44 protein-coding genes and 3 pseudogenes are annotated in these 49,900 nt (G+C 62.7%); 14 read left to right on the forward strand and 33 right to left on the reverse strand.

Going from position 1 to position 49,900, the window contains the following annotated elements:
* Positions 1–417 precede the first annotated feature (417 nt).
* Positions 418–1,047 carry a flavin reductase family protein gene (locus FV228_RS00255; protein ID WP_147852749.1) on the reverse strand — a complete coding sequence of 210 codons (630 nt, stop codon included), beginning with the start codon at positions 1,045–1,047 and terminating at the stop codon, positions 418–420.
* A gap of 27 nt (positions 1,048–1,074) precedes the next feature.
* The gene (locus FV228_RS00260; protein ID WP_147852750.1) at positions 1,075–1,638 is read right to left on the reverse strand and encodes a nitroreductase; all 564 of its coding nucleotides are present in this window, start codon (positions 1,636–1,638) and stop codon (positions 1,075–1,077) included.
* Between the two features lie 136 nt (positions 1,639–1,774).
* Between FV228_RS00260 and FV228_RS00265 the strand changes: the two genes are divergently transcribed.
* Complete coding sequence (locus FV228_RS00265) at positions 1,775–2,698, forward strand: hypothetical protein (RefSeq protein ID WP_147852751.1); 924 nt, start codon at positions 1,775–1,777, stop codon at positions 2,696–2,698.
* Between the two features lie 9 nt (positions 2,699–2,707).
* Here the strand turns inward: FV228_RS00265 and FV228_RS00270 are convergent, their stop codons facing one another.
* Positions 2,708–3,598, reverse strand: a complete 891-nt coding sequence (locus tag FV228_RS00270; protein ID WP_246693770.1) for a DMT family transporter — start codon at positions 3,596–3,598, stop codon at positions 2,708–2,710.
* Positions 3,599–3,864: 266 nt separating this feature from the next.
* On the opposite strand from FV228_RS00270, the gene FV228_RS00275 reads away from it, so the two are divergent.
* Positions 3,865–4,263, forward strand: coding sequence for a PRC-barrel domain-containing protein (locus FV228_RS00275; protein ID WP_147852752.1), 399 nt, complete (start codon positions 3,865–3,867; stop codon positions 4,261–4,263).
* 129 nt (positions 4,264–4,392) lie between these two features.
* Here FV228_RS00275 and FV228_RS00280 read toward each other — a convergent pair whose 3' ends face one another.
* From FV228_RS00280 to FV228_RS00310, 6 genes are all read right to left on the reverse strand, one after another.
* Positions 4,393–4,644 carry a hypothetical protein gene (locus tag FV228_RS00280; RefSeq protein WP_147852753.1) on the reverse strand — a complete coding sequence of 84 codons (252 nt, stop codon included), beginning with the start codon at positions 4,642–4,644 and terminating at the stop codon, positions 4,393–4,395.
* A gap of 255 nt (positions 4,645–4,899) precedes the next feature.
* A complete protein-coding gene (locus FV228_RS00285; RefSeq protein WP_147852754.1) occupies positions 4,900–5,082 on the reverse strand; it encodes a hypothetical protein in 183 nt (60 codons plus the stop codon).
* A gap of 323 nt (positions 5,083–5,405) precedes the next feature.
* On the reverse strand, positions 5,406–5,750 hold the full coding sequence (locus tag FV228_RS00295) for a hypothetical protein (protein WP_147852755.1): 345 nt from the start codon (positions 5,748–5,750) through the stop codon (positions 5,406–5,408).
* 28 nt (positions 5,751–5,778) lie between these two features.
* Positions 5,779–7,467 carry an MCP four helix bundle domain-containing protein gene (locus FV228_RS00300; RefSeq protein ID WP_147852756.1) on the reverse strand — a complete coding sequence of 563 codons (1,689 nt, stop codon included), beginning with the start codon at positions 7,465–7,467 and terminating at the stop codon, positions 5,779–5,781.
* A gap of 187 nt (positions 7,468–7,654) precedes the next feature.
* On the reverse strand, positions 7,655–8,623 hold the full coding sequence (locus FV228_RS00305) for a helix-turn-helix domain-containing protein (RefSeq protein WP_147852757.1): 969 nt from the start codon (positions 8,621–8,623) through the stop codon (positions 7,655–7,657).
* A gap of 563 nt (positions 8,624–9,186) precedes the next feature.
* The gene (locus FV228_RS00310; RefSeq protein ID WP_147852758.1) at positions 9,187–9,789 is read right to left on the reverse strand and encodes a hypothetical protein; all 603 of its coding nucleotides are present in this window, start codon (positions 9,787–9,789) and stop codon (positions 9,187–9,189) included.
* Positions 9,790–10,229: 440 nt separating this feature from the next.
* Between FV228_RS00310 and FV228_RS00315 the strand changes: the two genes are divergently transcribed.
* From FV228_RS00315 to FV228_RS00325, 3 genes are all read left to right on the forward strand, one after another.
* On the forward strand, positions 10,230–11,471 hold the full coding sequence (locus FV228_RS00315; protein WP_147852759.1) for a site-specific integrase: 1,242 nt from the start codon (positions 10,230–10,232) through the stop codon (positions 11,469–11,471).
* 26 nt (positions 11,472–11,497) lie between these two features.
* Positions 11,498–12,115, forward strand: a complete 618-nt coding sequence (locus tag FV228_RS00320; RefSeq protein ID WP_147852760.1) for a hypothetical protein — start codon at positions 11,498–11,500, stop codon at positions 12,113–12,115.
* An 864-nt stretch (positions 12,116–12,979) separates the two neighbouring features.
* A complete protein-coding gene (locus FV228_RS00325; protein ID WP_147852761.1) occupies positions 12,980–15,178 on the forward strand; it encodes a DUF5906 domain-containing protein in 2,199 nt (732 codons plus the stop codon).
* A 1,574-nt stretch (positions 15,179–16,752) separates the two neighbouring features.
* Here the strand turns inward: FV228_RS00325 and FV228_RS00330 are convergent.
* The 11 genes from FV228_RS00330 to FV228_RS00380 form a co-directional block, all read right to left on the reverse strand.
* On the reverse strand, positions 16,753–17,145 hold the full coding sequence (locus tag FV228_RS00330; protein ID WP_147852762.1) for a DUF305 domain-containing protein: 393 nt from the start codon (positions 17,143–17,145) through the stop codon (positions 16,753–16,755).
* Positions 17,146–17,474: 329 nt separating this feature from the next.
* A complete protein-coding gene (locus FV228_RS00335; protein WP_147852763.1) occupies positions 17,475–18,002 on the reverse strand; it encodes a cytochrome P460 family protein in 528 nt (175 codons plus the stop codon).
* 105 nt (positions 18,003–18,107) lie between these two features.
* The gene (locus FV228_RS00340) at positions 18,108–18,485 is read right to left on the reverse strand and encodes a DUF302 domain-containing protein (protein WP_246693772.1); all 378 of its coding nucleotides are present in this window, start codon (positions 18,483–18,485) and stop codon (positions 18,108–18,110) included.
* Between the two features lie 47 nt (positions 18,486–18,532).
* The gene (locus FV228_RS00345; RefSeq protein WP_147852765.1) at positions 18,533–18,871 is read right to left on the reverse strand and encodes an SH3-like domain-containing protein; all 339 of its coding nucleotides are present in this window, start codon (positions 18,869–18,871) and stop codon (positions 18,533–18,535) included.
* Positions 18,868–19,533, reverse strand: a complete 666-nt coding sequence (nthA, locus tag FV228_RS00350; protein WP_147852766.1) for a nitrile hydratase subunit alpha — start codon at positions 19,531–19,533, stop codon at positions 18,868–18,870. Before nthA ends, FV228_RS00345 begins: the two co-directional genes overlap by 4 nt.
* Positions 19,530–19,868 (reverse strand): SH3-like domain-containing protein, encoded by a 339-nt coding sequence (locus tag FV228_RS00355; RefSeq protein WP_147852767.1) that lies wholly within the window; start codon positions 19,866–19,868, stop codon positions 19,530–19,532. Before FV228_RS00355 ends, nthA begins: the two co-directional genes overlap by 4 nt.
* Positions 19,855–20,604, reverse strand: coding sequence for an MBL fold metallo-hydrolase (locus FV228_RS00360; RefSeq protein ID WP_187277570.1), 750 nt, complete (start codon positions 20,602–20,604; stop codon positions 19,855–19,857). Before FV228_RS00360 ends, FV228_RS00355 begins: the two co-directional genes overlap by 14 nt.
* Positions 20,605–20,807: 203 nt before the next feature.
* The gene (locus FV228_RS00365; protein ID WP_147852769.1) at positions 20,808–21,467 is read right to left on the reverse strand and encodes a pyridoxamine 5'-phosphate oxidase family protein; all 660 of its coding nucleotides are present in this window, start codon (positions 21,465–21,467) and stop codon (positions 20,808–20,810) included.
* A gap of 82 nt (positions 21,468–21,549) precedes the next feature.
* Entirely contained in the window at positions 21,550–22,518 is a 969-nt protein-coding gene (locus tag FV228_RS00370) for an MBL fold metallo-hydrolase (protein WP_147852770.1), read from the reverse strand.
* A gap of 30 nt (positions 22,519–22,548) precedes the next feature.
* A complete protein-coding gene (locus FV228_RS00375) occupies positions 22,549–23,373 on the reverse strand; it encodes an alpha/beta hydrolase (RefSeq protein ID WP_147852771.1) in 825 nt (274 codons plus the stop codon).
* Positions 23,374–23,402: 29 nt separating this feature from the next.
* Complete coding sequence (locus FV228_RS00380; RefSeq protein WP_147852772.1) at positions 23,403–24,290, reverse strand: alpha/beta hydrolase; 888 nt, start codon at positions 24,288–24,290, stop codon at positions 23,403–23,405.
* 100 nt (positions 24,291–24,390) lie between these two features.
* On the opposite strand from FV228_RS00380, the gene FV228_RS00385 reads away from it, so the two are divergent.
* Positions 24,391–25,413 (forward strand): LysR family transcriptional regulator, encoded by a 1,023-nt coding sequence (locus FV228_RS00385; protein ID WP_187277571.1) that lies wholly within the window; start codon positions 24,391–24,393, stop codon positions 25,411–25,413.
* Between the two features lie 36 nt (positions 25,414–25,449).
* Here FV228_RS00385 and FV228_RS00390 read toward each other — a convergent pair whose 3' ends face one another.
* A complete protein-coding gene (locus tag FV228_RS00390) occupies positions 25,450–26,952 on the reverse strand; it encodes an aldehyde dehydrogenase family protein (RefSeq protein ID WP_147852773.1) in 1,503 nt (500 codons plus the stop codon).
* A 214-nt stretch (positions 26,953–27,166) separates the two neighbouring features.
* Positions 27,167–27,826, reverse strand: coding sequence for a TetR/AcrR family transcriptional regulator (locus FV228_RS00395; protein ID WP_147852774.1), 660 nt, complete (start codon positions 27,824–27,826; stop codon positions 27,167–27,169).
* 135 nt (positions 27,827–27,961) lie between these two features.
* Between FV228_RS00395 and FV228_RS00400 the strand changes: the two genes are divergently transcribed.
* On the forward strand, positions 27,962–28,930 hold the full coding sequence (locus tag FV228_RS00400; RefSeq protein WP_147852775.1) for an SDR family NAD(P)-dependent oxidoreductase: 969 nt from the start codon (positions 27,962–27,964) through the stop codon (positions 28,928–28,930).
* A 391-nt stretch (positions 28,931–29,321) separates the two neighbouring features.
* On the opposite strand, the gene FV228_RS00405 is transcribed toward FV228_RS00400, so the two are convergent.
* Both FV228_RS00405 and FV228_RS00410 read right to left on the reverse strand, forming a co-directional pair.
* On the reverse strand, positions 29,322–30,542 hold the full coding sequence (locus FV228_RS00405) for an IS91 family transposase (RefSeq protein WP_147852776.1): 1,221 nt from the start codon (positions 30,540–30,542) through the stop codon (positions 29,322–29,324).
* Positions 30,543–30,546: 4 nt separating this feature from the next.
* Positions 30,547–31,455 carry a tyrosine-type recombinase/integrase gene (locus FV228_RS00410; protein ID WP_147852777.1) on the reverse strand — a complete coding sequence of 303 codons (909 nt, stop codon included), beginning with the start codon at positions 31,453–31,455 and terminating at the stop codon, positions 30,547–30,549.
* On the opposite strand from FV228_RS00410, the gene FV228_RS00415 reads away from it, so the two are divergent.
* Entirely contained in the window at positions 31,454–31,897 is a 444-nt protein-coding gene (locus FV228_RS00415) for a hypothetical protein (RefSeq protein ID WP_147852778.1), read from the forward strand. The two genes, FV228_RS00410 and FV228_RS00415, sit on opposite strands and share 2 nt — an antisense overlap.
* Before the next feature lie 392 nt (positions 31,898–32,289).
* The gene (locus FV228_RS00420; protein WP_246693773.1) at positions 32,290–33,261 is read left to right on the forward strand and encodes a dienelactone hydrolase family protein; all 972 of its coding nucleotides are present in this window, start codon (positions 32,290–32,292) and stop codon (positions 33,259–33,261) included.
* A gap of 14 nt (positions 33,262–33,275) precedes the next feature.
* On the opposite strand, the pseudogene FV228_RS00425 reads toward FV228_RS00420, so the two are convergent.
* Both FV228_RS00425 and FV228_RS00430 read right to left on the reverse strand, forming a co-directional pair.
* Positions 33,276–33,554 (reverse strand): annotated as a pseudogene (locus FV228_RS00425) (alpha/beta hydrolase); the annotation flags it as partial.
* 19 nt (positions 33,555–33,573) lie between these two features.
* Positions 33,574–35,124, reverse strand: coding sequence for an alpha/beta fold hydrolase (locus FV228_RS00430; RefSeq protein ID WP_147852781.1), 1,551 nt, complete (start codon positions 35,122–35,124; stop codon positions 33,574–33,576).
* 781 nt (positions 35,125–35,905) lie between these two features.
* Between FV228_RS00430 and FV228_RS00435 the strand changes: the two genes are divergently transcribed.
* Together FV228_RS00435 and FV228_RS00440 are read left to right on the forward strand one after the other, a co-directional pair.
* Complete coding sequence (locus tag FV228_RS00435; protein ID WP_147852782.1) at positions 35,906–36,124, forward strand: hypothetical protein; 219 nt, start codon at positions 35,906–35,908, stop codon at positions 36,122–36,124.
* A gap of 236 nt (positions 36,125–36,360) precedes the next feature.
* Positions 36,361–36,822, forward strand: a complete 462-nt coding sequence (locus tag FV228_RS00440) for a MucR family transcriptional regulator (protein ID WP_147852792.1) — start codon at positions 36,361–36,363, stop codon at positions 36,820–36,822.
* A gap of 91 nt (positions 36,823–36,913) precedes the next feature.
* Here FV228_RS00440 and FV228_RS00445 read toward each other — a convergent pair.
* A pseudogene (locus FV228_RS00445) lies at positions 36,914–37,888 on the reverse strand (FUSC family protein); the annotation flags it as partial.
* Between the two features lie 4 nt (positions 37,889–37,892).
* On the opposite strand from FV228_RS00445, the pseudogene FV228_RS33910 reads away from it, so the two are divergent.
* Positions 37,893–38,023, forward strand: a pseudogene (locus FV228_RS33910) (IS3 family transposase); the annotation flags it as partial.
* Positions 38,024–38,308: 285 nt separating this feature from the next.
* Here the strand turns inward: FV228_RS33910 and alsS are convergent.
* The 4 genes from alsS to FV228_RS00465 all read right to left on the reverse strand — a co-directional run bounded on the left by alsS (position 38,309) and on the right by FV228_RS00465 (position 44,717).
* Positions 38,309–39,982, reverse strand: coding sequence for an acetolactate synthase AlsS (gene alsS / locus FV228_RS00450; RefSeq protein WP_147852783.1), 1,674 nt, complete (start codon positions 39,980–39,982; stop codon positions 38,309–38,311).
* A gap of 29 nt (positions 39,983–40,011) precedes the next feature.
* On the reverse strand, positions 40,012–40,791 hold the full coding sequence (gene budA, locus FV228_RS00455) for an acetolactate decarboxylase (RefSeq protein ID WP_147852784.1): 780 nt from the start codon (positions 40,789–40,791) through the stop codon (positions 40,012–40,014).
* A 563-nt stretch (positions 40,792–41,354) separates the two neighbouring features.
* The gene (poxB, locus tag FV228_RS00460; protein ID WP_147852785.1) at positions 41,355–43,091 is read right to left on the reverse strand and encodes a ubiquinone-dependent pyruvate dehydrogenase; all 1,737 of its coding nucleotides are present in this window, start codon (positions 43,089–43,091) and stop codon (positions 41,355–41,357) included.
* Between the two features lie 1,002 nt (positions 43,092–44,093).
* The gene (locus tag FV228_RS00465) at positions 44,094–44,717 is read right to left on the reverse strand and encodes a response regulator (RefSeq protein WP_147852786.1); all 624 of its coding nucleotides are present in this window, start codon (positions 44,715–44,717) and stop codon (positions 44,094–44,096) included.
* A 303-nt stretch (positions 44,718–45,020) separates the two neighbouring features.
* Between FV228_RS00465 and FV228_RS00470 the strand changes: the two genes are divergently transcribed.
* Entirely contained in the window at positions 45,021–45,992 is a 972-nt protein-coding gene (locus FV228_RS00470; protein ID WP_147852787.1) for a LysR family transcriptional regulator, read from the forward strand.
* Between the two features lie 107 nt (positions 45,993–46,099).
* Here FV228_RS00470 and FV228_RS00475 read toward each other — a convergent pair whose 3' ends face one another.
* Both FV228_RS00475 and FV228_RS00480 read right to left on the reverse strand, forming a co-directional pair.
* Positions 46,100–47,224 (reverse strand): metallophosphoesterase, encoded by a 1,125-nt coding sequence (locus tag FV228_RS00475; RefSeq protein WP_147852788.1) that lies wholly within the window; start codon positions 47,222–47,224, stop codon positions 46,100–46,102.
* Between the two features lie 429 nt (positions 47,225–47,653).
* Positions 47,654–48,400: a dienelactone hydrolase family protein gene (locus FV228_RS00480; RefSeq protein WP_147852789.1), complete on the reverse strand. Its 747-nt coding sequence runs from the start codon at positions 48,398–48,400 to the stop codon at positions 47,654–47,656.
* A gap of 233 nt (positions 48,401–48,633) precedes the next feature.
* On the opposite strand from FV228_RS00480, the gene FV228_RS00485 reads away from it, so the two are divergent.
* A complete protein-coding gene (locus tag FV228_RS00485) occupies positions 48,634–49,812 on the forward strand; it encodes an MHYT domain-containing protein (protein ID WP_348644990.1) in 1,179 nt (392 codons plus the stop codon).
* Positions 49,813–49,900: the final 88 nt, after the last annotated feature.

A 49,900-nucleotide genomic window follows, 5' to 3' on the forward strand; every position in this document is an offset into this window, starting at 1 on the left:
CATCCAGCCCATCGGAAAGCAGCCCGCCCGCGGCGCCTGCGCGGGCGGGCTGCTTTCCGATGGGCTGGATGGTGTGGTGAACAGGAACATCCGGGCGCGCATGGGGTCTGAGGACACCGTGAACCTGCGCCGCTTATGGTAAACAACTCCTCAATCGACGGTGCGCCCTGTCAGGTGCGATTCTCTATCTTCAGCAGAGAGCCACGCCCGCTCTCCTCGACGCCTGGAACGATAGTGGAATGCGATCCGGGACCCAGCAGGGAAAGCGCCGCGTAGCGGCACGCTCCTGGAGGGACATAGTCGCTTCGCGTTGCCTCGTGCTGGGTCCCGGGCCGCATTCCGCTGGCGCTGCATGCGCCCGGGACAGGGGCTGTGCGAAACGTCCAATGCTCCGCTGCGCCCGCTTCAATCGAGCTTTCAGGATCCGGTGAACTCCGCCGCACCCTTGGGCCGGCGCATCTGGAACCGGGTTTCCGCGGTGGCGTGGAAGTAGTCGAAATATCCGCCGCGCATGATCGGATGCATCGCGGCGGTGTCGACCATGCCGTCCGATACGAACCGCTCATCGACGTAGATCGACACGACCTGGCCGATCACCAGGAAATTCTCGGCCTCGCCGCCGCCGAGCGGCACCAGCGGGACGGTCTGGAGCCAGCGGCATTCGAGGGCGGCAGGCGAGGCCGCCACCCGGGGCGGGCGCACCTTCTGCGAGGGGGCGGTCTCCAGGTTGGCGAAGGCGAATTCGCTTTCGCCTCGCGGCAGGGGCGCCGAGGAATCGTTCATCCCGTCGCGCAGGTCCCAGGTCGCCAGGCTGCACACGAACTCCGCACCCTCCTCGGCGAAGGTCATGGCGTCCTTCCGGCCCGAGGACGAGAACGCCACCATGTCGTCGGCGACCGCGTTGAAGAACGAGTAAGGCGCGAGGTTGAGCTTGCCTTCGCGGCTCATGGCACTGATCCAGCCGATCGGGCGTGGCGCCACGATCGCCTTGAGGGGGTTGTGCGGGAGCGCGCGGGCCTCGCGCGGGACGTCGAGATCGTAATGCACGGATGCGCCTTCTGAGTCGGGACGCACTCAGAGATAGGTCACGATCTCCGAAAGACTCGGCCGCGGACGGTCGGACGGCACCTCGCGGGCCCGGCCGATATGCACGAAGCCGGCGAGCTTCTCGGATGGCGCCAGGCCCAGAGCGTCCAGCACCCGGCGATCGTAGGCGTACCATTCCGTCAGCCACGACGTGGCGAATCCCGAGGCGTTGGCCGCGACCACGAGGTTCATGGTGGCGGCACCGACCGAGAGCAGCTGCTCCCATTCGGGGATCTTCACGTGCGGGCCCGTGCGGGAGACGACCGCGACGGTCAGCGGCGCGTGCATCAGGCGGCCGCGCTCCTGGGCGAGCCGCTCCGGGCTCGCATCGGGGTTGTCTGCCGCGAACGTGGCCGCGATGATGTCTCCGACCCGCTCCCGCGCCGCGTCGGCGATCACGATGAACCGCCAGGGCGCCAGCTTGCCGTGGTCGGGCACCCGGGACGCCACGGTCAGGATGGTCTCGAGCTGCGCGCGGTCCGGCCCCGGGCCGTCCAGCAGCAGCGGCGGGACCGAACGGCGCGTCGTCAGGAGGTCGAGGGTGGCAGTCATGCGTCCTGTCCCGCGGATGAATCGGGACCCGGATGTGGCACGCACGGGCACCCGGGGGAAGACCGTGCGGCCTTGCCGCCGCCATGGTCCGGAGGCACAGGCGGAACCGGACCGGGACTTGATGAGGATTCGACCGATGCGCACGAGGCTTGCCGCGATGGCGTTGGCAATTCTCTCGCCCGCCCTCATGCCCGCGGATGCGCGCGCGCAGCAGGGCGTGTTCCAGAACCGCCTCGGCGACCCCCTGCCCTCCCCGTCGATCACCAGCCCGACCTTGCCGCCCAACATGCCGCCGGCCGAACCGGAGGCGCAGCTGTCCCTGTCGGCGCTGTTGTCCGGAGCGGGGGTGCCGCTGCGCAAGGGCCTGGCCTGGCGGATCTACGAGGATCGCGGCGACGGCACCCGGCCCTCGATCGTCGGCCGCTCCATCGAGGCCGAGCCGAACTTCACCCTGCCCCCGGGCGCCTACGTGGCGACCGTCACCTACGGCTTCGCCAGCGCCTCGAAACGCATCGTGATGGGCGGACAGCCGGCCACCGACACCCTCCGGGTCGCGGCCGGCGCGCTGAAGCTCGCCGGCGCCGTCGGCGACCAGAAGATCCCGCCCGCCCAGGTGGTGTTCTCGGTGTTCGTGCCGGTGGGCACTAATTCCGAAGGCCGGCTCGTGCGCTCCGGCATCAAGGCCGGGGAGATCCTGCGGCTGCCGGAAGGCACGTATCACGTGGTCTCGACCTACGGGGAATCCAACGCGATCCAGCGTGCCGACCTGCGAGTCGAGAACGGCAAAGTCACCGAGGCGACGCTCAACCACCGCGCCGCCACCGTCACCCTCAAGTTGGTCGCCGCCTACGGGGCGGAGGCCTATGCCGGCACCGCCTTCTCGGTCCTCACCCCCGGCGGCGACACGATCCGCGAGGCGATCGGCGCGTTTCCGCAGGTAACCCTGGCCGAGGGCGACTACGTGCTGATCGCCCGGCATGACGGGCAGGTCTACACCCGCGAGTTCAAGGTCGAGAGCGGGATGGACCGGGACATCGAGGTGGTGGCGAAAGCCGGCTGAGCGTTCAGTTCAGGCCATCCGCCGCGCCAAAGCCACGCAGGCCGCGACCGCGAGCGCCGCCCCGATCATCGCGGGCTGGATCCGCTCGCCCAGCACCAGTGCGGCGATGCCCAGCCCCATGAACGGCTGCAGGAGTTGGAGCTGCCCGATCGCCGCGATGCCGCCCCGGGCCAGCGCCCGATACCAGAACACGAACCCGATCAGCATGCTGAACAGGGCGACGTAGCCGAGGCCGACCCAGGCCGGCAGCGGGATCGCGCCGGGATCGGCCGGGCGCAAGGCCAGCGCCAGCGGCAGGGAGAGCGGCAGCGACAGGACGGTGGCCCACACGATCACCTGCCAGCCGCCGAGCCGCCGCGCGAGCTTACCGCCCTCCGCATAGCCGAGGCCGCAGACCAGGATCGCCGCCAGCATGAAGGCGTCCCCGGGCCCCGGCGGCCCGTCGAGGCCGCGCGCCGCGAAGCCCACCGTCACGAGGGCGCCCAGGATCGACAGGATCCAGAACGCCGCGGAGGGGCGCTCGCCCGACCGCAGGGCGCCGAACACGGCGGTGGCGAGCGGCAGCAGCCCTACGAAGACCGTCCCGTGCGCCGCGTTGACGGTGCGCAGGGCGAGCGCGGTCAGGAGGGGGAACCCGACCACCACGCCCGCCGCCACGATGGCGAGCGCCCCGAGGTCGCTCCTGTGGGGCCAGGCCTCCCGCAGGATAAGCAACGCGGCGGCTCCCGCGAGCCCGGCCAGGGCCGCCCGTGCGGCGCTGAGGAAGAGCGCGTCCATGCCGGTGAGCGCAAGCCGGGTCGCCACCAGGGAGCCGCTGAAGATCGCCACGCCGACCAGCCCGTCGATCCACGCGCCCGGCTTTACCGAGGCCAGGTCCCGCCCGGCGCCTGGGTCGGTCAATGCCGTCGATGCTTGCCCGGATCGTGCCACGACTGTCCCCTCGGTCTTGATCCGCCGGGACATGCGCCTGCTGTGCGTGCTCAGATAGGGACGGTTCGGGCCGGACGAGCCGAACTGTACCGGCCGCGCGGCAGGACACGTGCGGTGGCCTGACGATCCGGCCGGTCGGTTCCATGTTCAGGCGATTAACATTTCTGCGATCACGCGGAACGATGCGTGCAGGTCGGCCCTTTCCCCGCGCCCATCCCGGGCCGCTGGAGATCTCGATGCGTCGCCTCGTCCTCGCTTCCCTCGCCGCCGCTGTCCTCGCCGGACCCGCCCTCGCCGCGAACACCACGCCCCCGACGGTGGCCCCCAAGTTCGAGAGCGTGCCGCAGGACGCTGTGCTGAGCTACAACCTGATCGGCCTCAACATCACGGACGCCGAGAACAATACCGTCGGCGAGATCAAGGACATCGCGATCCACAACGAGAAGGTTGTCGGCTACATCGTCTCGGTCGGCGGCTTCCTCGGCATGGGCGAGCGTTACGTCGCCGTGTCGCCGGCCTCCGTGGCCCTGGGCTACGATGCCGACGCCAAGAAGTGGAAGGCGATCATCGGCGCCACCAAGGAGCAGCTGAAGTCCGCGCCGGAGTTCAAGTACGACGGCAAGTTCAAGCGCTGAGCGTTCGACGGGGCTGCCGGCGGCATGGGCTGCCCGGCGGCCCCGGTTCTTCCGAATCACCTCGGCGCTTAATCGCAGCGGAGGCTTCGAGGGATACGTCGGCACGGCGCAGTCGAACAGGCGCCCGATCTAGTGCGAGACCCGATCCGCCTGCAGAGCCTCACGGGCCATCCGGTTGACGAGTGCGTCCCGCTTGGCCTGGCGCAGGATGATGCGGGCCGCCGCTCTAGCGTTGGCGGCGCGCAATGTCGCCTGAGGCCCCCCTTCGCGCAGCACGCGAGATGCCAGAGCCCGAAACCATTTCACGTTGGCGAGCGCTGCGGCTCTCCGGCTGATCGGGCCGCCGACGTCCAGCGGCTTCTCTACTGTGGCAGCGGCCATTGGCTCAATCCTGGACTGCTTTTCGCCACTTGTCCGCGAATGAGACAAGAAATGGCGATGCTGCTCAGACTCGGCAATAGTGATGCCGGCCGACCATTTTAGAAAACGACACAGATCAGGGGCCCTGACGGTGCGCGGACGCACGGGCCCGTTCAATGCCACCTGAGGCCGACTCAGGCGGTTCGGGCAGCCACGCCGGCGCCGGTACGGACAGCGGGCTCGGCGTCGCTGGGCCCCTGGCCGCGGATCAATCCGTCATGGGGCGTTTGGGGAGAGCTTGGTCGCAGGAGCCTGGGCCTCACGCCCGGCGTCGTCCTCGCCTCGTACTGCGAACGGGGCTGCAGCTCCGAAGCCGATGACGGCGTCGTCGAGAAGCGTATCGAGCCTGTCGGCGACCCAGGTCGCGCCGTCGAGCATGGATGTCAGGATGGCGTGCATCGCTTGCCTCCCCGCGCAGGGTATCTGGGCCGTCTGGGGCGACGGAGCGCCGGGTTGCCGGGCGTTCCGTCGCCGGGTCGGATCGCATCAGACGAAGTGAGCCGGCAGGGCGAGGCTCAAGGCCTGGACGTAGGAGCCGGCCAGGACCGCGAAGGTGGCGATCGTCGCGGCGGCGGCAATGGTGAGGCGGGTTGCGAGGGGCATTGGAAGTCTCCATCAGGTCCGCGAATGTGTTCGCGGTGTGACCCTGATGTATGCCTAAGCTTTCCGGGCGGGCGTGCTCCGGCACACCTGGGCCGCGATCGATTTTGTCCGCATTCGGCTCAGCGATTGCGCTGAAGCAGGCTTGCGGCGGCGCCCAGGCTCGAGCCGACGGCGAGAACCGCCAGCAACGTTGCGACGCGTGCTTCGGTCGGGCTCTGCTGCAGCGTCAACAACTGGAGCAGGTCCCGGACGATCAGCAAACCGCAGGCGACCGATCCCAGCGCGGCCAGGAAGGCCAAGACCTTGAACAGTGCGGGATACGCGCAGCCGCCGGGCGAAGTCCGCAATCTGGTTCTGGCTCCCTCCTGGACGAGCGGCGGGGTGTCGGCATGGTCAACCGATCGTTGCTCGGAACGCGAAACGTCGCTTGGGCCGACGCGCGCACCGGTTTGGACTCCGCGCATCGGGCCGGCGATCCTGGCGGCCCGCCGTTCAGGCCGCCCGCACGGTGGCGAGGAAGCGGCCGACCTCGGCGGCGAGGTGTTCGGACTGCCGCGAGAGTTCCGATGCCGCGCCCAGCACCTCGCTCGCCGCCGATCCGGTCTCTTCCGCGGCGCTGGCGACGCCGGTGATGTTGCTGGTCACCGCCCCGGTCCCCATGGCGGCCTGGCTGACGTTGCGGACGATCTCCTGGGTCGCCGCGCCCTGCTGCTCCACGGCGGCGGCGATCGAGGTGGTCACGCCGCTGATCTCCTGGATCCGCGCCGCGATCGAGCCGATCGCCGTGACGGCTTGGCCGGTGGAGGCCTGGATCCGGGCGATCTGGCCCGAGATCTCCTCGGTGGCCTTGCCGGTCTGCTCGGCTAGCGCCTTCACCTCGGAGGCGACGACGGCGAAGCCGCGTCCGGCGGCGCCGGCGCGGGCCGCCTCGATGGTGGCGTTCAAGGCCAGCAGGTTTGTCTGGCCGGCGATCGACGAGATCAAGCCGACCACGTCGCCCACCCGGGCCGCCGCCGTGCTGAGCTCCTGCACCAGCACAGCGGTCTGATCCGCCTCGCTGACGGCGCGCTGCGCCAGGCTGGCCGAGCCGTCGACCTGGCGGCCGATCTCCTGGACCGACGAGCCCAGCTCCTCGGCGGCGGCCGCCACGGTGTTGACGTTGCTGGCGGCCTCCTCGGCTGCGGCGGCCACCGCGCCGGACTGCGCCGAGGTCTGGCCAGCCATGGCCGACATCGCCCCCGCGGTTGCCTGAAGCTCGGTGGCGGAGGCCGAGACGAGGCCGATGATGCCGCCGACCGCCTGCTCGAACGTCTCGGCCATCTGGCGCATACCGGTCTTGCGCTGCGCCTCGGCTGTGAGCCGGGCCTCGGCCGTCTCGGCCTCCAGAGCCTTCATCTGGATCAGCCCGTCTTTGAACACCTGCACGGCGTCCGCGATCGTGCCGATCTCGGTGCGGTCGCCCTGGTGCGGGATCGTCGCCGACAGGTCGCCGGCGATCAGGGCTTGCATCGGCTGCACCACGGACCGGATGCCGCGCGTGACACCCAGGACGATCACCGCCCCCGACAGGACCGAGAGGACCAGGGCGAGCCCGATCGCGATCAGGGTCACCGTACGGGTCTCCTCGAACACCACGAGCCCCTGTGCCTCGGCGGCGCTGGCGCCTTCGTTGTTGAGGGCGATCAGCTTCTCGAGGGTGGTGGAGACGGCACGACGGGGCGCGAGCCCGTTCGTCTCGTAGAGCGCGTAGGCCTGCGCCTTGTCGCCCCGGCGCGATAGGGCCAGCACCTCGTCCCGGACAGCCCGGAAGGTTTCCGACGCACGGCTCAGCGTCGCGTCCAATGCCTGCTCTTCGGGCGAGCTGATCAAGGTGCGATAGAACTTGGTCTTATCGTCCACGGACTTGTCGAAGTTGCCGATGTCCTTCTCGATGGTGGCCAGCAGGGCCGGATCGGTCGCCTGCGTGTGGCGCAGGAGAAGCCCGCTGCTCCGCGCCGTCAGCGTATTGATCTCGCTCAGCGTCCTGATGCTCGGCAGCCAGTTGGTCTCGATGGCGACGGTCTGATCGCGCAGCTTCTGCGTGCTGACGAGCCCGAGTATACCCAGGCCAACCACGAAGACGGTCAGGATGGTGAACGCCACGATCAATTTCGTGCGGATGGAGACAGATTGCAGCGTCACGGCACCCTCGGAATGCAGCGGAATAGCAAATTTGCGCAGGCTGCAGCCGCGAATGCTTAACCAACAGATGTTAACAACCGCTGATTGCTCTGGTCCCGTAATTACGGACGAAGCCCAACGCGGTATGGACGGAGTTGGCCGTGCTGGCCCGCCGGGAGATCAGAATCGGACACCCGCGCGGGTATATTCAGGGTTTCGCGATGGCGCGATCGGCAAGATGCCGGAACTCGCTCGGCGCCATCCCGTATTTGTCCTTGAACCGCCGGGAGAAATGCGCCTGGCTGGCGAAGCCGCAGCCATAGGCCAGGGTGCCGAGGGACAGGTGTCGGCAGCCCGGGTCGGCCAGGCGCTTGGCCGCGGTCTCCAGCCGGCGCTGCCAGATCCAATCGGAGATGTGTTGCCCGTGCTCATGGAACAGTTCCTGAAGGCGGCGCAGCGACACGCCGACGGCCGCCGCGAGCTGGGGCGGGTCTAGGGTCAGGTCGCCGAGATTGGCCTCGACATGGGACTTGGCCCGCTGGACCACGACGGTGCCGTGCAAAGGCCGGGGAACCTCCTTGGCCAGGCGCTCGGCGATACTGGCCGCGATCAGGTCCACGGCGATGGCCGACATCCGCTGGGCGACGTCGGCCGTGAGCGCGGTCTCGACATGCAGCAACGTGTCTAGGAACGTCGTCACCAGCCGAGCGCTGCCGAGGTCCCGTCCGATGGTCAGGGCCGAGAAGTGGCGGGCGTCCCCGAGCAGGCTTTCGAAGCGCTCTCGGGGGATTTCCAGGAGCAAGGATCGGGACGGTCCGGACGTCTGTCGGACGGACGGGCTCGCCCGATCCAGGACCGCGATCTCACCGGGCTGCACCACGGCCTGGCGCCCGAACTGCTCGCACACCGACGTTCCGGACAGCTTGACCGTCACGGCAAGCGTGTCCCGTTTGTGGTTTCGCCGAAGCGTGGCCGGGGTCGATTCGACCCGCACGGCGCTGAACGTCGAGCGGGTGATCAGCAGCGACCCGAGATCGGTCCCTTCGAACAAGCCGTGGAAGGGACCATCGTCCACCCGAAGCAGTTCGGCTGGCATCAGGCGGCTCGTGGCAAAATCCCTCCAGAGATTGAAATTCGTATTGGATCGATCACTGATAGCTGAAAAGATGATTTTCATCGAATCGCAAGTCGTCTCGGCAATCTCGATCCAGGATTGCCGCATTATCGATCAGCGCACCTAAAAATGGTAGATCCGAATTAATTGGTCTAAAAATCAGATATTTACTGTATTCAATCTTTTAAGATTCGTGCGAGATTTTTGTATTGGAAATAAAATTTCGATCACTGGCATTGGGCGGAATAATCGTCACCCTTTGTAGTGGCTGTTTTGTATGAGTTAAAACGTCGCGCAGAAGAAGGCCGTTATCTGCGCGCTGTGGCCCTCGGCAAACCCACGCGGCGATGCTGTGTGGCTCTACTTCGGAATGTCAGTCGGTATCGATCCTGGGATGGCCGGGATCGGGTCGCTGCACGGGGGCCTGCAACGCCGGCGGCAGCGCTGGCCCCGATTGGAGCGCCTCGTCCGCATTGTCGCGCATCGGAGGCCCCCGGCGCGACGGGGCTGTCTGTCACCTGCGCCATGTCATCGATAGAGGCGGGAGCGATCAGGTCCGTCGTCGTCCTTGCCTCGAGGCGTCCCGGCTTGGCCGGTTCAGGTTTCGAGCGTGGCGGCGCGATCGATCAATCCGCGATCGGAGGGCCGGCCTCGTCGGGGGCCTGCCGCGGCAACGGCCGGGGCTTGCGCGCCGGCTTGGCCGGTTGGACGGTCCGAACCTGCGGGGGCGTTTGCACCGCGGGTCGTTGCGGCGGCCGCGGCGGCCGGGCAATCGGAACGTTCCTCAGCGCGGTATCCGGCGTCTCGGCCGCGGGGGCGGCGGGGCTCGACGGCTGCGCGACGGCGGCCCGATTGTGCGGCACCGCCCGCTGCGGCTGCGGCGGGGTGACTGAGGCGGGGCCGACAGCCGCGGTCTGTGGCGCCGCCGTGCAGGTCTGGCCGCAATTGCTCACGACGGCCTCCACACTCTTGCCGTCGATCATCGCGGACACGATGCACCGGCTCGGATGATAGACGAGCTCGTACTGGAACCGGCCCTTCTCATCCGAGTCAGTGCGGAACTTGTCCTCCAACACCACCGGCATGTGCGGACGCTCCGTCGTCCCGATGATGTAGAGCCGGCCCGTCGCGATCGCCGCGAGGGTGATCTCCGGTGCCGCCGAAGCGGGCCCGCACCACGCCAGGGCACCTGCCCCCGCCGCGGCGACAATCGAGGCGAAACGAACCAACCGACAAATCTCCGAGTTCAGCCCGCGATATGCGAAAGCCAGACCATCTTCAGGCGGAGATAGTTCTAAACCCGAAATTGCATAGGTAGAACGAATTGTCTTCAGCGCTGTCGCCAAAGAATTGATTTCGTTGTGAATGGGTTGCGGCGCAACGATGCCAAGCCGATACGCCCCATCGGCGCCTGCGCGGCGACGATCCGACAAAACAGATTGTGAGGAGCGTCCTGGGAAGTCTTGGTGGGCGCACTAGGGTTCGAACCTAGGACCCGCTGATTAAGAGTGACCTGCTGCGGCCTTACGGAAGCAAACGCTGCATAACAATCAGCCGGAATTTCCGCAATCATTGCTTGTCCTTAGCCGCAAAAGTTCGTTAGCGTTATAACGCGATCACACGCGATCACACGCGACCAAACGCCCTCAGTCTGTTACGTATATGTTACGTGGAGCTGCACACCATGGCAAGGCCTCTGACCGCGCGCTTTATCGAACAGGTCAAGCCCGAAGCACGTGTACGCGAGATCCCGGATGGCGGGCTTCCAGGCCTGTATCTTGTTGTCCAGCCCTCTGGAACTCGCTCCTTCACGCTGCGCTATCGACATATATGCCGCACCCGGAACATGACCTTAGGGCGGTGGCCAGCGTTTTCGCTCGGCGATGCCCGTGAAGCTGCCCGTGTGGCGCTTCGTGCTGTCGCAGAAGGACGTGATCCAGCTGGCGAGAAGCGTCACGCCAAAAGCGACGATTCGACTCTTTGTACGGAGGTCGGCCGCCTTTTTATTGAACGCGATCAGCGTCCGGCAAATCGAACCTGGAAGGAAACGGCTAGGCTTCTAGGCCTTCGCTCCGTTGATGATCGCCTCGTCGTCATCCGCGGCGGCATCCTCGATCAGTGGTCTGGCCGACGTGTCGAGGAGATCCGGCGCCGGGACATCATCGCCATCCTGGATGTCCTCAGCGCCCGACCGGCAACTAAGCAGAATACCTTCGCCGCCCTGCGCCGGTTCTTCAACTGGGCCCTAGCGCGCGACCTTATTGCGACGAGTCCGTGCACCGGAGTAGAGGCTCCTCAGCCTACACCAGCGCGAGATCGCGTTCTAACCGACGATGAGCTGGGGTGGTTCTGGTCAGCCTGCGATACCGTTGGCCCCCCCTTCTCCACGCTCTTCAAGCTTCTCTGCCTAACTGGGCAGCGGCGTGAAGAGGTGGGAGGTATGCGGTGGTCCGAACTGCAGGGTAACGCCTGGACCATTCCGGCCGCACGGGTGAAAAATGGGCGCCAGCACTCGTTAATTCTCCCCGCGCCCGCCTACGCGCTGATCGCAGGCGTACAGCAAATAGGAGGCTGCCCCCTCGTTTTCTCAACCACAGGGAAAACTCCCGTGTCGGGCTACTCAGAGGCCAAACGGCGCCTCGACGTGGCAATGCTGAGAAGGGCACGAGAACATACTGGTCGGATAGATCTGCAGATTGCGCCGTGGCGGCTGCACGATCTGCGCCGCACGACCGCATCAGGAATGGCGAAGCTCGGCATCGCCCTTCCAACCATCGAGAAGGTGCTGAATCATGTCAGCGGATCCTTCGGCGGGATTGTTGGAGTTTATCAGCGGCACGAATTCACCGCTGAAAAGGCAATTGCATTAGAAAGATGGTGCGAGCACGTCACTGCGCTTTCCAACAAATAATTATAATGTAAATGTGGTGACATAGCATGGTAATTTCCCGCGAAGAAGTAGTAAAAGAGATTGTAAATCTGCTTCAGCCTGCTTCATTACCTGAGGATGAATTGGCGAAATCAGTTTTGGCAGAAATTGACCGCAAGGCTGAAGAAGACGGCCATTTCGATTATTTTCACGGTTCCAGCTCTTTATCCACGCGGAACAGACGCGAACGATTGGGTTTAATTGAAGAAGTAAGTGCATCTGCAACAAATTTTCTGAGATCTTTAGATGCATTGGCAGGCGAGGATCGTGCGGTCATGTTCGCGTACCTAAAGCAGTCTGGCGTTGTCCTGCGCGAAGAATTTTACGAGATGCTAAAAAGACTTATCGAAGTTGCCGAACAGCAAAAAATATATTGTTCATTGGGGCGAAGCGGGGGCGCCATAGAAGCGCGCGCCGATATGGATAGAAAGAAAATTTGTGCAATATTTGCACTAAGCTTACTACGTACATATCATACCGGGAAAATATCTCGAGGATGCCGGCGATACTTGGACATAACCGCCGTTTTAATTGAACATTTCGAGCCGCTCGAGACATCAGATGTGCGGAGGGCATGCGAAGAAATGTTTAACCTCCTCTGCGCGCACGAACAGGATGACCGCTAAGCAGGCTGTTCGTGCGTGCGGTTCTGCGCGCTACTGTTAGGGTGCTGAGCGTCGCTTTAATTTGAAGTGAGTGCTTAGCATGAACTCTCAGCAGTCTAATCAATATCAGCATTACACCTTAAGCCAACTCTGTGAGCGCCTTAGATGTTCGCCCATGAGTGTTTGGCGATACCGTCACGATCCAAAGTGGAGCTTCCCGCGCGCGATTCAGGTCGGGCGGCGACTACTGTGGCGAGTCGATGAAATTCAGGGATGGGAAGAAAATAGAAGAGTTATTTAAAATAATTTCAGCAAAATATTGATTGTTTTATCTCGTATATCAATGAATACTGGCGGGACATACGGTAGTTTTCTTTAAGCGCCTGCATGAAGACCTGCAAATTCTCATTATTTTACGGCAAATTTGCTTACGACATTCAGAAGTCGCGTCTCTTCGGCGCGAGAGTGTGCATGCGCGCCTAAAAACCATGCTCGAAAAAAGGTGGATTTAGCTATGTCTGGAAATAACAAATCTATCACGGAACAAAATACCCCTGACACGCAAAAATTATATGCGGCCGCCACAAATAAAAATAGCGGGAACCCCAATGAATCACGAAGGCTACCCCGTGATAACCCAATGCTCTGTGCGCGACGTATCCATATAACATTTACAGATTTTAGGTTTATCTACGATCAATTTCATGAGGGACGCAGGGAATTAAATATAGCTGAAGTCGAGAATAGGATCTGGGCCTTTCTCGATAAATCCCTTGACGAATCCGGGAATCCTTTCAAGCCTAGACTCCGAGATGTCAAGGAAATTCTGTCTGCTCTAAAAGCTGCGGCAGACTTACGGAATGGGAGGCCGCAGTGAATAAAACAATGCAAAGCATCGTCGGCATTGCAGCCGAATATATAAAGCGCGGGTGGTGCATCATACCTATACCAATTGGCGAAAAGGCTCCCATCATAAAAGACGGGCCGAATTTTCGGATCCGCGCAACGAAACTGGAGGAGCATTTTGGAACGGGATGCAACATTGGTGTCATTATGGGGGAGGCAAGCGGCGGGCTAACCGACGTTGATCTTGATTGTAGCGAGGCCTTGTGTCTAGCGCCGGGCATTCTACCAGTAACAAATGCGCGTTTTGGACGATCTAGTAGACCTTTATCTCATTATCTTTATATTACCGACCTGGCCGAGACACGTAAGAAGGGCACCATTTCGTTTAAAGATCCGACCAACGGCTCAATGCTTTTGGAAATTCGCATCGGGGGTGTAGGAGGAACACAGACAGTCTTTCCGGGCTCAAGGCATGCGTCGGGGGAGCGGATCGAATGGGAGCGCTCAGGAGACCCGACGCACGTAGCAGGTGCCGAATTGTTACGCCGCGCCGCTATCTGCGCCTCGCTCTCGCTCCTCCTTCGATACTGGCCCGATCAAGGCTCCCGTCACGATACGGCTTTGGCGCTAGGAGGTTTTTTAGCTCGGTGTAATGAGGCCTTCCGAGAGAATGCACCTAACGTCGTTGCTAAGCTTGCGGAGCTTGCCGGGGACGATGAAGTCGAGGATCGACGCCGTGCCGCAAACGATGCTGTGGAAGCTTTCAAGAGGGGAGAAAACACCTACGGTTTACCGAAATTGCAAGAAATATTCGGTGAAAAGCAAGCGAATGCTGTTGCGAAATGGCTTGAGTACAATTCTGTAAATTCGGAAATTCAAATCGATGATACTGCGCTGCTTATCAAAATCAACGCTAAATATTGCGTCGTTGACATAGAAGGCAAAAATTGTGTGGTCGCATTTAAAAGAGACAGGGTAGGCCGAACCAAGCCTGTTTATTACACTTTTGAAGCATTTAAAGGGCTGAACGATCATATCAAGGTTGGGCGGCAAAAAGCGGGATCCTGGTGGCTCTCTCACCCAAATCGGCGACAGTACGACGGTATCACGTTCGCCCCAGGCATGAGGGGGGAGATCTGTGAGGCGCCGGGGCTGCTGAACCTGTGGCAGGGCTTCGGCATCAGTCCGCGCCGAGGTGACTGGTCGCTGATGGAGCGACACATCGATGAGGTGCTCGCGGGCGGAAACGTACACCACGCTTTGTATATCAAAAAGTGGTTGGCCTGGTCGGTGCAAAGCCCAGGTGAGCGCGCAGAGGCTGTACTTGTGTTTAAGAGCGACGAGGAGGGCGCGGGGAAGGGGACGTTGGGCAACGCGATTATGCGTATATTTGGAACGCACGGGCGTCGCGTAGACCGGGCCGACCACCTGACCGGCAAGTTCAATGCACATCTGCAAGATATCTGTTTTCTTTTCGCGGATGAGGCGTTCTGGCCCGGTGATAAGTCGGCAGAAGGTGTATTGAAAGGCTTGGTGACGGAGCCCACACGCCTCATCGAGCCGAAAGGCATTAACCCCTACGAAGTAGATAACTGCCTGCACATTATGATTGCTTCGAATAACGCGTGGACAGTTCCAGCGGGGCCGACGGCGCGGCGCTTCGCAGTGTTCCGGGTGTCAGCATGTCGCGTTGGGGATGACAAGTGGTTTAGGGCCATCCACGAGCAACTCGATAACGGCGGGCGTGAGGCGATGCTCTTCAGTCTACTCAACATGGATCTTGGCAAGTGGCACCCACGCGACGACGTGCCGAGGACGGCCGAGCTTCTCGTTGAGAAAACTAGTACTCTAAGCCCAGAGCAGAAGTGGTTCTTAGGAGTGCTGGCGAACGGGCGCCTGCCGTCCTACCCGCCTCTTTCCGGAAACGAATGTGTGACCCAGTACCTTTACGAGGACTACGTCACGCATGCAGGAAAAACCGGAGCGCGCTTCAGATCCATCGAGGTGCAAATCGGAAAATTTCTGAAAGATCTACTTCCAGGGCTGAGGAAGGTTGAGCGTCGCTTCAAGGCGAAGGGCCGAGAGAAGCGGGGGAACGTCTACCAGTTCCCATCCCTCCCTGCGTGCCGACGCGAGTTCGACAAGTTACTTCAGCAGGATTGGCCATGGGAGCAGCCTGATGACTGGATGGATCCTGATAATGATTCCGAAGAAGCTGATGACGGGCATGAGTTTTGATGTCGAAATTAGTGACGTGATGCGGGTGGGGAATATCGAATTGGTTGACCGACATCCCGGGCGCGGGGATGCGGCGCGCTAAGTAGTTGATGATAATAGCAAAACGGCATATGCGACATCTGCGATATCTATTTTACAGCAATAGATACGCATCCGATTATTTATGCGTCCGCAGGACTCGCAGCGATGTCGACGATTTCTCTATCGCAGATATCGCAAATGCCGCAACTTCTTGTTTATCAAGCACTTAATAGACTGAGAGCTAGGGCGAAAAAATGCTGCGCGATCAGCAGATATTGCACAGTTCTGCTTGAGTTCGGCGTCGCCAAAGTGCCTTGTGCGGAGTTCGTGCAGACAAAGCCTGCTATGTTGGGCTTCTACACCTGAAGGAAGATTTGGCCATGGACCTAACGCACTTGATTCAGCCGGTAATTTTCGCGTTCGGTTTGGGGAATACCGATGGCTCGTCCCCGCACTTAACGCCACGTGCTAATCAAGAACGCCGCCTGCCTCGACATCAGCGAGCTGTTTCGAACATGGCATCTCCATCAAGGCCAAGCGGTAACCGGATCGGCCGACCTCGTGCATCATCCTGGCCGCACAAACGCTGGCTCTTTGAACGTCCTTTCCGACCTAACGGAGGGGCAACCTCCGTATATTTATATCACTTTCGTCGTCCGTAACGGCCGAGTTCAAGAGCAGCGTATCGCCATCTATTCCTTGCCCCGCCCTCCTTTCGGTGGCCGCCGCTGGTTTTTCATCTGTCCGCTGATTGGGACGCGGGCCTGCCGGCTTTACCTGCCCCGCGGGGCCGAACGCTTTCTTTCCCGAGAGGCGCACAAACTTCGCTACGCGGTTGAGCATCGGGCCCAGGATGCCAACGACATCGCTCGAACCTGCCGCCTCTACGCACGCATCGCGGGTGAGGCTCCGCCAAATGGAGCGATCAGTCCCCCTCCCCTTCGGCCAAAGGGCATGCACCCGACAACCCATGCTCTGCTGACCGACCGCCTGATCCGCGTTCAGGAACGGATCGTCGGGCGACTCGGAGCGTGGCTTGAGAAATGCAGTTCGGCAAGCAGCACCCGTAGCGAGAAACCGCTAGAGCGAGGCTCAGACGGCGAGGCGTCTGCTCAACGCAGACCACATACATCAGACGCCTAATCGCCGCTGTCGCCCCCCTGAGCGCCGTTCCGTGCGTCCGAATGGATGATGCTGCACTGCCTTGCATTTCGGAGCCGGTGAAAGTTTGAGGGCCATGTAGGTGTCCGCTTGCAGCAGCCTAGCATCCTTGACGCGAGCGGCCGATATTGGCCGTAAGCGGAATGGCCGCTTCGGAGGAGGTGTGCTCGAAAAGCGGACAGGCTCCTACCGACCCAAGCCGGTCGGGCAGGCTCGTGTGACAGCCGCCGGAAAGCGGACCGCGGTATCTTTCGCCACGGATGGCAGCGATTGTGCCCATGCGATAGAGGGTGCTTTTGCAGGCGGCTTGCATTTTGGTCCCCTGGGCGGACGAGAACTTCATCGGGGAGGCGTGCTCGAACCGCCTCGGCTGGCTGTCTTGGCTTCGGCGGTCACCTGCCATGCCTCTTCAGCCACGCTTCCATGTCGGAGATCTCCGTGACCTGGTCGGCAATGATTTTCTTGGCCATCGCCCTGGTGGCGGGATCCCTGGCATGCTTCAGGGCGACCCTCGCCATGGCGACCGCGCCTTTGTGATGCGGGATCATGTGGGCGTAGAAGTCGACGTCGGGGTCGCCGATATAGGGAATGTCCATATCCTTCATCATCGCCGTGTCGGCGGCCTTGAATTCTCTGGTCGAGGCGTCGTCTTTCGCGTCTGACTTCGTCGAGCCCATCTCCATGCCGACCATTGAGCCGTGACCGTTCACGCCCTGCGCGAGGACTGGGCTAGCCACCCCGGTCCACAGCAGAGCGACAGCGAGAAGTGCGGGGTTGTGGGTCATGAGTTTTCCTCTCCGGGGTAGGAGCCACTCGAACTTACCGCTGTCGGTCGCGCCTTCCGGGCTGGCGAGTTGCACCGCGTCGTTCGAGCTGTCGCCAAGTGCGCGGCATCGCCGGTTGCGTGGCTGCCGTCGGCCGGGTCCAGGGGCGCTTGAATGGGCCTGCCGCGTATTTCGAAGATGGGGCGTATTGACGTCGGTCGTCGCAAACGGCTTCCAATCCTCAATTAACAAAAGCGATGAATTCGGATTGCAGAGTTTTGTCGATCCTGTCCGTATTAGACGCAAGATGCTGAAAAACTGAATTTTAATTGCCGGACCAAAGCTGGTTCTCAAGGTGCGTAGCGCGTAAAGACAAAATCATGGTCTGACGATACGCGAGCATGGCATGGCGCGCAGGTAATCATTAGCTCTTCGCTCCGGTTGGGCTTGCCACCTTCGAATTGGCCGTACCCCCATCCGCCCGTATCGGCGAATTTCTTAGAGTCCTTGACGCTGAATTGCACGTTCGTCGGGGAGCCGGGAACGAACGATTGCGTTTGGCCGAAAACCGCGTCGTTTTCGGCGGACGACACATACTCCCACGCCAACCGCGCGATGATGGCGCCATCCGGGAATGGGCGCGTCCCTTCCCGATATGCCTTGACCGCGATGTCGTTTCCAAGAACGGCACGAATGTCGTTGAGCTTACCCGCTTCGTGCGCCACGCTGATCAATTGCCAATTGCGGTACCCTGCAGGAAGTCTGATGCCGAAGATCGGAGCAGCATCGTCATCAGCACTTCCAGCCGCCAATGGAAGAAAGACCATGACGCAGCCGCCCATGATGTATGCACCGAGGCGAAGAAATGCCGTTCTCATGGTGTTCTCCCCCTGAACCCTATGCTGAACTATTTCTCGATTGACGCCGCTCCGGCGGTTGACGTCAGATCCGTGTGGCGGAGTCTTGAGGCCGCCATGCTCGACCTAAAGCGCTCCACGTGGTTTCGCCGGGTCGGTTCCGGAAGCCTGAAGCACGCAGGCCTCCACCAGCCGCGAGAGAGCCTCCGCGGCACGCCTCGGATTGCCGTCGGTCAAGCAGTGACGCTCCGCCAGCCACAGGGGGTCGTCGTAACCGACCCAAGTCCGATCCGCCGGATCACACCACACGAGGGCGCGTAAAGGCAGGTCAACGCCGATGGTCTGGTTTGCCTGCATCAGAGGCGTTCCGCCTTCCGCCCTGCCGAACACCAGCAATTGCGTCGGCCGCAGATTGAGCCCCGCCTGGGCCGCCGCGGCCGCATGATCCAGTCGGAGGAACACCGTCAGGCCGCGCTCCGCCACGGCGCCGACAAGGTTGTCCATGGTCTCGCCGGGCTGGAACCGGCTCTCATGCTCGATAAAACCGGCCGTCATGGGCGAGGCTCCCTGTCCCAGCGGGCCGCCACCTCGTCCATTTTGGCGGCCAGCTCGCTTGGGGTCAGGATGCTCTTCGCGAACAAAATATTGGCGAACGCGGCGATCCACCGCTCGTAGTAGCTGAGCGCACCGACCATCTCGGCTCCAAGCGCCTCGACACCCCTACGCTTCTCCTCGGTGTTGAGAATCTTGTAGAAGTCGAGCACGTCGGCGAGGGCGTGACACCGCTTCTCCCAAGGCTCAAGTTCGTGTTCGACCCGCTGGATGTGCCCACCGTCCAGGCCTCCGATGTCGTTCGGCAGCCGCTTCAGCAGCATCTCGGTCTGGGTCATCGGTCGGCTCCAGCAATTGGAAGCTTGACGGGCGCGACGCCGATCATCGTGTCGCGCGTGACAAGGGCAGCCAGTTCCTCCTCGCCCCAGCCTTCCGTTTCTGCCGGTCGCCGCGGCAGGACGAGGTAGCGGACCATCGCGGTCGAGTCGCTCACCCGGATCTCGACGTCGTCAGGGATGATGGTGCCGAACTCTGCCAAAACCGCGCGCGGCTCGCTCACGGCACGGGACCGGAAAGGTTTCAGCTTGTACCAGTCGGGTGGAAGTCCAAGAACGGGCCGAGGATAGCACGAACACAGCGTGCAGACGATCAGGTTATGCACCTGGTCGGTGTTCTCCAGCACGATAAGCCCGGTGTCGTCGTAGAAGCTGATTCCGAGCTCCTCGCAGGCGGCTCGGCCGTCGGCGAGGAGACGTTCCTTGAAGTCGGGGTCGACCCAAGCCCGCGCGACAACCTTGGCGCCGAGAGCGGGGGTGCGCGAGTCCAGGACTTCGATCTGTCTCCGGATCTCGTCCGCGCCGATGAGGCGATGCTCGATCAGGAGTTCCCGCACCGCGGTCTCCATAATCTCGTAGTAGCCGGGTCGTCCCGTGTGGACGATCTCCGAATGGGGGTGATCATGCCCGTGATGATCAACGTTCGGATCCCCGTGCGCGCTCATTCCCCCATCCTCTCAAGCCAGGTCTCGAACACTTCGATGTGCAGGCTGTCGCGCGACGAAGCCGCATAATCGGGCCAGAGCTGCGCCATCGCGAAGGCGACGCGGTAGTAGTGCAGCCTCGAACCGGCGTTGCGCCCGTACGCTTCCTCCTCGTTGTCGATGCCGGCCGGTTCGATGACCTTCTCGATCACACCTTCACGACCACGCAGGTACAGCGGCACGCGATAGTGCCCGACCGGAGAGCGCTTCGCGATCCTGACACCCTCGCCAACCTTGAAGCTGGGCGTCTCACCCAAAGCCCATACGATGCTCTGGTCCCGCTCAGTAGCTGTCATCCCTGGCGTCCGCTCGGTCGGCATCTTCTGAAAGGTAGCGGTAGCCAGCGCCGTCCCGCTCGGCGAAACCCACGCCGGGATAGGGCCAGTGATAGCCTAGAAGCATCGCGTGCTCGCTCGCCGCGCGGTCCAGCAGGCGTTCGCGGCTGGCGATGGCCTGCCCGTCGTCGGCGTCGAAGCCGAACGTCCACCTGGGATTTGGGAAGAACACGGATGGCGTCGTGACGACGTCGCCGGCGATTATCAGCCCGTCTCCTCCGGCCACCTCGAAGGAGAGGTGGCCCGGCGTGTGACCCGGGGTCGCCATGGCTCGGATCCCGGAAATCACCTCGTCTCCGGGGCGCACCATCGTAACCCGGTCGCGTACGGCTGCGTACTGGCGACGGGCCCCGATCGCGAACGGCCGCTGAGCGTCAGGAAGCTTCGTCCAGACGTCGTCGTGGTTCCAGAAGTCCCACTCGGTCGCGCCGGCATAGTAGGTGGCATTGGGGAAGCGCAGAGCACCGTCTGCCAGGACGGTCCCCCAGATGTGATCCGGGTGACCGTGGGTGAGGACCACCTTCGTAATGCTGCCGGCGTCGATGCCCGAGGCCGCGAGGTGCCGAGAGAGTTGCCCGAGACCCGGCTGGAACCCCACTCCGCCGGTATCGAACAGGATCAGCTCCTCACCGGTGCGGACTAGGGGGATGTTGGCCGCCGGCTCGTAGATTTCCGAGCGGATACCGGCGCCCTCCAATGCCGCGCTTCGGTCTGCCGCCGGCGCTTCAGGGGCCAGCAGTGTCGTAGGCAGTACCAGATGCCCATCGCTGAGGACCGTGACTTCGTAGGAGCCATGCCTGAAACGATAAGGCGCTCGCCTCGCCACTTCCGAGTGAGCGCGCTGTTCGGGAGTAACTGCGGAGTGCACGGACCGGCCGTCCGTAGTGTCCTCCTGCCCAGTCATACCGCGGTCCCCGATCCCGGGCCACGAACGTGGCTGGCGCTGGCTCCGGGCGATCCAGGCTGCCTTGTTCGACCCTGCGCCTCGGCACAGATCCGGTCGCGGAGCTCCGGGTCGTCGGCAATCTCAGCGCTGGTAAAGCGCGGCGTGATGTGTTGCGGGCAGTTCCAATCGAACGCCTCGACCCTGATCAGAAATGCACGTTCGATCACGGCCCGGTAGCCAGGCGGCGCGAGACGGTCGACCTGTTCGGAAAAGTCGGTCCTCTCGACGCCCCGCATGCGGCCGAACAGTTTCAGGCGGCGCCGGCTTGGATAGTCCATTAGGAACAGCGAGACACGGTCGTCGACGGCGACATTTCCGGTCGTCACGTACTGCCGATTGCCACGGTAATCGGCGAACCCCAGGTCAGCCTCGCCGAGGACCCTCAGAAAGCCCGGCGGACCGCCGCGGAACTGCACGTAAGGCCAGCCGGTCTGCGAGACTGTCGCGATGTAGAAGCCGTCGCGTGCCGCGATGAACGCGCGCTCGCCGGGACCGAGCCGCGCGCCGGGCTCATCGAGCGCGTCGTACCGCGCGTAGAGATTTCGGCTTCCCTGCGCCTCTTGAACCGCTTTCACCGACTGCGTGAAGGCGATATCGGAGTACCTGCGGCCCATATTGCCTCCTCCCCGTCAAATCGTCCTCGCTTGGATCCTCTGGCGCTGTCGCCGACTCGGATTTCAATTTGGCCGTACTCGCTCAGACACCTTCGTGAACGAGGCGGGTGAATAGCGTTGGCGTGATGACGAATTGGCCCCAGACTTCGTCGAAGGCTGCCGTGGGTCTCGCCGCCACGATTTCTTCCAGTGATCTTCCCTGCGCCTTCAGTGCGGCGACCTTCTCCCGCACCGTGACGAGCATGTCGTGGAACCGCTGCAGCCCCGCGCGGTCGCTGACTGGAAAGCCGTGGCCGGGGATGACGATGGTGCTTTCGGTCGCCTGGGCAAGATTGGCTTCCGCAGCACGGATGCTCCCGTCGATGCTACCGCCGGTCGAATAGTCGATGAAGGGGTAGACACCGTTCCAGTACGTGTCGGCGACATGCAGGACCTCGGGCTCCTCGAAGTGAACCGAGATGTCGCTGTCCGTGTGGGCGGGCCCATAGTAGCGCAATGCCAGCGTGGTACCGTCGAGGCTCAGGCGGTGATCTGTTGCGAACACCTCGGTCGGCAGTGCCGCTTCCGGAAGCTGCACGAAGTCGTAGTCCCAGTCCTCGACGCGCTGCGTGGTCGAGAGGTGCCGGCGCGTGTTCTCATGGGCGATGATTGTCGGGGACAGCTCGTGCAGCCAAGCGTTCCCGTCGGCGTGATCGAAGTGCCAATGCGTGTTGATCAGATGCGTGACCGGTTCGGGGCCGAGCGTCGCGAGCGCTGAGGCGACCTGCGGGCGCGACACGGCGATGCCGGCGTCGACGAGAATCTTACCGGCGCGGCCCGCCAGAACCGCGATGTTGCCGCCAGATCCTTCCAAGACCGCGATGTTGCCGCGGAGATGGTGGACCTTGATGGCAGCCTTCGCCGCCTCGAACTTGATCGTCTCGACGATACCGCGCGCTTTAGCGAAGGATTGTCTCGGGGAGAGCCACGTTCCGTTCGCCCCGAATGTCGTATCCGGCGTGCCACAGAGGCAGAGGCCTCTGTGGGAGAGCTGAAACTGAGATGACGGCATCACACGGCTCTCCTTCTGGCGGGCGGGCCGCTATGACGCCGACAGGAAGTCGCGAAAATCCGCGTTAACGCGGTCCTTGTGGGTGGTGCACAATCCGTGTGGGGCGCCCTCGTAGACCAGGAGCTTCGCATCCTTGATCATCTTCGAGGACCGTCGCGCCGAGGCATCAATCGGCACGATCTGATCGTCGTCGCCATGAAGTACCAGCGTCGGAACATCGAAGCGAGTGAGATCTTGCGTAAGGTCCGTCTCTGAGAACGCCCTGATGCAGAAGTACGAAGCGGGGAAGCCTGGCATCATGCCCTGCAGCCAGAACGCCTCACGCACGCCCTCCGAAATGGCTGCACCGGGGCGGTTGTAGCCGTAGAATGGCATGCTCAGATCCTTCCAGAACTGCGACCGGTCGACCTGCACAGCGGAGCGGAGGACGTCGAACGCCTCGATGGGCGTCCCGTCTGGATTGTCGACGCTCCTGAGCATCATTGGCGGGATGGCGCCGATCAGAACGGCCTTCGCGACCCGCTCCGTGCCGTGCCTGCCGATGTAGCGGGCGACTTCGCCCCCTCCCGTCGAGTGGCCGACATGCATGACCTCCCGAAGGTCGAGAGCCCTGACCAGCGCGGCTAGGTCGTCCGCGTAGGTATCGAGGTCGTTGCCGGTCCAGGGTTGGCTGGAGCGGCCGTGCCCCCGCCTGTCATGCGCGATGCAGCGGTACCCCTGGCTGGCGAGGAAGAACATCTGATCCTCGAAGGCGTCGGCGCTGAGAGGCCAGCCGTGGCTGAAGACCACGGGTTGCCCCTCGCCCCAGTCCTTGAAGTAGATCTCGGTGCCGTCTTCGACCTTGATCGTTCCCATGCGCCGCCCCCTCGCGTGCCAACTGCACCTCAGCGGCCGGCGACGTTACGGTCGAGGAAGTCCCGAATCATGGGCGCCATGACGTCGAGTTTGTCTTCAAGGGCGAAATGCCCGGTATCCAGCAGATGCAGCTCGGCGTCGGGCAGGTCTCGCAGATACGGGTGTGCGCCGTCGGCCGGGAAGATTGTATCGTTCCGGCCCCAGACGATCAGCGTCGGCGGCTTGCGCTCGCGGAAGAAGGCCTGGAATTGCGGGTAGAGTGGTACGTTGGTGCCGTAGTCGCGGAAGAGGTCGAGCTGAATATCCTTGTTGCCCGGCCTGTCGAGAAGCACCTGATCGTGCAGCCAGTTGTCCGGATCGATCCGGGTCACGTCGGCGACGCCGTCGACGTACTGAAACTTCGTCGTTTCCGGCGCGACGAGGAAGGCGAGAGCGTCACGCCGTTCCGGGGTATCCTCGCGCCAGTAGGCCTTGATCGGATCCCAGAATTCCTTCAGCCCCTCCTCGTAAGCGTTGCCGTTCTGGACGACCAGCGCGTTGACACGTTCGGGATGCTTGAGGGCGAGCCGATAGCCGACCGGGGCACCGTAATCCATCACGTACATCGCGTAACGGCCCGCCCCCAGTTGGGAGAGAAGCCCATCGACGAGGTCGGCGTAGTGCGCGAACGTGTATGCGAACGTCCGATGATCAGGAGCATCGCTGCCGCCGAAGCCCGGATAGTCTGGTGCGATGACGCGGTAGCGGTTCGCGAGGAGCGGGATCAGGTTGCGAAACATGTGTGACGAGGTCGGGAAGCCGTGCAACAGCAACACGACCGGTGCGCCCGCCGGGCCGGCTTCTCGGTAGAAGACGTTCACGTCGTCGACCTTGGCGGTGCGGTAATGGGTGACCGGAATGCTGGCGGGATCAGTCACGTAGCCACCTTCGCATCGAACCACTCAATCGAAGTTAGCGTATTGTGATCGACCGCAGAATGCCTAAGCTGCGAAATCCTTGATTTCGCGGGGCGGAACAATGATTGACCGTCTCGATGCAATGCGGGTGTTCGTCACCGCCCTGGACGAAGGCAGCCTCGCCTCCGCCGGCCGACGCCTCAATCGCTCGCCGGCGGCCGTGACGCGGGCCATCGCCGCCCTTGAGAGTCACGTCGGAGTTCAGCTCCTGCACCGGACGACCCGACGGCTGCAGTTGACCGAGGCTGGCAAGCAGTACGCCGCCGTCTGCCGCAGGGTGCTGACGGACTTAGGTGAAGCCGACCTCGCCGTTGCCGGACATCGGGCTGCCCCGCAGGGCGTCCTGACCGTCACCGCCCCCGTGATGTTCGGGACACGTGTCCTGCGCCCGGTCGTGGGTGAGTTCCTAAAGGCATATCCCGCGATGCAGGTCCGATACCTGCTGCTCAATCGGATGACGAGCCTCCTCGATGAGGGCATCGACGTCGCGCTCCGGATCGCCCCGCTGCAGGATTCCAACTTGATAGCGATACGCATCGGCGAGGTGCGCCGCGTTCTGTGTGCATCGCCCGACTACCTGGCTGGCCGGCCGCCGATCATGTCCCTATCCGATCTGGCGCAGCACGACGCTATCGGCATCGAGCCCACGAGCCCGGAGGATATATGGAGCTTCCCCCCCTTGGATGGAGGCAGGGTTTCCCGCACGGTCCGGGTCAAGCCGCGCCTGATGGTCAACACCGACGAGGCCGCCGTCAGCGCGGCGGTCGACGGTGAGGGCATCGCCCGGATCTTCTCCTACAAGATCCAGCAGGAAGTCTTCGGCGGCAGCTTGGTCGTCCTACTTCCCGAGGACGAGCCGCCTCCCGTGCCCGTACATCTGGTCACGCTACCTGATCGGCTGTCGCTCGCTAAAGTGCGGACCTTCATGGACTTCGCCGCCGTTCGCCTCAGGGCCGACTTCGACCGCACCCCGCCGCAACCCGAGGACCGACGTTCCTCCCGGGAACGGCTCGACGCCGAGGTCTCGCGCCAGCGATTGACGCCGAACCGGAATGGCGCCGGCCGGCTATCGGGAAGTCCGTGACCGGTCGATGCGTGGATTTTGCGGCGTGCCGCCCATTCACCGCCTCAATCGCGGGTCGTCCTGATTGACGCGGCTGCGCAGCGTGAAGACCCCGCTTCCGGACAGGATGGCACTCCGGGCGAGGAGACGGCCGCTCTGCCAGTTCGACAGCCCGAGCTCGGGCTGGTTTAGGGCATATTGCCCGTCGACCCATCGGGTGAACCCGTCGCTTACGAAGGGCGCGTTCACCGTGTCATAGAAGCGCCGATGCGCCTCCGGGTCCCGACTGATCAACGATGCGGCGAAACGCGGGCTGTGGCGATTAAACAGCGCGACCGCGTGATCGAGATCATCCACGATCTTCAGGCTGACCTCGGGCGTGTCTTCCCATTCCCACTCGTAGCCGAGATCGTCCTCGGATTGGATCTCCGTCAGCGGTTCGGTGCGTTCGCCTTCGGCGCGCCGGACCCGGACGGCGGCGCTGCGCCAGGCGTCCGGCAGGACGGTCTCGTCGCCTGCCACCACATGAAGCTTGCACCCGAAGCCGCGTGCGCGGCCGGCGGCGTCCAGGGCCGACAGGAAAACCGGCACGAGATCCGCCACCCGGGCGCGATGGATGCAGCACACGTTCAGCGTGTTGCAGACCTTTCGGTCCAACGAGGCTTCGACAGCCGCGGAGAAGCGCTCCGCGTCCGCATCGCGGTCGGCCACCATCCACGCTCCGCCGGTTCCGTGCAGGCTGACCGCCGTGCCGGCCTGCCGGGCGACGCTCCCGAGCTGAGCCACCGCCCGACCCGACCCACGTGCTACCGCCAGCGAGAGCCGGCGGTCCGCAAAGAGCGCCCAACCGGTCGACCGTTCCGGGCTCTCGACGAGCGAGATGGCTCCGGGTGGTAAGCCGGCCTCATCGAGCGCGGGCACGAGGGCGTGCCGCATGATGGCCTGTGCGGTGCCGAGTGCGTCGCTGCCGATGCGGAAGACGGCCGTGTTGCCGCTGCGCAGGACGCCTGCTGCATCGGCGAGCACGTTCGGGCGTCCCTCGAAGACGAAGCCGACTACCCCGAGCGGTGCCGCCACCTGCTCGATGGTCCAGCCGGTATGGACGATGCGTTCGACGACCCGACCGCGCAGCGTCTCGCTGTCACGCCACGCCCGCAGGCCCGCGACCATGTCCTGCCGCATCCGGTCGGTGGCGACGAGCCGGGTCGTCGAACGGCCACCGCCCTGGGCGCGCTCGACATCCTGCCGGTTCGCCTCGGCGATGGCACTCCAAGCCGAAGGGTCTTCGAGGAGCGCGGCGAAACGGTCGAAGAACCGCTCGATTGCCTGATCCGGAATGGCCGACATCGCCATGAAGGCGGCATGCGCACGGTCCACTGCGGCGGCGGCCAATGCGATCTGAGCCGCGGGGATATGCAGGAGGTCTCCGGTCTCCTGCAGGACCAGCAGATGGTCGCCGGGCTGAAAGGCAGCCGCAAGCTCCGGCGTGACCACGGTCACGCGGTCCCCGCCGAAAGGCACAGGCGTTCCCGATACGAGGCGCTCGATGGTGGTCGTCATGGGAGCGGGCATAGGGCGATCTCGGTGTGGAAACCAAGCCGTGTCGTCGTGGAAAACGACCACCCAATAGAGCGGTGTGGCCACGGTGGGCGCGCCAAGGGCCTCTCTTCCGATCCGAGGGGATCCGGCCGACGGGATGAGCACGGCGCCGGCCTCACCTTCCCTGGAAGGCGGTGACCCAACTGCAGCAAACGTCTCGCCGAGACCCGCGCGCTCATGGCTTTGACCGGCGAGATTGCTGACGGGACGCGCCTTTGGCGCGAGCCGCAATCGAGCGTCCCGCTTCGTCGCGACCGGACTGTTCGAGACCCGTGATCAGGATATCGACTAGACGCATGGCCGACTGCTTCCGGTCCGGGCCGGAGCTGATGTTGGCTACGCTGGCCACCGCCCGCAGCAGGTCGAGCGGCTCCATGCCGAGTTGGATCTCGCCCGCGGCGACCGCGCGGTCGCACAACATGGCCATGGACTGCTTAATCTGGGCGCCGGACGCGGCATACAGGCCGGCCGGTCCGTCCGTCATCGCATTGAGGGCCTCCGACATGCCTTGCTTAGTCGCCATGTAGTCGACGAACACCAGCATCCATTCCCGCAAGGCCTCAGTCGGGGAACGGGTGGCTGTGAGCCGCTCCGCGGCCTCGGCGAGATGGGCTGTCTCATTCCTGTAGACCGCCTCGATCAGGGCGTCGCGGGTCGGGAAGTGGCGGTAGAGCGTGCCGACACCCACGCCTGCCGCGCGCGCGATCTCCTCCAGGCCTGCGGACGCGCCCTTCTCGGCGAAGGTCGCCTTGGCCGTGTCGAGTAGCCGGGCGCGATTGCGCTGGGCGTCGGCACGCGGCCTGCGGGCTGGCGGACGAGGCTCCTCTTCGTCCACGGGCGAACCCCTCTTGCTAAACGGAGGATCCCTCCGTATTTAAACGGAGGGATCCTCCTCTTACCGATTTAAATGCCGGCGAACAATGGCTTCGCGGGCGACGGGCGAGGTGTGTCCACCGGCAAGGAGAGCAACATGGCCGCATCATTCGGGGCGACCTCGACCACCGACGAGGTGCTCGCGGGCGTCGAACTCAACGGAAAGCGCGTGCTCGTCACCGGCGTGTCGGCGGGGCTTGGCGTGGAGACGGCCCGCGCCCTCGCCGCGCACGGGGCGCAGGTCGTCGGTACGGCGCGGGATCTCGCCAAGGCCGAGGCGGCGACTGCCATAGTCCGCGAACAGGCAGCGCATGGCGGAAGTCTCGAACTGGTCGCGCTCGACCTCGCCTCGCTGGCGAGCGTGCGTGCCTGCGCCGACGCGCTGCTGGCGGACGGCAGACCGTTCGACGTCGTCATCGCCAACGCTGGCGTCATGGCCACGCCGCTGGGTCGAACGGCCGACGGTTTCGAGACGCAGTTCGGCACGAACCATCTCGGCCACTTCGTCCTCGTGAACCGGATCGCGTCCTCGATCCGGGACGGCGGTCGGCTGGTCATGGTCGCCTCGGCCGGTCATCGCTACGCGGAGCCGGATCTCGACGACCCGGGCTTCGAGCACGCGCCCTACGACCCGATGGTCGCGTACGGGCGCTCGAAGACGGCCAACATCCAGTTCGCCGTGGAGTTCGACCGGCGGCACAGGACGCGCGGCGTGCGGGCGACGGCCCTGCACCCCGGCGGCATCCAGACCGAGCTCGGCCGGCATGTAGGCCAGGGCGCCGTCGCCCAGTCGGTCGAGCGGATCAACGCCGACCTCGCTGCGGCCGGCAAGCCGGCTTTTGCGTGGAAGACCATCCCCCAAGGGGCTGCCACGTCGGTTTGGGCGGCCTTCGTGGCGTCGGCGGAGGCAGTCGGCGGCCGCTATTGCGAGAACTGCCACGTGTCCGAGATCACCGACGGGCTGATCACCCCCGTCAGCGAGGGCGTGCGCTCCTACGCGCTGGATCCCGAACGCTCGCGCGCGCTCTGGGCGAGGAGCGAGGACTTGGTGGACGAGCGTTTCTGACATTGCAACTAGGCAACTTCGAGCCAGACCTAGCCGAAGATCGGATGTCCGCATTGCTGCGCTTACCGCTCAAAAGCAGACCGTCTTAATCCTGAAGAGTTTCGGGCGCCGTGAGGCGTACGAAAGTCGTGGATGAACGAACCCGCGGGATGGCGGTCACTGAGCTATGGGGATTTGGGCTGAGCGTGGCCCCCGTTGGGGTAGCTACAACGGGTCGGCTCCGGTGTTTGCGGGCCTGAAGGCTCCCGGACTGCCTGGTTACGAGGGCCCGGTGAGGCGGACCCGAGGTCGACGACCTCGTTGGCCAAGCTGATCCCTGCGGTCGGCACAAGCTGAGGCCCGCCCCGAAGTGCACCTCTTCGGGTCTTTGGCGGCGTCAGGCCATGCCGGGTCATGGCGAACCTGCCCGGTTCGACGTGGAGCGGAACGGCGGCCCACGGGGCTGATACCAGCCCGCGAAGGAGCCGACGATCGTCATGGGACCGCCGCAGCAGGGGCAAGGCTGCCGGGCGGGGACGTCGCTATTCTGCGGATCGGGTGCGTCGGTGGTGGGCCGGGGCGGGGTCGGGACGCCGAGGATCGCGCGGATGTGGGCCAGGCCGGCCGTCCGGTTCGAGCCCGTGAGGAAGCCGTAGTGCCGGATGCGGTGGAAGCCGCGCGGCAGGACATGGAGCAGGAAGCGCCGGATGAACTCCTTGGCCGACAGGGTCATGATCCGCGGCCGTCCGGTCTCGTCGCGCCGGTAGTCCTTGACGCGGAAGCTGACGCTCGCGCCGTCGAAGGCGAGGATGCGTCGGCTGGAGATGGCGACGCGGTGGGTGTAGCGCGCCAGATAGGCGAGCACCGCCTTCGGTCCGGCAAACGGCGGCTTGGCGTAGACCACCCAACGCTTCCGCCGTACCGAGGCGAGCGCGCGGGCGAAGGCCCTGGGATCCGAGAGCGGGGCCAGGGTGCCGAAGAAGGCGAGCGTCCCGGCCTGATGGAGGGCGGTGAGCCCTTCGAGGAACAGGCGGCGGAACAGCAGACCCAGGACCCGCACCGGCAGGAGGAAGCCGGGGCGCGCGGCGATCCAGCGGGTCCCGTCCGGGGAGAGGCCGCCGCCGGGGACGATCATGTGGACGTGCGGATGGTGGGTCATGGCCGAGCCCCAGCTGTGGAGCACGGCGGTGAGGCCGATGCGGGCCCCGAGATGCTTCGGGTCGCCGGCGATCCGCATCAGGGTGGTGCTCGCCGCCCGGAACAGCAAGTCGTAGACGGCGGCCTTGTTCTGGAAGGCAATGGCGGCGATCTCGGCCGGCAGGGTGAAGACGACGTGGAAGTAGCCGACCGGGAGGAGGTCGGCCTCGCGCGCGGCGAGCCAGTCGCGGGCCGCCGCGCCCTGGCACCGGGGGCAGTGCCGGTTGCGGCAGGAGTTGTAGGCGATGCGCAGGTGGCCGCACGCGTCGCAGCCCTCGACATGGCCGCCGAGGCTGGCCGTGCGGCAGCGCTCGATCGCAGCCATCACCTTCAGCGTGTCCAGGCTCAGATGGCCGGCCTGATCAACGCGATAGGCTGGGCCGGCGGCGCAGAAGACGTCGGCCAGTTCGATCGCGGCGACCGTCGCGGCGGGCATCGTCTCAGCCCGGCGCTGGCCCCTGTCTATGGAACAGGGCGAGCCTGTCGAGCGGGCTCGTCACGGCCCGCACCGTCCGGGTGGCGACCTTGGCGTAGAGGGCGGTCGTGTCGAGCCGGCTGTGCCCGAGCAGGACTTGGATGACGCGGATGTCGACGCCGTCCTCCAGGAGATGGGTGGCGAAGGAATGGCGCAGGGTATGGGGACCGACGCGCTTGGGGATCCCGGCCGCGCGCGCCGCCTCCACGACGACGCGGTGAAGCTGGCGCGTGCTGATCGGCCGTATCTGGTCCTGCCCGGGGAACAGCCAGCCCTGGCGCTGCAGGATGCCCTGCCGGTATCCCTCGACCCACCATCGCCTCAGCAGGTCCAGAAGATCGGCCGACAGCAGGGCGTTGCGGTCGCGCTCGCCCTTGCCGCGCTCGATCCGCAGGAGCATGCGGGTCGAGTCGATATCGCCGACCCTGAGCGCGGCGACTTCGGCCACGCGCAGTCCGGCGCCGTAGGCAACCGACAGGGCGGCGAGGTGCTTCAGGCAGACCGTGGCATCGAGCAGGCGCCCGACCTCGTCGGCGCTCAGCACGTAGGGCAGCGCGCGGGGATGCCGAAGGCGGACCAGCCTGCGGGCGAGATCGGGGCGGTTGAGCGTCTGGACGAAGAAGAAGCGCAGGGCGGAGACGATGGCGTTCATGGTCGGCACGCCGAGGCCAAGTTCCTGCTGGGCGATCTGAAAGCGGCGCAGGTCGTCGCCGGTCGCGGTATCGGGCGATCGCCGCAGGAAGGCGGCCAGCCGCCCGACGTCGCGGATGTAGTTGCGCTGCGTCTCCCGAGAGAACCGGCGCAGGGTCATGTCGTCGATCAGGCGCTGGCGCAACGAGCCGCCGGCAGCGGCGGGAACGGCGAGGACGGTCATGGGACGGCTCCGCTCGAAGGAAGGGAGCCGGGATCGTCCGCCCGGACCGGGCGGTCCTCAATCGACGCTCGGCGTTCGAGTCAATCCACCGACGTCGACGCTGCCACCCATCCCGCGCGAGCGGGTTCGTTCATCCAGCCATCTGAGACGTTCAGGCGGGCGCTTCGTGGTGGCAGTTGCTGGCCGAAAGCCGTCAGTCCGCTTCGGAGAACGTTCGCCGGAAAAGCGGACGGGCTCCAAGTCCGACACCTACCCGCATTTCTACGCGGATATGGAGATGTTCACGAACAAGATGCCCCGGACGGATCCGGCGATCTGGCTGCTCCAGTACGTCTCCTGGGAGGTCGCCACCAAGGTGAACAATTTTTGGATCGGCGTCGAAGTATGCCCTTCACAAAAGAGCTCCGAAATTGCTGATGTATTCATCAAATCTGAACCTTAGGTGGGATCAAAATTTCCATCAATCGTAACCCTATCTCCAAAGTAAGCAATTTCATAATTTTAATTATTTGAGTAGATTCAGAATTTGGCTATGCTTCGACGCCGATCCACAATCAGGATCTACGGGACGCAATTTTTTTGCAGGGGTGCGGCAGTAGCCGCTGTTCGGGCTATTGTCAGAATCGTGGGTTTCGTCAGTTCGGTGCGACAGGACCCAAGCCGGGAAATGGTGGTGTTAGCGATCCGACCCGAGAGTTTCTGACAATATGGTCGAAAGCGACACAAGCTGCGCCGCCTTGCGACACGACAGGCGTCTGCGGCTGCCGCTATGGTGCGTCGACCTGGGAGGCATATTCAATGCGGCGATCAATCCTGTTCCTCGCGGCTGGCCTGATGGCCAGCCGTCTGACTGGCGCGATTGCGGAGCCAGCGGGCGATGGTGTCGCCGACCTTGGCAGCTATGCCGCTCGCGTCGAGATCCATCCGATCGGGAGCCTGACCCTGAGCGACCGTCAGTTTCTGACCGGCACGTCGGACGGATCGAAGCCTGTCACGGTCACGGGGGTCCTCCGGATCGCTAAGGCGGGGACAGAGCGCCTACCGACCGTCGTCCTGATGCACGGCTCGGGGGGCTTAAGCGGTAACATCGAGTTCTGGCAGCGGGCGCTGGCCGAACGCGGTATCTCGACGTTCGCGCTCGACGGTTTCACGGGGCGCGGCCTGACCTCGGTCAACACCGATCAGAGCCTGCTGTCGCGCACGAACCTGATCCTCGACATCTACCGTGCGCTCGGCGTGCTCGCGAAGCATCCCCGGGTAGACCCAGCGCGGGTCGCCGTGATGGGGTTCTCACGCGGCGGACAGGCGGCGCTCTATGCCAGCCTCAAGCGCTTCGATACGGCCTGGAATCGCTCAGGGATCACGCCGGCGGTGTTCTTGCCGGTGTACCCGGACTGCTCGATCCGCTTTCAGGACGACGCCGCGACGGTCGGTCGGCCGATCCGGATGTTCGGCGGCAGCGGCGACGACTACAATCCCGTTGCGTCCTGCACCGCCTACACCGAGCGGCTCAAGGCGGCCGGGGCCAATGTCAGCCTGACGGTGTTCCCAGGGGCCCAGCACGTCTTCGACAACCCTGCGGGCCCGCCTCAGCCAACGGTGGCCAAGGGTGCGCAGACGGTCCGCGCCTGTTCGCTTCACGAGGCAACCGATGGGGCGATCGTCGAAGGGCCGAAAGACACGCCGTTCACCTATGCTGATCCGTGCGTGCAGCGGGATCCGCATATCGGGTCGGACGAGGCCGCCCGCGTCGCGACCCTCAAGGGCGTCACGGACGCACTCGGGGCCGCTTTCGAAGGGCGCTGAGATCCATCTGGGCGTCACGTAGCTTCGCGAGCCTGCTCCGCGGCGCGATCGATCGTGGCAACGACCTTGCTCAGCGCGAGGTGCTGGATCATGTGGGCCATGCTGTAGACGACGATGAGCTCGCTGCTCGGCAGTTCGCGGTGCAGCCGCTTCGACTGGCGGTCCACGTCAGTGACCTGGTCGTCACCGCCGACGATGATCACCACCGGGAGCGTCAGGTCGCGGTCGTGCTTTTCGAGCTCAACCGTCACCGGCATCATCAGGGCGGCATCTTCGGCTAAGGCGCACAGCCGCAGCCAGGGATTGGCATAGTTATCCGGCCAGTAGGGGGAAGGTGACGCCAATCGCCCAGGCGAACGCGATCGCGTTGGCGATCCCAGCAACCCAGGGATGGCCGGTGCGCTTGTAGGCCCAGGTGCCGATTGCACCGTAGACGAGGAAGAACAGCAGGATCACCGGCACGATGATAACGAGGAAGAACAAACGTCCGAAATCGAGCCCGACGGCGAGGCCCAGCGACAACAAGAAGACCATCTTCGAGGCCGCGTAGGCGCCGCGCCCGGCACCTGGTCCGCGCATCAGCCACTCGTCGGCAAGAAAAAACGGGACGGTACCGATGAGCATCGCCAAGATGAGGGCGATCCGGTTCGGCCCCGGCATGAAGGAGGTCACGTAGGTATCGATTGGCAGCACGAGCCCGACGAAGCCGTAGAGGGTGACGGCCAACGCTCCGGCTGCCAGAGCTCCGACCGCCACCGGGGACGACGCGCTTTCCTGCGCGGTCACAGATCGAGACCGAATCCGCCACAGGCATCCTGCGGTGAGCAGACCGTACATCGCAAAATGCGCGACGAGGTAATCCGCGACTAGGACTGGGAGGATATGGGTCGGCAGCACCCGCAGGATGAGTGGCGTCGCGACGGCGGGGATTACGAGCGCCGGCCACAGGCGCCGCCAGCCGAGGCCAGCTCCGAGGGGCATTCGGCTCACCACGGGTAGGAGATGCGACGCAGGCCATGCCAGCGCCACGACGCCCGCAAGCAGCAATAGGATCCAAGGACCACGCCGATCGGGCGCCCCCAACATGCGAGACGACATCCCGAAGACTCCGTCGAGCCAGGTGACGGCCTCCGTGAGACTGGCACGGGCATACAGCACGCCGATGTGCTCGACGCCTTCCGAGACCGCAGCGCGGCGCGCTGTGCCGAACGCGACATCGCCGTAAGTTGCGTTTTCGCGCGATGGCTCGGGTGCTGAGACCAGCCCGACCGCTCGAAGGGCCTCACGGCGCAGGCCCCCTTCCCAGCCGCCAACGATCACCAGCAAGTTGCGCGGGCTCTCCCGCGTCACAGCAGGTGAGAACATCGAGACCGCGACTGTCGTTGCCACCCAGGGCAACGCCTGCGCGACGCGGACGACGATATCCGACGCCATGGAGTGGCCGAGCAAAGCAACGCGCCCATCTCCACGCATCCGAACCTGCTCCGTGACCTGCGCCGTCACTGCCACCAGATTGCGGGTGGCACCGTCCTCCCTGGCGATGCTACCGGTCAGCGGTGCCGGGTTGCGACCGTGACCAGGAAAATCGAAAGTCACCGCGACGTACCCGGCATGCGCCAGGGTGGTCGCGAAGGGCAGCATCAGCTGCTGCGATCCAGCAAAACCATGGGCGATCACTACGACAGGGCCGGGTTGCCCAACCTGAGTACGGAAGATCGTAACTGGGGTCCCGTCGATCGAGATCGCCTCGATTGCCAGCCTGTCGGTCTCCGCCCGCAAGTGCCAGAGTGCTGCCGTGATCGCGCCGAGCGCAAGGGCTGCCACCGCCGTACGGAAAGCCTTGTACGGATAAGACAGCCTCATGGCAGCCTAGGTCGGCGTGCCGTGACCGTTCGTCCTCGGGCGATAGGTATGAGGAGATGCGACAGGAGGCGATGGCGCAGTTCATGCCAATGCCGTGGATCGAGGCGCTCGTCGCCATCAACGCGGAGATTGTCGCCTGCCAGAAGCGACTCCTCGCCCATGTATCCGCATCGTCGTTTGGCAGCGGGGGGAGGACACGTCTCAAGACGACTGGCCAAACGCGCTGACTGCATATTGACTCGATCGCTCGAAGAAAAAAGCTGCAAGGAGGTGTCCACTTCTGAGGAGCGCTCAACGCAAGCACTTGTCGAGAGCCTGGTCCAATCAGCCGTGGCCCGGAGCGTCGACCCGAACGGCCGGTTTTGCTCGTGTCATCAATCCAGCATGACGTAGTCTGGCGCAACGCGGACGGCGGAAGTTGGCCGAAGGCTGTCGGTCTGCTTCCGAGACGATCTGGCGCAAAAGCTGACGATCCTCCTACGACGCATAGCGGGCCTTGACGGCTGTCACGGACGGAGGCCCACGAAGGCTTCACGCCTACTGCCAGAGGGCATTGGCCTTTGAACCACGACTGAGCCTCTTCACTTCGGCGTCGCCGATCTCGGGCGAGCGATTGCATTCTACGAAAGGTTGGGAGGGTTCCGGTGTCAGAGCGAGTCCGTAAGTTCTAATACAGGTTGTTGCGGATCTCCGCTCGAACATCACAGGATCTTTGTATGGCCGATGTCGAATATCGGTTACGGCGCGAGGGGCAGCCGCTTCGCCTCTTGGGAGCCCTCCCATGATCGCTCAAGCGCAAGTACGGGACGAAACCAAGCGACGCCCTTGCTACCGAGTTTACTGGTTACGCGGGGATGGTCGGATCGATGGAGCGGAGATCATCCGTTCCGAAGATGACGGTGAAGCGATGACCACGGCTCGTGGTATGGCTGATGGGCGCAGCGTCGAGGTATGGGATCGCGAGCGATTCATCGGGCGCTTGGATCATCATATCAGCTGATTGTGCGAGCCGGGCCGATCCTCGGGTACCGTGACTGGGATTCCGCTTCCTTCTTCAACGAGCGCATTAAACTCGTCCACAACGAAGCAACCCGCTAGCCCCACGACCGGCGGGCTTCTGTTAACCATATTGGAATCCCCGGCAGTCGGGGCTTGAATCCTGCCTTTCGCTGCTGATCTAATTTGCGTGGCCGTGGTGCATGCACGCACCTAAGCTTCCAAATGAGCAGTAGTAAGATGATACTAGAAGATACCGGACCTCAGGTTGATTCCGTCCGATTGGCTGGTGAGGTTGTCGCCGCGTACATCTCGAACAATTCCGTGCCGGTCGCTGAGTTGGCTGGTCTGATCCGAGCCATGCACGACACCATCGCTTCGATTGCTTCAGGTTCGGCTGCCAGTGCCGCCGAATCTCAGCCAGAAGTTGCACGACCATCCCCCGCCCAGATCCGCAAGTCGGTTCAGCAGGACGGTCTGACCAGCTTCGTCGATGGAAAGACATACAAGACGCTCAAGCGGCACCTGACCGCCAATGGGCTGACCCCGCAGACCTACTGCGAGCGCTACGGTCTTCCGGCCGACTACCCAATGGTCGCCCCCAGCTATGCCGAACAGCGATCAGCGCTGGCCAAGGCGATCGGACTGGGGCAGCCCGGTTCACACACCAAGCCTCGTGGGAAGGCGCGCAAGGCAGCTTGAACCGCACGGTTCTTACCCCTGGAACCGTGAGAGCCCGCTGGTCCAAGGACCGGCGGGTTTCCTGTATCGACGGGTGGCGCCTACGGTCGCCGAAGTGCCGCCCCATGCCGCCCAGGAGCTGCTCGACCGCGATCCTAGCTTCCGTCGAGAGCTGCCGGCGGTCGCGGCGCAGCTCGACCACCTTGACCCCGATCCGCACCTCGGCGAGCAGATCGGCCGTCCATTCCGCATCGTCCGGCGGTAAGGCTGCGAGACGCGGAGCGAGCAGTCCGACGAGGTCCAGCATGATGGCGGCGAGCTCCAGACCGCTCTGCGCGCCGTGACGCTCGGCGGCCCGGGCGAGGCTGCGCCGGTTCACGGCCTGGAGGCGGGGCGCCGACCACCCGGCCCCGACCGACCGGACGAGGCGTGTCACCAGCGTGGCGACCCACATCCCGACGATGATCGAGAGCGCGGAGTTGGCGAAGGCAGCGAAGTCGCCGGTGTAGCTGCTCTGAAGCGCGATCACGGCCGAACCGTTGACCGCAGCACCCATCGCCATCGGCGCCGTCCGCGGCTGCGTCATGCAGACTCCGCACAGGATGAGCGCCGGCGCCAGCGCCAGGGCCAGCATCTCGAAGCTCGTGGCCTGCGGCAGAACCGCGAACAGGTAGATGGCGGCGACGACGGCGCCGAGCACGGCCGAGTTGGCGAAGCCAAGGATGGACGGTGCAGGGTCGTCCTGCGTGGCGAAGAAGCAGCAGCCGACCGACGCCATCATCGGCGCGCCGGAGCCATCCGGCCAACCGGTCGCGATCCAGATCGAGCAGGTGAGCAGGACGACAAGGAACACGCCGCCCGCGGACAGAAGCGCCATGCCATGGTCACGGTGACGGATCGTGCGCGCGGCGGCGGTATAGCGAAAGGCGAGTTCCTCTCTGACGGGCGTCCCGTCGACGATGTGCCTTTGCAGGAGCCTGGCATCCTGGCGCAGGTCGATGAAGTCGCGCAGGCGCGCCACCAAGCTGGCGAGCACCAGGTCCGGCCAGGCGAAGTCCTTGTGAAGGACCGGATCGACCGCGTCGGCTGCCATCCGCGCGATCATCGATGCCCGCCCGAGCTACGGCTATCGCCGCGTCACCTTATTGGTGAACTGGCTCTGCGCTCACGCGGGGAGGCGAGCGTAAACGCCAAGCGAGTGCTGCGCATCCTCCGGGCGAACCCCAACGGTCGGCCTCAGTGTCAATTGCGCCGCTCCGGTCTCTTGTTCGGATCGGCCCGACCAGCGGCCAGGGCGGACAGGTTCGGTTCCGCGAGGGTGGTCTGCTCCCGCGCAGAAACGATGCGAAGCTCGTACAGCTCGGTGCGTCCTCGTCCATGCCCGCGATGACCGAGATGGCTGTTATTTTAGAAGCAAGCATGGCGCGGAAGAGTTCATCGTCAATCAACCGCGATCCAGGCGTCATAAGCCTTCGCAACGGCACCAGACCATCAACTCATGAATTTTCTAAAGTATGTTTCCTTCATGAACCATCCTAAAGAGCTCAGCGTTTTTGCTATAATCTACGTTAACACTGAGTAACACAGGTCCTGCGGTATCGAAGGCCCTCGCAAGGGCTGGCGCTAAGTCGTCCGGCCCAGAAACCTGGATGCCAGTTGCCCCAAATGCCTCAGCGTATTTAACAAAATCAACAGGACCTAGGTCCGTACCTGAATGGCGGCCATATTTCAGCTCTTCCTGCGCTGCCACCATGTTGTAGCTCCCATCGACCCAGATCATATGAACGAGGTTCAGTTTCAATCGCACAGCGGTTTCAAGTTCCATTCCTGAGAACAGGAACCCGCCATCGCCCGACACAGAGAGAACCTTTTCATGCGGACGAACGATGCCTGCCGCAATACCCCAGGGAAGCGCGACGCCCAGTGTTTGTTGCCCGTTCGAGATTAGAACCTGACGGGCACGGAAACTAGTTAAATAGCGAGACAAGTATAAACTAAACGATCCCATGTCGGAGCAAAGGGTGACGTCTGGCGTTAAAATCTGCTGCAGCTCGGCGATAATCCTCAGCGGGTGAACCGGCATGCCACCTTGCTCGGCTGCTTGCTTAAGCAAACGAACCCGATCTTCAGCAATCGCACTAAGCAATACCGACGCTTTTTTAGACAATTCCGAACGTTGAAGTCGCTTACCTAGCTGATATAAACTTTCCTCAATACTGCCAACCACTTCCACGACAGGATTGTAATGATTTTCTATTTTTGCGGGTATAACATCAATATGGACGATGGGACGATCCGAACCCTTATTCCAAATTGATGGCCAATACTCAACGGCGTCATAACCAATGGTTACAACGACGTCGGCCGACTCGAGAAGCTCATCGGCTGGCTGATTAGCAATCTGGCCAACTCGGCCACCAAACGCCGCAAATTCCTGCTCAGAAATCGCGCCTGCGGCTTGGAAGGTACCAACTACCGGCAGCGATGCCTTGTGCAATAGCGAGCGAATAGCTTGTGAAGCGTTTGGCTTGCTCGCCATCAAGCCGAGGAAAACGACAGGATTCTTAGCCTCGTTGATGATGCGAGCTGCTTCAGTAAGAGCGACTTCGGAGCCCGCGCCCAGGCTGACGATACCGCGAGAGGCAATTGGGACACATGTCGCATTTGCCAGCATAATGTCGATAGGCAGCCCAACGAAGGCCGCGCCAGGTCGCCCAGATTCAGCTGCGCGAAACGCCGCGGATAAGATCTCAGCGGTAGCGCTTGGCGAGTCAACTTCGGCGGCAAATTTCGTAACAGGTTTAAGGAGGTCTATGGAGTCGAGCGTCTGGTGAAGCGATTTCAATCTGTCGGCTACGGCGACTGACCCGCCCAGCGCGACGATTGGATCTCCCTCCGAGGTAGCTGTTGCGAGACCTGTCGCCAGGTTCGACACACCGGGCCCCGAGGTGGCAATGGCGACACCCGCCTTGCCAGTCATTCTGCCGATACCCCCAGCTATAAAAGCAGCATTTTGTTCGTGACGGCAGACCACCGTCTGGATGGATGAATCGACCAGACGATCGAAAACTTTGTCGATTTTTGCTCCAGGCACACCAAAAACATGTGTGGTCCCGTGCTGCTCGAGCATCTCAACGACAATATCCGCGCCGTTGCGATCAGATTTTATCATGTTATCCATCTTGATCTCCAGCTTAAGTAAAAGAGCGATTATGATCCTTCCGCGGCCGCAATTCTCTGTGCCATATCGGGCGAACTGAGCTTGGCGTTGAGGAAATTTTCGCTCTGAGGAAGCTCGACGTGGAGGCCATGCATTGGGCATAGCTGCGCTTCCGCTGCTTCGATCTCAAAGTCGAGGACATGACCTCCGGTTTTACGATCTTCAGTTAGAAAATGGAGGTGAAAACCGGGAACACCGAGCGTTCCAGCGTATGCTGGCGTACGAAACCCAGCGAACGTTCCGGCGACGTTCGTCAGGATAGTCTCAGCTTGACCCTTGGCGGCATCCTGCAGAGGAGGAAAGGGGCGCTTCTGCTCCCGTACCGTCCGAACTGTTATGCGCGAGAAGCGACCATCAATTCGGACAGCAGTAAACAGATTATCCTGCGTCGCGGCCGTAAGCCGGTCGATCGCAGTATTTTTGCTGATGCGGCTCAGGGAAATTCGACTGTCCGCTTTGAAAAACGTTACAACTGCAAATGGCGTTTTCTGGTCATCGGAGACCGGACGTGCACTGCCGTCGGAGCGAAGTTGATAGAATATGCCGTCGAAGCCCACCATCTCGCCGTCTAAGTCGTTGAATGTCCCTAGTCCAAAATCACCGTGCTGATGCAGTTCACCGTATGTTGTTTGCCCTTCATACACCCCGTCAACAAGAGCAGACATTAGAGATGTCTGGTATAATTCCGCAGTTTTAACAGCGTCTATTTGGCCGCTGGCAATTGATGCCGGCCCAATAAGCCCTAACGTGCTTTTTTCGTCGGATATCATGTTCACCTACTCTGACATAGCGGCCTAGAACTAAGAAGCTAACTCAGCTTAAATCGTGCCAAGTTGTGCTTTTTTTGATACTGTAAGTCGATATATACAAAATTTCGATCCGATTGAATTACCAGCTCTGCTCACAAATAGTCTTTCAAAGCTTGAGGCTACGGCGAAAACCGGCGCGTCCAGAACCGCAAACTGGTTCGTCGGCAAGTTTGGTGAAGAGGCAGCTGGGTGGTGGTAGGGGTCGTTGCTACAACGAAGATTGTGGTGATCTGACTATGCCCTCAGCCGAGTCGCCTCTTCGGCGTCGCGAGACAATACTGCCGCGGAGTATCTCCGCCGAGGCGGAGCGCGATTATACTCACTATCTGACCTATCGGAGCATCAGCAAAGTGACGATAGGATGTATCGACGAAAGGTCTCCAATCTACCGACCGGTGGCAACATCCAAGTGTTAGTGAATAGGGTCGAGAATGAGGAGAGGTTCGTGTCCAGCGATACAATCAGGCAAGCGGCGATGTAGGTCCGGCGCGGCACATAATCGTTTATGTGTCGGGATGCCTAGGTCAACGCGGAAGGAGGTTCGTCTTTGCGAGATCGACCACCGCATCGCCCCGGCCACTCAGCACCGCACGCAGCAGCCACAGGCTGAAGCCCTTCACCTCTTCCAAGCCGATGGTGGGTGGCATCGAGAGTTCCTGGGTCGCGGTCACCACATCTAGGAGAGCCGGACCGTCGTGGGCCAGCACGTCGTCGATGGCCTTTGCCAGATCGCCCGGATCCTCCACGCGAATCGCGTGGATGCCCATCGCCCGCGCCATAGCGGCAAAATCCGGGTTCTTCAGATCTGTGCCGAGTCCTACGAAGCCGGCGCTCTTCATCTCCAGCGCAACGAAACCAAGGACGCCATTGTTAAAGATCACGACCTTCACCGGCAACGCGGCTTGCGTGAGCGTTATAAGATCGCCCATCAACATGGTGAAGCCGCCATCGCCGGAGAGCGAGACCACCTGGCGACCGGGCTGTGCAGCCTGGACGCCTATCGCTTGCGCCATCGCGTTCGCCATCGACCCATGCGTGAGCGAGCCGATCATACGCCGACGCCCGTTCATGCGGAGATAGCGCGCCGCCCAGATCGTTGGGGTACCGACATCGAAAGTGAAAGCCGCATCGTCTGATGCCGCTTCACTGATCAGCCGAGCAAGATATTGCGGATGGATCGGCTTTCTACCGGGTGTGCCCTGGGCGAGATGGTCTAGGTCTTTCCGTACCGCCTGATAGCGCTTAATGCTATGGTCGAGGTGCTGTCGGTCCGTCTTGACGGTTAGGCGGGGCAGAAGTGCTTCGATTGTATCTCTTACGTCCCCGACGAGGCCGAGGTCGAGCTGGGCCCGCCGCCCGAGCTGTTCGGGTCGGATATCAACCTGCGCGATCCGGCAAGAGCTCGGTAGGAACTGCTTATAGGGGAAGTCAGTCCCAAGCATCAGGAGCACGTCACAGGCGTGCATGGCCTCGTATCCGGACGCAAAACCGATGAAGCCGGTCATCCCGACATCATAAGGGTTGTCGTGCTCCACATGCTCCTTGCCGCCAAGGGCGTGCACGATCGGGCTCTTCAGCATCTCGGCCAGCGCCATGAGTTCAGCATGCGCGCCGGCGCAGCCGCGACCGCAAAACAGAGTCACACGGTCGCCGCTGTTCAGGAGGTCGGCAAGGGCATCAAGCTCAGCCTCGCCGGGTCGCACTCGCGGCATCGCAGGCAGAAGTCCTGCCACCTTCGACAGGTCGCGCGCCGGTGCAGGCTTCAGAGCGACGTCGCCAGGCACCACGATCACGGCGACGCCACGCTGGCCGACCGCCGCTCGGATCGCATTCTCGAGCACGAACGGCATCTGATGCGGGTCGGAAACTAGCTCGCAGTAAACGCTGCACTCCCGAAACAGCGTCTGCGGATGAGTTTCCTGAAAATAGCCGCCACCGATCTCGGCTGAGGGGATCTGCGCCGCGATGGCGAGGACAGGGGTCCGCGTTCGCTGGGCATCGAAGAGCCCGTTGATGAGGTGGAGGTTGCCCGGACCGCAGGAGCCGGCACAGACCGCCAGCCGACCGGTGATCTGCGCCTCGCCGGCGGCTGCGAAGGCTGCAACCTCTTCATGCCGAACATGGACCCATTCGATAGCGCTTTGGTGCCTCAGCGCTTCTGTCAAACCATTCAGGGAATCGCCGACGACGCCGTAGATTCGCTCGACGCCCGCGCGATCCAGCGATGAAACGATAAGTTCAGCGATATTGCCCATTAATATAATCTCATTCCGGAGTGCCGTTGAGGATGGGGCAGTAAAATTGATGGACGCACATAGCTGGAAATTGATCTGCTGGATTGCACAAAAAACGCGATTTTTGTCGAAAATCGCTGCTCCACCGGAGCTATAGATCGTGCGTAGGCACTTTTGGCACGATGGTGCGTATAACGATTAGGACGCTTTGGCGAGTTTTGTATAACATTGTACGGTTGAGCAGACTATTCTCCTAGGTAAATTCGAGGCTTATGTTTCGTGGAGGACCCCTGTGTCCGGTCAGCCCAAGCGGTCGGTTAATCTGGGGCAGGGTCGGTCTTGGTCCGCATGATCGTCCCCAATCCGCCCGGCGAGAGCCCGCACACCGAATGGCGATAGGCATCCGTCCCGCTGAGATTGGGGGTGCCTAAAGGCTTGCTTCAGGTCAGGATTTATCGAGCGACTATCGCGCGGCTGCGCTTGCATTCTTCGCCAAGCGGCGCGTGACCTGAGTTTGCGGGCATGAGGCTGGCGACACAGGTGAGGCGGCCCTGTATGACATCGAGGCGATCGGCACGCTTTCAGTGCAGGCCGCCCCAATGGCGGAGCCAACCAAAGGTGCGCTCCACGAGCCAGCGCCGTTCCAGAACGACGGAGCCTTTCTGATTGGTCTGCTTCTCCACGACGCGGCAAGGCATGCCATGGACGTTGCACCGGTCCTGGCAGCGCTCGGCCGCGTAAACGCCGTCGAAGTGGGCCAGGCACAGGCTGGGTTATGCCTCCTTGCCCTCATCGAGGCATAACGCCGTCAGACGGGGACGCAGCCAGGGCTGCACGTTTTGTGGGCCGCGACCTTCTAAAGTTCTATCGCGATCGATGATGGTGGCCATCTGCCCGACCTCTGCATAAAAGCAAGTGACTCAGATCACACCGAGCCAACCTAGAACGCCCGGCGATGGCAGAGACTGATGACCCGAATAGCTTTCTCGCCTTGGAGATTTCGGAGAAGACAGGGACCGATCGATTTGGTCAACGCTGGCGCGTCGCCTCGATCCCGAGGTGATGCGCCATCAGCACGAGGTCCGCGAGCGAGCGGGCCTGCATCTTCTCCATCACGCGGCGCTTGTGGACCTTGGCGGTGATCTCCGTGATCCCGAGTTCGGCGGCGATCTGCTTGTTCATCAAGCCGCCGATCGCACATCGCAGCACATCGCCTTCCCGCGCCGTCAGCGCTCCGAGGCGCCTGGACAACGCGTCCTGAAGGCGGCCGGCCCGCAGGGCGGCGGCGTCCATCTCCAGCGCGCGATGGATGGCCTCGAGCAGCACGCCATCGCCGACCGGCTTGGTCAGGAACTCGACCGCTCCTCCGCGCATCGCCCGCACGGTCATGGGGATGGTCCCGTATCCGGTGAGGAAGATGATCGGCACGGTGCAGCCGGCATCGCGCAAGGTCTCCTGGACCGTCAGACCGTTCTGCTCGGTGAGGCGCACGTCCAGCAGGATGCATTCCGACGCTTCGCGCGTCCGGGCGATCGGCAGCGTGGTCGGATCCCGATGGGCGACCGCCGCGAGACCGGCCGACCTGCACAGACGCGTCAGCGCGCTGCGCACAGCCGGATCGTCGTCGACGATGTGAACGGTTGCTTCCTGCATGTCACTCGCAGCGTTAATTGGGTCCGATCCGGGGGCAGCGACCCAGGAGGTTCCCGCAATGCAGTGCCGCATTTGTGTCCACGGTGAACGTTTTGCAGAGCACTAGCATTCGGCTGATGACGACTTCGCTTCCGTGAGACCGGGTCGTCGGAAGGCTAAGAGGGGCGTCATCGACCGGTCAGAGATAGCGGTGGGTTCACCCTTCAACCTTTGCGGGCGACTGAATTTGAAGATAAATCTCTTCTACGATGTCTCGGTATACATAACAGTGAAACGTCCTCATGTGCGAACTGAATCCCTTTCATGGAGGATAAATTGATTTTACGCCGGGTGGATTTGAATTTGTTCCGCGTATTTGAGGCAGTTATGCACCATCGAAGCGTAAACGGTGCGGCTAAGGAACTAAATCTTACAAGCTCTGCAATCAGCCATGCTCTTGCTCGGCTTCGACGTGTTTTAGATGACGAGCTATTCGTTGTTGGAAGCGCTGGAATGGAGCCAACACCACGTGCTTTGGAATTGGCTCCAAGCATTAGCGGTGGAATGGACAATTTTCTTACCACTCTAAGTGAAGAATATTTTGATCCTGCTCGCTCCGTTCGAACCTTCACTTTGGCAGCGACCGATTACGCTGCTTCGGTACTGATCCCTCCCCTTATTCGTTTTCTATCTGAAAATGCGCCTCAAATTTCTATTCGCGTTTTCCCTGCCAACCAATTCGATGCTCTAAAATTTTTGGACGAACGGCGAGTAGATCTTCTTGTAGGCTGGTTCGCCAACATACCCACTAGGCTTAAAAGGACACGTCTTACCGTAGAATATGGTGACCTCGTTGTCCGAGCGGGGCATCCAATCTTGAGCACTCCGGTCACGATCGAACGACTTTTCGATTTCCCGCATGTGGTTGTTGAGCTAACTGGGAGTGGTGAGCAAGGAGTGGCTGGTTTCCTGAACGACCAGGGGATGGCACGCCGAACTTGGTTTGATCGCGTCGTCATTGAAAGCGTGGCTGACAACGGCCTAGTTGCTCACGTTCCCCTAACTGTTCCGCACTACTCTGTCGTACCTCACATATTAGCTCAGACCGACATGATTGCTACTATGCCACGACGCATGGTAGCTGAGTCGATCCGGGTCGGAAGTCTTGTTCGCTTAGATATTGATTATAAGACTATCGAGATTTCAGTCGAAGCGGTGTCGCATCGACGAAGTTCGAGTAATAGTAGCAACAAATGGCTTCTTTCTACGCTAAAAGATGTTTGCAAAAATATTTGAATATATTTTTTTTACAACGGCCGTATTTCGCCGGCCGATATGGTGAACTTAATCGTCAGCGAGATCGACGGCAAGATCTACGAGCGCAAGGCCGTCGTGGTAGTTGGCTATAGCCGCGGCTTGGCTCGGAGCGTGATGCGTGTCAGCTCGGATGGTGTCCCAAGCCGCAAGGCGAAGCCTGGCCACAGCCCTGTGCCGTTGTTGACGTAGAGCGTCATGGCGCCGACCGCGTAAGCGCCCGAGACGAACCCGTTGTTCGCTCGTGCTACCAGCCGGTCGAGGCCCCAGATCATGCCGCCGTGGGTATGCCCAGACAGTTGCAGGGCTACGCCCTTCGAAGTCGCCTTTGTCGCGTCCCTTGGCTGATGGTCGAGTAGGACGATGGGAGCGCCCGACGGTGCCCCGGCCAGCGCTTCGTCGACGTCATGGGCCAGTTGCCTGGAATGTGAAGCCGACAGGTCGGTCACGCCGGCCAGCACGACGGCCTCATGACCGCGCCTCAGGACCGTATGCTGATTTTCGAGCACGCCCATGCCGAGGTCGGCGTAGTGACGCATCCACGCCGCGTATTCGAAGAAGTACTCGTGATTGCCGGGGATCACCCAGACACCGTCCGGGGCGCGAAGACCGCGCAGCGGCTCGACATCGTCGCGACGCGTTGCGAGGGAGCCGTCGATCAGGTCTCCGGTGACCACGATGAGATCGACACCGAGCGCGTTAGACCGTGTCACCACCTTCCGTGCCCACCTCTCCGGGAAGAGGCGACTAAGATGCAGGTCCGTCAGTTGGAGGAGGGTGTAGCCGTCGAACCCGCCCGGGAGGCTGTCGATCTCGACAGTAACGTCCTTCAGCGGCGGCACCCGCACGGCCTGCTGCACGGCTACCGCCGATAGAAGCATAGCCAACGCCGCCTCGGCATAGCGTAACCCGGCGGGGATCGCCCACCCGCTTCCCGGCAGGAGCCTGATGGTCAAAGCTACAAAGTCGAGCGCCAACTGCATCGCCGCCGCGAAGAAGATCGCCCCAAACGCCCAGTTGAACAGCACGATCAGCACCCGCGGGAACTCGGGCGCGAAAACTGACCCGGACGAGACTCGGCTCCACAGGTGGTACTGGGACGCGATCAGTAAGAGGGTGGCGATGACAGCCTTTAGCGCGAACGGCAACGGCATGGGCCAGAGCACTCTTGCGATGACGAACATGCAAGGTAGACCGAAGATCAGGTGGAACATGCACTCGTATCGGTGACGGACGCCTATCGGCTCGGGACCGGCCCAAACCCCGGATCGAACAAGGCCATAGCACCGGCACCACTACGTGGTGTGCATCAATCTGCCCCACACTAACCGTCAGGTGCTCCTGAACACGATCCTCGTCATGATCGATAGCACCGTTACGCGTATGGGCCGTCGCAACCGTCGCTGCGGACGTCTGCTTTCTGGGAGCGTCCGCGGCTCCTTAGATGACCGAGATGGGCGCAAAGCGGAACGACCGCTTTCGCACCCATCGGCGATCCGGCATCGCGTAGGCTGACCGATTGCGGTCTGTCCGCTTCGTGACAAGGCTGCCGAGTAAGCAAACGATCTCCTACCGACCCGATCTCGCCGTTCAGACCATTTCACTGCCTGCCGAGTAAGGAGACGTTGGATCAGGGCCACGCGTCATCTTTCGCCGCCGTACAGGGTCCGACCGAAGAGCGCGAGCATTGCGCTCCAGCCACGCTCGGCAGCGGCATGATCGTAGACTGGAAAGTCCGGCATCATCCAACCATGAGCGGCCGGATACGTTTGCGATGTATAGCGTACGCAGGCCTCCGTCAGAGATCGCTGCAGCCGCTCGGCCATCGCAGGCGGGTAGCTGCCATCGTTCTCGGCAGCGCCGATGTAGACCTCCGCCTTCAGCTTCGGCGCGAACAGGTGGGGGCTTGTGGTCGCATCGGTCGCGAGATTGCCCCCGTGAAAGCTTGCGGCTGCCGCGAACCGCTCCGGGTAGGTTCCCGCTGTGGCTAAGGCCATGCCGCCGCCCATGCAGAAGCCCACCAACCCGACCGCCCGACCTCTGACGTCGTCGCGCGTGTCGAGATAAGCGAGCATGGCCTCTGCATCTTCCGCGGCCTTGAGGGGACTGGTTGTCGCCATCAGCGGCCCGAGGACGGCGCGAAAGTCACCTGCGAACACCTCTTTGGGCACGAATGGCCCGTAGGGTCCGTAGCGGTAGAAGAGATCCGGCAGCAGGACGATGTAGCCAGAGGCAGCGAGCTGCTGTGCCATGTCGAGCATCGCCGGCCGGATACCACCAGCGTCCATGTAGAAGATTACCGCGGGCCATGGTCCGCCGCTGGCGGGGATCACCACGTGCGAAGGGCAATCGCCATCGCGTGTCCGGATCGTGACTTGTTCGATTGGCATGAGGGGCTCCTCGGCGGGACGTTTGCGATGTCCGCTTTGAACCACTTGCGACCGTCAGCCAATGGACCACAAACCATCCGATCCAGTTGCCCTTCTATGACTTACAATCTCTGGTTGGATAATTAAGAGGGTTTAGACATAATATACTATAAGACACATTCCGCTCAGTATTAACGATATAAAAACGCGTACATGCCAAGCATAGTATCATTATACCTGCTTGGTTAGATCGCATGCTTAAGGTCATTGGCTGCTTCTCCGACTCACATGATTTTTGGCTCGTCGGTCTGGCGGCTGTCATGTGTGCGCTCGCTGCGATCACATGCGTCGAGCTGCTGCGCCACGCTGGCAAAGCAAGCCCGCGGATGCGCGCGATCTGGCTCGGCGTCGCGGCCGTGGCCGGTGGCTCCGGCATCTGGGCGACCCACTTCATCGCTATGCTCGCGTTCGAGCCAGGCCTACCGAGCGCCTATCACGTCGGCCTGACCAGCCTCTCGCTGGTCTACGCCATCGCCCTGACCGGGCTTGGCCTCACTATCGCGCTCGCACGCGCCATTCCGTTCGCAGCCACGCTAGGCGGAGCGATCCTGGGGCTCGGCATCGCGGCCATGCACTACACCGGAATGGCCGCGTTCGAGATCGCTGGTCACATCGTTTGGGATCCCGCCCTCGTCGTGGCTTCACTGATCCTCGGCGGTGTGCTCGGCAGCGTTGCCCTCCCGGTCGCCCTCGTAGGCGAGAGCCTGCGCGGACGCGTGACTGGCGCGCTGTTGCTTCTGCTCGCGATCTGCAGCCACCACTTCATCGCCATGGGTGCAGTCACGATCGTTCCTGATCCGAGCGTCCTGATCTCGGAGAGTGCCATTCCGGCCCGCTGGCTCGCGGTCGGCATCGCCCTGGCGAGTTTCGCCATCCTGTTCCTCGCAAGTGCGGCGCTGGCCCTCGACATCCGCGACCGGCGGCACGTGGCGCTGGAACGGGATCGCTTACACAGCCTCGCCAACGCGGCCGTCGAAGGACTGGTCGTGTGCCGGGGTGACCTCATCGTCAGCGCCAACGACAGCTTCGGCAAACTCGTTGGCCTCGCTGCGACTGAACTCGCCGGGTCAGCGCTGTCGCGGTTCCTGCCTGAAGCTGCAACCCGCCTCGCGCTGATTGAACCGTCGGATCAGCTGATCGATGCCGAGCTGACGCGCGCGGACGATGGCACGATCCCGGTCGAGTTGATCATGCGTCCGGTCACCTACGGCAACCAGCCGCACTATGCCGTGGCCGTGCGCGACCTGCGCGCTCGGCGACGGGCTGAGGGGCAGATCGAGTTCCTCGCCCATCACGACGCGCTCACCGGGCTCGCCAATCGCGCGAGCTTCAATCGTAAGCGGTGTCTGGGGCCGCTCTTTCGGTTGGCATGACGAGTTTGGATGCTGATGGCCATTGCCGGGGGGGCGTGGGGATCGGCTTGTGTCTGGACTTGAGCGTAGGTTTGAGCCGAGGCGGCTG

Origin of the sequence: Methylobacterium sp. WL18 (assembly GCF_008040015.1) — a bacterium.
Taxonomy (GTDB): Bacteria; Pseudomonadota; Alphaproteobacteria; order Rhizobiales; family Beijerinckiaceae; genus Methylobacterium; species Methylobacterium mesophilicum.

What these genes read in the sequence shown, in the direction of transcription:
- FV228_RS00260 (WP_147852750.1), bottom strand. Translation starts at nt 1,638, where the DNA reads ATGACTGCCACCCTCGACCTCCTGACGACGCGCCGTTCGGTCCCGCCG.
- FV228_RS00265 (WP_147852751.1), top strand. Translation starts at nt 1,775, where the DNA reads ATGCGCACGAGGCTTGCCGCGATGGCGTTGGCAATTCTCTCGCCCGCC.
- FV228_RS00275 (WP_147852752.1), top strand. Translation starts at nt 3,865, where the DNA reads ATGCGTCGCCTCGTCCTCGCTTCCCTCGCCGCCGCTGTCCTCGCCGGA.
- FV228_RS00280 (WP_147852753.1), bottom strand. Translation starts at nt 4,644, where the DNA reads ATGGCCGCTGCCACAGTAGAGAAGCCGCTGGACGTCGGCGGCCCGATC.
- FV228_RS00285 (WP_147852754.1), bottom strand. Translation starts at nt 5,082, where the DNA reads ATGCACGCCATCCTGACATCCATGCTCGACGGCGCGACCTGGGTCGCC.
- FV228_RS00295 (WP_147852755.1), bottom strand. Translation starts at nt 5,750, where the DNA reads ATGCGCGGAGTCCAAACCGGTGCGCGCGTCGGCCCAAGCGACGTTTCG.
- FV228_RS00305 (WP_147852757.1), bottom strand. Translation starts at nt 8,623, where the DNA reads ATGAAAATCATCTTTTCAGCTATCAGTGATCGATCCAATACGAATTTC.
- FV228_RS00320 (WP_147852760.1), top strand. Translation starts at nt 11,498, where the DNA reads ATGGTAATTTCCCGCGAAGAAGTAGTAAAAGAGATTGTAAATCTGCTT.
- FV228_RS00325 (WP_147852761.1), top strand. Translation starts at nt 12,980, where the DNA reads ATGCAAAGCATCGTCGGCATTGCAGCCGAATATATAAAGCGCGGGTGG.
- FV228_RS00330 (WP_147852762.1), bottom strand. Translation starts at nt 17,145, where the DNA reads ATGACCCACAACCCCGCACTTCTCGCTGTCGCTCTGCTGTGGACCGGG.
- FV228_RS00335 (WP_147852763.1), bottom strand. Translation starts at nt 18,002, where the DNA reads ATGAGAACGGCATTTCTTCGCCTCGGTGCATACATCATGGGCGGCTGC.
- FV228_RS00340 (WP_246693772.1), bottom strand. Translation starts at nt 18,485, where the DNA reads ATGGACAACCTTGTCGGCGCCGTGGCGGAGCGCGGCCTGACGGTGTTC.
- FV228_RS00345 (WP_147852765.1), bottom strand. Translation starts at nt 18,871, where the DNA reads ATGACCCAGACCGAGATGCTGCTGAAGCGGCTGCCGAACGACATCGGA.
- nthA (WP_147852766.1), bottom strand. Translation starts at nt 19,533, where the DNA reads ATGAGCGCGCACGGGGATCCGAACGTTGATCATCACGGGCATGATCAC.
- FV228_RS00355 (WP_147852767.1), bottom strand. Translation starts at nt 19,868, where the DNA reads ATGACAGCTACTGAGCGGGACCAGAGCATCGTATGGGCTTTGGGTGAG.
- FV228_RS00365 (WP_147852769.1), bottom strand. Translation starts at nt 21,467, where the DNA reads ATGGGCCGCAGGTACTCCGATATCGCCTTCACGCAGTCGGTGAAAGCG.
- FV228_RS00370 (WP_147852770.1), bottom strand. Translation starts at nt 22,518, where the DNA reads ATGCCGTCATCTCAGTTTCAGCTCTCCCACAGAGGCCTCTGCCTCTGT.
- FV228_RS00375 (WP_147852771.1), bottom strand. Translation starts at nt 23,373, where the DNA reads ATGGGAACGATCAAGGTCGAAGACGGCACCGAGATCTACTTCAAGGAC.
- FV228_RS00385 (WP_187277571.1), top strand. Translation starts at nt 24,391, where the DNA reads ATGATTGACCGTCTCGATGCAATGCGGGTGTTCGTCACCGCCCTGGAC.
- FV228_RS00390 (WP_147852773.1), bottom strand. Translation starts at nt 26,952, where the DNA reads ATGACGACCACCATCGAGCGCCTCGTATCGGGAACGCCTGTGCCTTTC.
- FV228_RS00400 (WP_147852775.1), top strand. Translation starts at nt 27,962, where the DNA reads ATGGCCGCATCATTCGGGGCGACCTCGACCACCGACGAGGTGCTCGCG.
- FV228_RS00405 (WP_147852776.1), bottom strand. Translation starts at nt 30,542, where the DNA reads ATGCCCGCCGCGACGGTCGCCGCGATCGAACTGGCCGACGTCTTCTGC.
- FV228_RS00415 (WP_147852778.1), top strand. Translation starts at nt 31,454, where the DNA reads ATGGGACGGCTCCGCTCGAAGGAAGGGAGCCGGGATCGTCCGCCCGGA.
- FV228_RS00410 (WP_147852777.1), bottom strand. Translation starts at nt 31,455, where the DNA reads ATGACCGTCCTCGCCGTTCCCGCCGCTGCCGGCGGCTCGTTGCGCCAG.
- FV228_RS00420 (WP_246693773.1), top strand. Translation starts at nt 32,290, where the DNA reads ATGGCCAGCCGTCTGACTGGCGCGATTGCGGAGCCAGCGGGCGATGGT.
- FV228_RS00430 (WP_147852781.1), bottom strand. Translation starts at nt 35,124, where the DNA reads ATGAGGCTGTCTTATCCGTACAAGGCTTTCCGTACGGCGGTGGCAGCC.
- FV228_RS00435 (WP_147852782.1), top strand. Translation starts at nt 35,906, where the DNA reads ATGATCGCTCAAGCGCAAGTACGGGACGAAACCAAGCGACGCCCTTGC.
- FV228_RS00440 (WP_147852792.1), top strand. Translation starts at nt 36,361, where the DNA reads ATGATACTAGAAGATACCGGACCTCAGGTTGATTCCGTCCGATTGGCT.
- alsS (WP_147852783.1), bottom strand. Translation starts at nt 39,982, where the DNA reads ATGGATAACATGATAAAATCTGATCGCAACGGCGCGGATATTGTCGTT.
- budA (WP_147852784.1), bottom strand. Translation starts at nt 40,791, where the DNA reads ATGATATCCGACGAAAAAAGCACGTTAGGGCTTATTGGGCCGGCATCA.
- FV228_RS00465 (WP_147852786.1), bottom strand. Translation starts at nt 44,717, where the DNA reads ATGCAGGAAGCAACCGTTCACATCGTCGACGACGATCCGGCTGTGCGC.
- FV228_RS00470 (WP_147852787.1), top strand. Translation starts at nt 45,021, where the DNA reads ATGGAGGATAAATTGATTTTACGCCGGGTGGATTTGAATTTGTTCCGC.
- FV228_RS00475 (WP_147852788.1), bottom strand. Translation starts at nt 47,224, where the DNA reads ATGTTCCACCTGATCTTCGGTCTACCTTGCATGTTCGTCATCGCAAGA.
- FV228_RS00480 (WP_147852789.1), bottom strand. Translation starts at nt 48,400, where the DNA reads ATGCCAATCGAACAAGTCACGATCCGGACACGCGATGGCGATTGCCCT.
- FV228_RS00485 (WP_348644990.1), top strand. Translation starts at nt 48,634, where the DNA reads ATGCTTAAGGTCATTGGCTGCTTCTCCGACTCACATGATTTTTGGCTC.